Genomic DNA, 57,671 nt, shown 5'->3' with positions numbered 1-57,671 from the left:
AAGTAATCATATCCAATAAATCTTTTTAAAATATCAAAATATAATACGCTTAATATACTATATTGCTTATTTAAGGTAAATATATATCAGAAAATTCTATCTCTAACATTTGTATCTTATCACTATTTCCTCTCTCAGTAATAATATTATTTTCTTTGACTATTGTTATTGGTAGCTTTACTATAAAGGAAGAACCCTCTCCTTCTTCGCTTACTATATCAATTTTTCCATCATGAGTCTTAACTAAATAATTTACCAAGTCTAACCCTATACCACTACCTGAATTTTCATTACTTTTCTTTTTGCTTATTTGATAAAATCTATCAAATATTTTCTTTTGATCTTCTTTAGATATTCCTACACCTTCATCAGTAACAATTATTTCTACTTCCTTTTCACTTATATAAAGGTCTATATAAACATTCTTATCTTCTGAAGAAAACTTTATTGCATTAGAAATCAAATTCATAACTATTCTATCTATAACTTCTGGATCTGCTGCAATTATACATTCTTCTTCATTAGTGTCAAAAATTAATTGTATATTCTTTTGTTTAGCATATCTATCTATACAACTTATAGTTCCTTCAATCATAGAAACTATATCTATATTTTTCTTATTTAAAACATAATAGTTATTTTCAAGCCTAGTAGTATCTATTAAATTATTAATTAGTTTTAACATCTTAAGACTATTTCTTTTGACAATTTTCATATACTCTATAGCTTTTTTATCCTCTATATCCACATTTCCACATTCAATACACTGCATTATACTTAAAATTACATTTAAATGAGCTCGCATATCATGAGATATATTTAATAAAAGTTCTTCTTGTTTTGTATTTTTTTCTTGTAGTTCAGCTAATAATTCTATTATTTTATTATAACTAGTATTCGAAATACTATCTTTCAAAATATCCTCATATTTTAAAAATAATCCCTTCTCACCCATTCCCCTGAACCTCTCTTATAAATATAACTTCTATCAATTATTAATATTTCTTTATATACTTCTTAGTTTATCATATCCATTTTTTTGTAACAACCACTTTTATAGTATTTTATTACATTTTTTATATATTTTTAACATTATGTTATTTTTTTTTATTTTTTTCTGATTTATTTTGAATATAAATTTATAAAATATCTTAACAATGATTTTAGATTAATTTATATAAAAATAAAAAGCACCATTAGGTGCTTTTATGCTATATTACTATTTTTATTATTCAATGATTTAATTACCATAATAACATATATAGTTGCAATTACTACTGTAAATGCTCCTATTGGTATAATTAAACTTAATATAATAGGTAAAGTCATTGCATATAATGATATTTTTAATATATCGACATACTTTAAATTTGTTTTTTTCATTTTATTAATTAATATTCCTGCCACTGATACTATTAATCCTTGAACTAAAATAGCTGCATATTTTACTAATACCATAACTACAATTATAATATATTTTAATATTGATAGCTTATTAACCGCATCTATTAATGTATCATTATTCATATACTCTGGCATAAAAGGAATATCCTTAAATTTTGCTATGTACTGATCTCCATTGCTTCTAGCAACTACTCCATCTTTAAAAAATATTACAGACATATCTTTATGTACAACTATACTTCTATATGATTCTACATCGTCAACTGATTTTGTAGTATCAAATATACTAATAACACTTCCCTCTTCTTTCTCATATGGAGATTTTTCAAAATTAAGTTCTCCATTTTTCATTTCGAATTTATAATCTTCTTCATTTAATAAATTAATAGCAATATTTTCAAAAGTTCCCAAAAATATTGCTTGAGATATACCCAACGTTAAACCTATTATCAAGCTAAGAACTAATATATACATTAATACTTTATTGAAGCATTCCTTAACTAAAACATCATATCCTCTTATATTAGCTACACTTATTCTCATTCTCTTAATAAAACTTAACTTCACCTTTACGTACCTCCGTAGAATTGGCATTATTTCAGTTAATAACTATTTTATCATATATAAATTTATTTATAAACATATGTAATTTTCGTAAATTTAAATTTTAGGGATTAAAGTTATTACTTTTTGTTAATTATTATATATATAGCTCTATATATTAAGGAGGTAAAAAAATGAAAATTAAATCTAATACAAGAAATAAGAAAAAGAAGAATTTTAGTTTATTTAAATTAATCTCTCTATTCTTATTTTTTATAGTATTAGGGGCTTTTACAAATATTTATCTATCAAATAATTATTATAATAAATTAAATGAATTCTATTATTCATTTAATAAATGTGATTTTAATACTGCACAAAGCAAGTTAGCTTCTCAAAGTCTTTTTATAAAATTCCATAAAAATAAATATAATCAAGATCTAAACAACTATTTTACTGGTGTAATAAAAAAAGTTTGTAATTCTGTTAAATCTGGAGAAATAACGGATAATCAAGCTCTTGCAATACTAACTGAAATAAAAAAATATGATGTACTAAATTCATCATTAGATAAATTAATCGCTTCCTTTGACAGTAATTATGCATCTAATTCAAATAAAGAAGATATATCTAATATCACTAATGAATCTTTAAAATCTGGAATAGAAGCATTAAATAATAAAGACTTTTTAAAAGCTATGTCTTATTTTAATAGCATCTCCAAAGATAATAAAAAAGATTTTAATTCTGCAAAAGAATACATACATAAAACTAAGGAAATTTATAAAAATGAATTAATAACTAAATCTGATGAACTAATAGCTAATAAATATTATACTAAAGCAATTGAGCTACTATCTTCCTATGATACTAATATTTTAGGAGAAAATAATAAAGATATAAATGATAAAATACACTTTGTAAAAATGGTAAAAGATGAATATTTAGCTAATATAGCAAATGAAGATAGTGAATATACCTCAAACGCTATACTTCAATCAATTACTATTGATAATGTAAATGCCTTAAATATAGAAAGTAAAACTCCTTATTTTATCTATGTTAATCTATTACAACAAAAAACTTATATTTATGAAGGAGCAATTAATAATTGGAAACTAATTAAAACATTTGAATCCTCTACAGGGTTGCCAGGAAAAGAGACCCCTAAAGGAGTCTTTGCTATAACTGGTAGAGGTGAATGGTTCTTCTCTGAAGAATTTATGCAAGGCGGAAAATATTGGGTTCAATTTATGGGAGATTATTTATTTCACTCTATTCCATTTAATCAAGATCAAAGCAAAATTGTAGATAGTACTTTAGGAACTCCTGCTTCTCACGGATGTATAAGACTAGAAGTTGATGCTTCTAAATGGCTATATGATAATGCTCCAAATGATACTAAAATAATTATTAACTAATACTCTGAATTCTTACATTACATAAAATATAGACATATTTAAATTTAACTGTTAAATTTATTATATAGAATACCTACACTAATTGATTAGTTCATTATTGTAGGTATTCTTTTGTTTTAAATTCAAAAATATATACTTAAAATTTATGCTACTATAGATATATATAAATACATAATTAAAGGAGTCAAAATCAATGAATATATCTATTCCTAATGATGTTCAACTTATAATAGATACTTTTTATAATAATGGATATAAAGCTTTTATGGTAGGTGGATGCGTCCGTGATAGTATCCTCTCTTGTAACCCTAAAGACTATGATATAACAACTTCTGCATTACCAGAAGAAACCATAAATCTTTTTAATAAAACTGTACCAACTGGAATAAAACACGGTACTATAACAGTACTTATAAATGATGAATCATATGAAGTTACTACATTTAGATCAGATGGAGAATATAATGATAATAGAAGACCTGATTCTGTTACATTTGTAAGAAATATTAAAGATGATTTATCAAGAAGAGATTTTACAATAAATGCATTAGCTTACAATAAAAAAGAAGGATTAATGGATTATTTTAATGGTTTAAATGATTTACAAAATAAAATAATTAAATGCGTTGGAGATCCTAATAAAAGATTTAATGAAGATGCTCTTAGAATGCTTAGAGCTATAAGATTTAGTTGCCAATTAGATTTTCAAATAGATTATCCAACTTATAATTCAATAAGAAAAAATTATAAATTAATAAATAATATTAGTTCAGAGCGTATAAGAGATGAGCTTTGTAAAATTCTTATTTCAAATAATCCCTCAAAAGGCCTTGAGTTATTAAAAGATACTGGAATATTACAAATTATATTACCAGAAATATATGAACTAATAGAATATACTCCCAATTGCAATAATCATAATAGGGATGTTTTTAAACATACTCTTAAAGTTATTGATAATACAGAAAATAATTTACTTTTAAGATTAGCTGCATTATTCCACGATGTTGGAAAACTTAACACAATGACCTTATTAGAAAACGGTCACTGTTATTTCCCTGGTCATAGCTGTGAAAGTGCTACTATGACAAAAAAAATACTATCTAGATTATCCTTTGATAATCTTACTATTAAAAGGGTTTGCTCTATTATAAATGAACACCTTGTTTTAAATGTTAAATATTTACCTACTGATGGTGAAATAAAGAGACTTATTAATAAAGTAGGTTCAAACAATATGAGTTTACTTTTTAGCCTTCAAAGAGCAGATACAAAAGCATTATGGAACCCTCAACCCTTTTTAGATAAAATTGATTTTATGGAATATAGAGTTAATTTAATATTAGAAAATAATGAGCCATTAACTGTAAAAGACTTAGCTATAAATGGTAAAACTATCGCTGAAAAACTAAATTTAAATCCTGGAAAAATAATTGGAGAAATATTAAACCATTTATTAGATGAAGTATTAGATGATAGTTCTTTAAATAACGAAGACATCCTTTTAAATAAGTCAAAATCATATTTAGAATCTAAACATCCATCCCCTTAATATTAAATAGAGCATCTTATCAAAAGACTAAATTAAGCTATAAAATTCATGTAAACAAATATAACTTTACTAATGAATTTTGTAGCTTAATTATTATTCTAAAATAAACTTAATCTTATTTTTGCTAATTCTTTTTTAAACTGTTCAAATCCTTAGTTTATATTGTAAAACCTATCAGTCAGTATATGATATAATTAGCTATTAATATTAATTTGTATATGGAGGAAAAATCTTTATGTTTACATATCAGCAAATAGAAAGTTTAAACGATTTAGAATTACAGGTATATGACTATATAATTAAAAACCAACATACAGTTTTAAAATTAACAATACGAGAATTAGCTCAAAAAGTTCATGTTTCTACTACTACTATATTAAGGTTTTGTAAAAAAATGGGCTGCGATGGTTTTTTTGAATTTAAATATAAACTAAAAGAACATTTAACAGAAACAAGCAAACCTTTCAAATTACATATAAATGATTATGCAGCTATTGATTATTTTAAGCGTTCTAATCATCCTTCAGAATTACAAAAAATAATAGATGCTAGCAAGATTATTAATAAGAGTAAACAAATTATTTTTTTAGGAATAGGAACATCAGGTATCTTAGCTAAGTATGCTTCTAGATGTTTTATTAATATAGGAAAATTCGCTGTATATATTGATTATCCATATTTCCTTGTTCCTGATGGGTTTTATGATGAAACAGTGATTATTGTATTTTCTGTAAGCGGAGAAACAGAAGATATAATAAATCAGATAAGGCAATTTAGAAAGTTTAATTGTGTGGTTATCTCTATAACTAATAGTGAAATAAGCACAATAGCTAAATTATCTGATTTAGTTATTAGTTATTACTTCCCTTTACAAATAAAAGGGGAGAATAAAATAAATTTAACATCTCAAATTCCAGTAATGAATATTATTGAAAAACTTACTTTCTATTTATCTCAATCAGAATGCATTGAAAATAAATAATAATATTAAGTAACATATTTTTTTAAAGTAACACGTTTTATTAGATGTAACATATTACTATTTTTTTATTTTAATGATTTTGAAAACGATATAATTTATAATATAAATGTAATTACATTATATATTTAAAAGAAAATGATGATATTAATATCTCGCCATTGTTGAAATTAATAAAGCTAGTTTATGTAAATATACTTTAAAAAGATATATTTAGTATAAATATTATATACTAGCTTAATTAGAAAATATTCTTGCTTTATGATCTTCGTTAAAGGTTTAAAGCATACTTTAACAGATTTATCACATTCAATTAATAGATAACTAGTAAATTAAAAATGACTTATCTATTAAAAAGGAGGTTTTTTTATGAAAAACTATAGAAAAAAGATATCTTTATTACTATTCATTGGAATAACTAGTGTATATGGATTATCCAATCTTAATATGATAAATGTTAAAGCTGCTACAAATCATCAGTATGATTTAGTGGAATTAAATAAAGTTAATCTAATTAAAAATAGTAGCTTTGAGTTAGGAGATTTAAATTGGAATTTAAATAATGGAAAAATATCTAAAAATAAAGGACTAAAAGGTAGTAATGCAGGAGTTTTAGATACTACTGCTTTAACAGGATCAAATGTAAATGGCTATGTTGGACAAGTAGTATCAGTAGAAAAAAATACAGATTATGAAATTACTTTCTGGGCACGTGTTGATGTGGAGGGAGCTAAGGCAAACTTTAGTATTCGCTCAAATAATGATTCTGGAAAATTTCTCTCTGATATAAATGGAAGTATAATAGATTTAGCTATTACTACTACTGAATGGAAAAAGTACAAAGTAAATTTAAATTCAGGTGAAAATACAGCTATTTTTATTCAATTAGTAAAATGGGCTACTCCTGATGATAATCATTATGATAAAACTAAGCTATGTTCAGCATATATAGATGATGTTTCTGTTATTAATATTAACTCCTTGAATAATAGCTCTAATTACGAGATTATATGGGCAGATGATTTTAATACTGGCAAGTTAGATACTAACATTTGGGGGTATGAACTAGGATCAATTCGTGGACATGAACAACAACATTATGTTAATAGTAAAGATAATATATTTACAAGAGTAAATAAAGAAGGAGGGGAATTAGTTTTAAAAGCAACTAATAGACCTTCCAAAGACCAATATTATAACCCTAGAAATGAAAATAGAAAGGTTATTTACAATTCTGGAAGCATCAGAACTCATGGAAAAAAGGAATTTTTATATGGCCGTATTGAAATGAGAGCAAAATTACCTAAAGGAAAAGGTGTTTTCCCAGCTTTTTGGACTTTAGGATCAGATTTCACTTTAGATGGTAAAATATATAATAAACAAGGAAGAGGATGGCCTGAATGTGGTGAAATAGATATTATGGAATTAACTGGTCAAGAAGAAAATACTAGCTATGGAAATAGAACTGTTTACCAAACATTACATTATGGTATAGATAAAAATGATAATGGTAAATATGCAGGTAATGGAACAAACTACTCACTATCTAATGAAATATTTAATGATGACTATCACATATTCGGAATTAATTGGTCTAAAGGAAAAATTGAATGGTATGTTGATAATAAAATTGTAAGAACTGTGGACTATAGCAATGATCCAATTGCATTAAGTCAAATCGACACACCGCAATATATACAGCTTAATCTAGCTATGGGTGGAGCTTGGCCAGGTGAAGTTGCAACTAACCTTGCTGGAAGTGAATTTGCTATTGATTATGTATATTATGCTCAAAATGAACAACAAAAATCAGATATGGAAAAATATTATTCAAAACAAGCAACTATTACCGGAGTTAAAGATATTTCTATGGTTGCTGGTAGTGAACCAAATTTATTAGATGGAATATCCTCTAATAAAAATACTAGCGTTGATTTCTCTATTGAAAATGAGCCTATGTTTATTAACGATGGTAGCAATAAACCTTGTACTAGTGTTGATCTCCTTTGTAGAGGAAAAGAGGATACTGATAAATTAAAAGCATTACCAAAAGGTAGATATAATATTCACTATACAGCTATTCCTACTGGAGAAAGCGAATCTGGATATGTTCGTAAGTCAGCTATATTAACTATAAAATAAATAAAATATATTGCTTTTTTCTAATATATTAATTCTTTCATTATCCACTACCTATTCTTACCTATATTATTTGAGTTATTAAATTTAATATAGTAAAAACTCCTTCTTCAGATAATATATTATATCATAACCAAGAAGGAGTTCTTTTTATTTAATTTACGCAAAATATTTATACCATTCTAAAGGATAAATTATTTTGTTATTCTTTCTTATAATTTTATGGTAATACTAAATATGTTATTGTTATTAAAACTGTTTCCCAATGATATATTCCTTTATTCTTATCTTTTTTATAGTTTAATACAGTAAATCCTAGTACTACTTGTATTACTAAATATATTATCCAAGCTAACTTTCCTGAAGCTACCATCATTGATTTATCTACTGAAAACATAAGTACTAGCATTCCTATCGCCACAAAAATTTCTCCTATCAGCACAGATAAAATTATCTTATCTTTAATTGCACTGGTTTTACTTACATCTTCTTTAGCTTTATTCCTATTTTTCTTTTCTTTGTTCCTATTTTTTTTATTACTCATTTTAATGCCCCTTAAAATTGATAAACTAATCCAACCTTACTTCTTTGTCTAAATAAAATAAATATAAATAACTTTCTTTAACCTTTTTACCAGTAACTTTTTCGACTGCATCCTTATAATATTGTATTTGAACCTTATATTTTTCTTTTATAGCCTCTTCATTATCTTTTTCAACAAAATCAGTTTTATAATCTAAAAGAACTATTTCTCCATCTTCTTCAAAAAAACAATCTATAATCCCTTGAAGTCTTATCATTTCATTTTCATAAATTTCTTTCGGTAAACTCTTATCTATATTTAAGCTACTCACTTCAGTAAAAAAAGGAAACTCTCTTTTAATCATAGCCCCTGTATTATATGCTTTTAATAATCTTTCCCCTAAATTACTTTCAAAGAATAGTTGTATCTTCTTATATTTTACTACATCAGCTTCTTCTTTTGTTATTAATTTTTTATTTTTCATCTCTTCTATTTGATCTTTAATTTCACCTATACTACTGACACTGTTTAAATCAATTTTTTGCATAATAAAATGTACTATAGTTCCTCTTTCAGATGCTGATAACCCCTTCTTCTCTTGTAAAAACCTAGGCTTTATAATTTCTTTTTCTCCAAATATTTTTACTGTCCTTACTTCATCATCTACATCTTCATATGCGGCTCTTTTTAAATCTGAAACAGAAATATTACTTGGTAAAGTTCCTGCATACATATATTTATATTCATAACCTAATCGTTTTTCAATTTCCTTATCCACAGTGCTCTTTTTAGAAGTTATAAACAGTTCTCTTTCTTCTAAATTATCCACAGCCTGATTTTTTTTATCAACAACTAAATCATTTTTACTCCAAAATTGTACACTCCATGTGGAAAAGTCATTAGATAAACCATCTCCGCATGCTCCTATATAATCTCTTAAAACTTCCCCATTTCTATGCTTGAACATTGCCATTCCAATCCAATCTAAATAACTTTTCCCTTTCAAAACTTCTGAAGGTAATATTAAGTTTAAATCTAAAGTTGATGCTGAATACCAATTTGATACCGTTTTTTCTAAATTTCTAGTTGCTCCTGTAATTATCAACTTTTCTTTAGCTCTAGTAAAAGCGACATATAGTATTCTCATTTCCTCTGATAATGTTTCTAACCTTATTCTTTTTTTGATTGCTTCTTTCGCTAAAGTACTATATGAATTTCTTTTATTTAAATCAACATACTCTGGTCCAAAACCTAATTCATCATGATATAAAATAGGATTATTCAAATCCATAAGATTAAATTGCTTACCTACACCAGATGTAAATACTACAGGAAATTCAAGTCCCTTACTTTTGTGAATACTCATGATCCTAACTACATCTTCATTTTCACCTAATATTTTAGCACTTCCCATATCACCAGAAGACTTTCTCAACTTATTAATAAAATTTATAAAGTTAAATAGCCCTTTAAAGCTAGTTTGCTCATATTGTTTTGCTCTTTGGAAAAGTATTTTTAAATTCGCTTGTCTAAGCTTCCCATTTGGCATTGCTCCTACATACCCATAATAAGCTGTATCCATATATAAAAACCATATAAATTCATCTATTGGTGTATAAACAGCTTTTCTTCTCCACTTATTTAATCCATTTATTAGGGCTTCGCACTTTATTTTAAGCTCTTCATCACATTCATATTTATTTTCTACTATATCTCGTATAATCTCATAAAAATATTTGTCTTTATCTAATAACCTTATATCTCCTAATTCCTCTGCTGTAAATCCCATAATAGGCGATCTTAATACAGATATCATAGGAACATCCTGCATAGGATTATCTATGATTTTTAAAAGTGCCATTATTGTTCTTATTTCTATTGATTCAAAATATCCTGTTCCTGTATCTGCATAAACAGGTATTCCTTCATATCCCAACTCATCTAAGAAAATTTCTGCCCAATTTTTAGTTGCTCTTAATAAAATAACTATATCCTTATATTTTATGGGTCTATACTCTCCAGTTTCCTTATCTAAAACTTTATATACTTTTCCATCTTTTGAATTAAAAAGTTCATTTATTCTTTTAGCAACTATTCTAGCTTCTAAAGTTATTGAATCTAACTCTTCTTCTTCGTTCTCTACTTCATCATCCTCATTGTTATACAATTCTCCAGACTTATCTAATATATGAAGTTCTATAGGTCCTGCTATCATAACATCATCTTCATTTATTTCTTTATAATTAGCTCCTAGATTTAATGCTTCCTCCTCTGTATATTCTAGTTCCCCAACAATTTTAGACATAACCATTTTAAATATATAATTAACACCATTTATTACTTCTTCTCTACTTCTAAAGTTCTTATATAATTGAATCTTTCTATTTTTTTCTCCTTCAAGTAATGGATATTTATTATACTTATCTAAAAACAATTCAGGTTTTGCTTGCCTAAATCTATATATACTTTGTTTAACATCTCCAACCATAAATACATTTGGATTATCTAAACTCTTTCTAGATACTAAATCTATTATAGTTTCTTGTACATTATTAGAATCCTGGTATTCATCTACTAATACTTCATCAAAAAACTCTCTAAATCCTTCTGCTACTTTAGATGGTTTTATATCTCCCTTTTCATCTTTATCTACTAATATCTTTAAACAGAAATGCTCTAAATCATTAAAATCTAATATATTTTTTTCTTTCTTCTTCTCTGAAAATCTTTTAGAAAATTCTAATGTTATTTCCGCTAATGTTCTCATATAAGGATATGAATTCTTTATACCTTTTAAAGATTCCTCTGGAGTCATAGAAAAACTATCTTCTATAAGTTTAGCTATTTTTTTCTTTATTCCATCCCTTATATTTTTAACAGTCTTTTGTGCCTCTTCATCTGATACATTATTTTTTCTAACTACTTTAAGCTTTATAAACTCAACTGCTGATAAACTACTATATAAATCTTCCATTCCATTATCTAAGGATTCATAAACTCTTCTTAGTGCCTCTATATCACTTAAAAATGCAGGTAAATATGGTTCTAAACCTTCTGTTTCATTTATTATTTCTACAGCCTTATTTAACATACTTAAATATCCCTGTGTTTCAACAGCTATATTTTCCTTTAAAATCTTTACCCATTCTGTACTATTTAATTCTTCCAATGTATCTATATTAAATTCATCTGCTTTTTCTAATAACCATTTTTCAGGCCAAGGTCCACTCATAGAAAATCTATACAAATCTAAAACTATATTTTTTAATTTTTCATCATCTCTATAGCCACTATAAGCTTCTAATAGACTTTTAAAACTTTCATTTTCTTCTTCATAATAATCTTCGAAAAGCTCATTTATTATTTCTAATTTTAACAAAGTATTTTCTGTTTCATCTGAAATTCTAAAACTTGGATCTAAATCTATTGTATGAAAATAATTTTTTATAACATCTAAACAAAATGAATGCATAGTAGTTATATTAGACCTGCTTAATAATGTTAGCTGTCTTTGTAATGTTTTTGAGTTTGGATTTTTCTCTAAAGCTTTAGAAATAGCACCTGCTATTCTTTCTCTCATTTCCGCCGCTGCTGCTGATGTAAAAGTAACTACTAGTAATCTATCAATATCTACAGGATTACTTTCATTTGTTATTATTCTTATGATCCTTTCTACTAATACCGCTGTTTTTCCTGATCCAGCTGCTGCCGCTACTAGAAGATTACACCCCCTTGTAGTTATTGATTGTAATTGTTCATCTGTCCATTTAGTATCTCCCATAGTTACTTTTCACCTTCCTTCTCAATACCTTCAACTGTATCTTTCATAGATTGCCAAATTTCATCGTTATCTTTTTTCAATATAATTTTATATTTATTATCTTGTATTCCAGTATCAAATTGACATATAGATGAGTAATCACAATAAGTACAATAAGTAGTCTGATTATATTTACATGGCTCTATTTTTATAGTTCCACTTAACATCTCCTCACAAATATCTACCATTTTCTTATTGACATATTCTCTTAAAAGCTTAAATTGTTCTTCAGTAACTACTGAACTTTTACTTGTGAAATCTCCATCTTTTTTAAAAGTTGCTGGTATAACTAATGAGTATGTCTCCATATTTTTATCCATTGCCCTAACTAATTTAGCATCTTTTAAAAGTAATCCGTTCATTTTTAATTTTTCTAATACTTGCTTTTGAATTTCATCTTCCGATAATTCTTTCTTTGATTTTATTATTGGATCATCTATTCTAAAATATAATATAGCTCCTGGAATTACTTGCTTATCTAAAAGATACTGTGAATTTTTAATTAATGCATCTAAATATACTAATAGTTGTATTTGAAGTCCATAATACAGTTCATTTAAATCGAACTTCTTTGCCCCTGATTTATAATCAACTATTCTTATATACGTATTGCCATCCATATTTAAAGTATCTATTCTATCTATTCTTCCCACCAAATATACAGTTTCATTTGAATGTAAATCTATCTTTATTGGCTCTCCATCTTTAAAGCTTCCAAAAGAAAATTCATTTTTAAATACTTCAAATTCTCCTCTTTTCATTTGCTCTGCAATAACCATAACAGATTTTGTTATAGTTCTTCTAAATCTATCTGCAAAATACATATATCTCTTATTACTATTTAATATTGAATTAGAATCTTCAGCTAATTTTATACTAATAAGTTCTCCTACAATATCCCCACATTTACCCTTATCTAAATCTGACCAAGCAATCTTTTCATCCTTAACCTTATTAGTAAAAGCATCTAATATATCATGCATAAAAGAACCTAAATCTGGTGCTGTAAACTCATATACTTTTCTATTCTTAGCCTTTAATCCGTATTGAACATAATATCCAAAAGGACACTGTGCATATTTTTCTATTCTAGACACACTAAATTTAAGCTTTCCAGTATCTGTAGCATATAATTTTCTTATTTTCTCCTTTGACATATTTTCAACTAAATTAGAATAATTTAATCCTTTAAACATTCTATTAATCTTATCTTTAAACTCTTCATTCCCTTCAAACCACTTAAATGTTTGTGCCCAATAATCCTCAACCTCTTCACTATCAAATTCCATTCTTAATGCAGATATTAACTCATTAAAAGTTGGTATAGGTGCAGTTATTTTATTTAATCTATCTTCTTTTAAACTCTTATTATATATATCACTTTCTTCTTCTAAGTTTGGAAAAAGCCTTTTAAGTCTTGGAATTATTATTGATGGCCTTAATGATTTCCCTTCAAAATCTGCCATAGGATAGATAACCATTAAATATTTTGATGGAATTGTTAACGCCGTATAAACCATAAATTGTTCTTCAAAGGCTCTAGTTTTAGTATCAGATGCTAATTCTACTCCTATCTCTCTAAGTAGTATTCTTTCTCTATCTAATATAATCCCTTCCTCTTTATTTGCAGAAGGTAAAATGCCATCATTTACACCAACTACATATAAAGCTTTAACATCTCTTCCTTTTATTCTAGCAATATCACCTATATTAACCTGATCTAAAGAAATAGGAATAACCCCTATTTCTTGCTCTTCAAATCCTGATATTAATATTTTAGCGAAACCCTTAATATCAGTAACCTCATCACCAAGAACTTCTACAGCCTGATCTAATATATCCATAACTATAGCTGGAACTTGATTATATTCTTTTATTCTATCTTGCAAACCATTATTATCAAATTCTTCTAACCATAGTTCCATAACTTTAAACACATCTAGTTCAACTAAGAATTCATACAATGCAGTACAAATTTCTATTACCTTTTTCTCACCCTTTATTTTATTATATAAATTTATTAAAGGTCTTCTCACTTCTTCCATTACTTCTGTTATTAATATATCTTCTTCAGTTAATTCATCATTTTCTTTAGTAATTAACTCTCCAGTCCACTTATATCCTTTAATTCCATTAGCCAATACATAGTTTTCTAATATATCTATATAATTAGAATCAATAGTTATAAGTCCACTTTTTAAATACTTAAAAACACTCTCATAAGACCAGTTGCTAGATAATATTTCTAATGATGATATTATAAGAACTATTAAAGGATTATTTAAAACATCCCTCTTTTTATCTAAAAAATATGGAATATTATACTCATTAAATATTACAGAAGTAATTTTTTCATAATTATCTATTTCTCTACATACTACTGCTATGTCCTTAAATCTATATCCATTATCTCTTACTAGACGTAATATATCTTTTGCTACTGTTTCTACTTCATCATAACTATTATTAGCTTTATATATTCTTACATCATTTACTTTATTTTTATATTCTTTAAACGGATAAGTGAAAAAATGTTTTTCTATATGTTGAAGTTCTTTACTATTAATAAATCTATGTGAATATCCCTTATTTAAATTTATAGGCTCTACATATCCTATATTATTTTCTTCCATCATCTTTAATATTTTATTTTCAGTGCTTTTTATTGCATCAAATATATCAGTTTCATCAGTTTTACTTCCATTATTTAAGCTATCACAACATAATGTTATATTTATAGTTTTAGCTTTCTTAGCTAATCTCTTTATAACTTCTAATTGCTGTGGCGTAAATGTAGTAAATTCATCTAGCCATATTTCAGCATCATTATATATATCACAACTATTTAATTTTTCTGCAAGAAAGGTAAGTTCATCTTCTGAATCTATATATTTCTCATGTAATATTTTATTAAAATCATTAAATAATAATCTTAAATCTTTTATCTTCTTTTTTAACTCTTCATCTTCAATATCAGCTTCTTTTAATTCCAACATTTCCGGGGAAATATTATATTTTTTAAATTCAGTTATTGTCTTAGAAACTATTCCTGTAAATCCCTGTTGTTTAGACATTCTATTGAAATATTCAAGATCTTCTCCATTGTCTTTAAGAATCTTATGTATTAACATATTTTTCCCTGAATCTTTCATTCTTATATTAGTTCTTCCACCGCATTCATCAAATACTATATAAGCCATTCTTTTAAAACTTAGAACCTCTGCTGTTAGCAGTCCCGATTCACCTACCATATCTAAAAGGTTTTTTTCACTTTGAAAAGTATATTGCTCTGGAACTAATAAAATTAACTTTCTATTACTCCCATTTTCTATTTTCTTTTTTATTTGTTCTAAACAAAATCTACTTTTTCCAGTTCCTGCTCTCCCAAAAATAAATCTTATTCCCATATCCACTCTCCTATTTTTACTATAATTTAATTATTACCTTATTTAAAATTTAAATTCTGATTTAAGCATTCCCATTAATACTGTATCTATATATTCCCCATTTAAATAATACTTACTTCTTCTAATTCCTTCTTCTTTAAAACCACAATTTTTATAACATTTAATAGCTCTCTCATTATCTTTAACTACTTCCAATTCTATTCTGTGAGCTTTCTTCTTTAAAAATAGATATTTACACAATTGATTAACAACATCTCTACCATATCCTAATCCCCAATAACTTTTTCCTATAGTTATTCCAATTGAATAAGTATCTATTGTATAACTATTTTCTTTATAGTAAACATATCCTATAACATCGCTATCTTTATTTACTACAGATAATTCTTTCCTGTTTGGTCTATTTAAATGATGGAATCTTTCTATTATTCTATCCTTAGAAGGAATTCCTACCGATCCACAATTATATTTTAAAACCTCTACATCTACACATATATCATATAAAATATCTATATCCTCTTTAACTACATCTCTTAAATATATTTGTTCTCCAAAAAGCATACCCTCACCGCCATATATAATTAAATTCTCTATACTTGAATAATACTCCTCTTTCTTTTCCTTTACCAATTTATTACTTATAATTGTAGCCTATTATCTTCATAAAGTTTTTAAATTTGTTAGTTTACTTAATATTTTACATATTAATAAAAAAAATCGTCAAGGCGACTTTAAATCTACAGATTATTTTTACGCATCTATCCTCTACAAAGCTAGCCTCAAGAGAAACTGCTACACACATACTTTATTTTTTATTCTTTAGACCAATTTACTTAGTTTTAAATTAATGGGTAAGTTATTCACAATTTAAATATTTATATAATTTCCTAAAGAATAAAAAAAGTTCAGGCTTTTTTAGCCTGAACTTTTTAAATATTATTTACTTTCTAGAATAGCTAATGCTGCTGCTCCTAATACCCCAGCTTTGCTATCTAACATAGCTTTTTTCACTTCACAATGATTTGCTATAGTTCTTAAACATCTTCTATCCATTTCTTCTTTAATTTTATCAAAAACTATTCTACCACCATTACTTACTCCACCACCAAGAACTATAATGTCTGGATCAAATATATTAGCTGCATTTGCTATAGTAATTCCTAAATATGTTAATGCATTGTTTAATATATCTTGAGCCTCTCTATCTCCCTTTTCAGCTTCTATAAATACTTCTCTAGCTGTAATCTTTTCATAATTCTTTAGACTTGTATATGCGTTACTTTCAACGGCTTCATTAGCTCTTTTCATTATAGCTGTTCCTGAAGCTAAACTTTCAGCACATCCAGTATTACCGCATCCACATCTTGGTCCACCATTCATAACTGTCATATGTCCAATTTCTAAAGCATTTGATGTGCTTCCTCTAAATAAGCTACCATTTAATATAGCTCCTCCACCTATTCCAGTACTTGCAGTTATAAATACCATATTTTTGCTTCCTTTACCAGCACCAAACATAAATTCACCTAAAGTTGCTACATTTGCATCATTATCTAGATAAGTATCAACATTATATTTTTCTCTTATAGGTTTTACTATATTAAAATTCTTAAATGGTAAATTTGGAGTATAAACTATTAATCCTTTTTCTACATCTAAAGGACCTGGTGACCCTATTCCGATAGCTCTTACTTCATTAATATCAGAGCCTACTAATACATGATCTATTGTATATAATATTTTTTCTAAAACAGCCACTTCACCTTTATCCGCTTCTGTTTTAATTGTTATTTCCTTTTTAATCTTTCCGTCTAAATCAACTAATGCAGTATAAATTTTAGTACCACCTAAATCAACACCAATTACATACTTCTTCTCCATTTCTTCCTCCACAAAACTATACTTATTTATACTATAAGTATATCACCTATAAAATTGTTTACAAAACTAAAATATATCTTTAATTTTAAATTATCTCTACATATCTTTATAATAGTACTTATTATGCAATCGCTTGCATTAAACTCTTTTATATTTTATTATTTAAATATAAAAAAACATCTAACTTAAAGTTAGATGTTTTCTGGCGGAGAAACCGGGATTTGAACCCGGGCGCCAGTTGCCCGACCTACGCCCTTAGCAGGGGCGCCTCTTCAGCCACTTGAGTATTTCTCCATGTGCCTTACATTTTATTAAATATAAAACTGGCGGAAAGACAGGGATTCGAACCCTGGGTACCCGTAAAGGTACGCCGGTTTTCAAGACCGGTGCCTTAAACCAACTCGACCATCTTTCCATATTCTTTGCCTTGCGACAGTTATTATTATAACAACGACTCTTTTAACTGTCAACATAATTTTTATATTTTTTTATATTTTTTAAAGAATTTTATAATTATAAATTATCTTCCCTTTTTGCTTATTTTGAGCAAAAAAAATGGCGGAAAGACAGGGATTCGAACCCTGGGTACCCGCAAAGGTACGCCGGTTTTCAAGACCGGTGCCTTAAACCAACTCGACCATCTTTCCACGTCTCACGACAAGAATTATTATATCAACGTAAATCTATTATGTCAACACTTTTTATAAAAAATTTTATAGTTTCTTTATAAAAACTATAATTTAGTAATTATTTTTAAGATACTACAAATGAAGAGTATCTAGTAAAATTAAATGTTCTTACTAGATACTCTTCATCATTGTATTATTTAATTTTTATTAAATTTAAGATATATTTTATAACTTACTATTTAAAAACATACACTTATATAATATTTAATCTGATAATTTTCCATGTTTCTCATATCTTGTAATTCTACTTATTCTATTTTCATTATTTACAAATATAACTCTTGGTTTATGATCCTTTACTTCATTTGAATCTAACTGACAATAACTCATTATTATTATCTTATCATTAACTTGTACACATCTTGCAGCAGCTCCATTTAAGCATATCATTCCTGTTCCCCTTTCTCCTGCAATTGTATATGTTTCAAATCTATTTCCATTATTTATATCAACTATTTGTACCATTTCATACTCTAGAATTCCTGCTGCATCTAATAAATCCTCGTCTATAGTAATACTTCCTACATAATCTAACTCTGCTTGAATTACTGTTGCTCTATGGATTTTCCCCTTTAACATATTTAACTTCATATTTATACCTCCAACTAAACCTCAAACGTAAAATTATCTATTAATCTAGCTTTTCCTATATTAACCGCTATAGCTACTAATATACTTCTATCTATTTTTTCTATTCTCTCCATAGATTTACTATCAACAACTTCCACGTAATCTACTTTAGCTAAAGGTTCTTTTTTTATATTTTCAATGATTATATCTCTTATTGCTTTAGCACTCTTTTCTCCGCTACACAATTTAATTTTAGCTAATTCTAAAGATTTATTTAATATATTTGCTGCTTTTCTTTCTTCTTGTGATAAATAAAAGTTTCTTGAACTCTTAGCTAATCCATCAGATTCTCTAACTGTAGGACATCCTATAATTTCTATATCTATATTTAAATCTCTTACCATTCTTTTTATTATAGCTAGTTGCTGAGCATCCTTCTCTCCAAAATATGCTCTATTTGCTGGTGCTATATTAAATAGTTTTAATACAACAGTGCATACCCCTCTAAAATGAACGGGTCTACTTTTCCCACATAATCCTTGAGTTAGACCATTCATATCAACAAAAGTTGAAAAATCATTAAAATACATTTCTTTTGCATCTGGATTAAATATTAAATCAGCTCCTGCTCCTTCACAGATACAACTGTCACCATCTAAATCTCTTGGATAATTATCTAAATCCTCTGCTGGACCAAATTGCATTGGATTTACAAATATGCTAACAACCACCTTATCATTTTCCTTGGCAGCTCTCTTTATTAAACTTTCATGCCCTTCATGTAAATACCCCATAGTTGGAACTAACCCAACTGTAAGTCCATCTCTTTTCCATAACTTAATTTGTTCTCTAACTTCTTTTATGCTCTTTAAAATTCTCATCTAAATCCCTCTTTTATTAATAAAGTTTTTCTATTACTTCATCACTAATTTTAAAGCTATGAACTTCTTCTGGGAAAACGCCATCTCTAACTTCATTTATATACTTTTTAAAGGCACCATTCATTATTTCTCCTACATTGGCATACTTCTTAACAAATTTAGGTGTAAAATCATTAAACATCCCTAACATATCTTGATAAACCAGTATTTGTCCATCACACTTATCTCCGGCACCAATTCCTATTGTAGGAATACTTAATTCCTTTGTTATAATTTCAGCTAATTTAGCAGGTACACATTCTAAAACAACTGCAAAGGCTCCAGCCCTTTCTACCGTTTTAGCTGCTTCTATTAATTCTCTTGCTGCGTCTTCATTTTTTCCTTGAACCTTAAATCCTCCTAAAGCATTAATAGATTGTGGTGTTAAACCTATATGTGCCATAACAGGTATAGACGCTTTAACTATACCTTCTATCTTGTCACAAACTTCTATTCCACCTTCTAATTTAACTACATGAGCTCTTCCTTCTTTTATAAGTCTACCTGCATTTACTACAGCATCATAAACTGATGTCTGATATGACATAAAAGGCATATCTGCAACAACTAATGTGTTTTTTACCCCTCTAGACACAGCCTTTGTATGATGAATTATATCCTCCATAGTTACAGATAGAGTGTCTTCATATCCTAAACATACCATTCCTAAAGAATCTCCAACTAATATCCCATTAATTCCCGCTTCATCTATTATCTTTGCTGTTGAATAGTCATATGCTGTAAGCATTGTTAACTTTTCATTATTTTGTTTAGCTGCTTTGAATGTAATAGCTGTATTTTTCATTTCTTTCCTCCTAGATATTCCTCTAACTCTTTATAATCTCTATTTTTATTTTTTACCTTTGCAATCTCCAAAATATTCTTAGATAATATCTTATACATAATCTCATCTTCACTACTTAATGATTTACAATGTGACTTAATAGTACTTAAATCTCCTCTTTCAATAGGACCAGTTAAACTATTTTTAATGCCTTTTTCCCTTATATTCTTTACATTAAATATAATTAAAGGATAAAGAGCATTGATAGCCTCTTCCTCTTTAAATCCACATTGTTCTAAATAACTTACACTATTATTAATAAGCCCTAAAACCAAGTTACTTACAATAACAGAAGCTGCATGATACAAAGCCTTATTTTCATTACTTATTATTGTTGCTTTATTTCCTAAAGATTCTATAAGCCTTTTAAATTTATTTCTGTATTTTTCATGTCCTTCAATTGTAATAAAAGCTTCCTTGAGATTTTTATAAGAATTATATTTATCTGAGATTGCTAACATTGGATGAATAGAATATCCATAAGCACCATACTGGTTTATATTTGAAAAGATACTTGAAGATAATGAGCCACTACAATGGCAGATTAATTTATTTTGAATAGACAGTTTTTTTATTTCATTCCAAACCTTTTGAATTTCTCTATCAGGTGTAGTAATAAAAATAGCATCACTTTCATTTATTATTTCTTTTAAATTATTATATTGTTTTGTTTTTGTAAAAATTGAAGCTTCATATGCGGAGTCTTCATTTCTACTGTAATATCCAGTTACAGTAATATTATTTTCAGTTAGATATTTTCCTAAAGAAAAACCAACCTTTCCTGCACCTATAAATCCTATTTTTATAATTATCACCTCCAAAATAGAGTGTGATACTATTAAGTCTCATTCTTTATGATATGAGCTGTCTAATTAAAATAATTCAAATATAAATTTAATGGTGTGGTTTATTCCAATACCACCCACATACACATTATCATATTATGTTATTTTATTCAATAATTTACAAATTAATTTTTTATGAAAAACTATTTTTGCCTACCAGTATAATCGCTATAGTAACCTCTCTAAAAGGAAAATGAAGCTGTATAAAATCTATATAATTTAGTGATTATTTTTCATTCACTACAAATAAATAGCACCTAGTAAGAATATTTAATCTTACTAGGTGCTATTGGTATATCTAAATTTATTATTTAATTTTTATGAGATATAAATCATATTTTCATAACTATCTTTTTAAAGACATCCGTTAAATCTTATTTTATTTCATCACAGTTCATAAATCTTCTTAATGCTTCTGGAATTTCTACTGTTCCATCCTCTCTTTGATAGTTCTCTAATATAGCTGCAACAGTTCTTCCTATAGCAACACCTGAACCATTTAGTGTATGAACAAATTGTGGTTTATCCTTTGGCGTTTCTTTATATTTAATATTTGCTCTTCTAGCTTGGAAATCTTCAAAATTTGAACAACTTGATATTTCAACATATCTATTATAACTTGGCATCCATACTTCTATATCATATTTTAATGCTGCTGTGAATCCTAAATCACCTTTACATATTCTTACTATTCTATACGGTAATCCTAAACCTTGTAATACTGATTCTGCATCTTTTACTAGCTTATCTAATTCATCATAACTTTGTTCTGGCTTACAGAATTTAACTAGTTCAACTTTATTAAATTGATGTTGTCTTATAAGTCCTCTAGTATCTCTTCCTGCTGATCCAGCTTCAGCTCTAAAGCAAGCTGAGTAAGCAACATGTTTAACAGGAAGATCAGTGCCCTTTAATGTTTCATTTCTATACATATTAGTTACTGGAACTTCAGCTGTTGGAATTAGGAAATATCCATTGTTTTCAACTTTAAATGCATCTTCTTCAAACTTTGGTAATTGACCTGTTCCTGTCATACTATCTCTATTTACCATATACGGTGGTAATACTTCTTCATATCCATTTTCAAAAGTATGCTTATCTAAGAAATAGTTAATTATAGCTCTTTCTAATCTAGCCCCTAATCCTTTATATATAGTAAATCTTGAACCTGTTACCTTACCAGCTCTTTCAAAATCAAATATATTTAAATCTGTTCCTAAATCCCAGTGAGCCTTTGGTTCATAGTTAAACTTTGTTGGCTCTCCCCATTTCTTTATTTCCACATTATCTTCATCAGTATCTCCCTCTGGAACTTGTGGATTTGGTATATTTGGCATTCTTAACATTATATATTCTAACTTTTCATCTATTTCTGATATTTTAGCATCATCTTCTTTTATTTTGTCTCCAAGTTCCCTCATTTCAGTCATTATTGCTGTAACATCTTCTCCAGCTTTTTTTAATTTAGGAATTTCAGCTGAAACTTGATTTCTTTTGCTCTTTAATGCTTCAACATCAACTAATATATTTCTTCTTTGCTCATCTAAAGCTATTATTTCATCAATAGTTGATTCTTGAAAATCCTCACCTCTATTTGCTAAAGCCTTTTTAATTTCTTCTGGATTATTTCTAATTCTTTTTAAATCTAACATTTTATATCTCCTCTCTATAATAAAAAATCAATTTTAGAAAATAAAAAAGAGCCTTCTCCCCTAATAAAAGGGACGAAAGACTCCGCGTTGCCACCCTAATTGATAGTATTATAAATTATACTATCCTCTTAAAAAATATAACGGTTAAATCCGTACTGCTCATCACAGTCCCTCCAAGGTGGATTCATAATACTTTACTATCGATTTGCAGCAACCATCGACTCTCTTAAAGTAAATAATATTATTACTAGCCTCTTCATAGGTTTAATATTACATTTTAGTTAACTTTAATATATTATACTATTTCTAACTTGTCAATAATTTACTCACATTTAATTTATTCTTATCTATATAATAACCATATTATATTTATTTATTCTTGTTCTAGTGTCCTTGTGCATATTATGTTAATTCCAGTATTTAGTATATTTTTACATATAATATCACCTGAATTAATAGGTATATTAACATAAATTCTACCTAAAACCTTAGATAATTCAACCCACAATTTTTTATCTACCTCTTCACTACTCTTTACTGAAACTACTTTATATTTATCACTACCTTTTACTCGAACAATAGAGGTAAAAACATCCTTATCCATAGTAGTAACCTCACTTTCCTACATTTCATCAAACTCTTTTATCCTACCTGATATAATTTTAGATTCCTTTGAATCATCTACAATATCCGTAACCTTTTTATCTAATTCTCTTGCTAGAATATTAATTATTTTATCATAACAATATGATCCATGGCAGCTGCCAAATCCTGCCCCGGTTCTTCTTTTAACTCCTTCTACAGTTCTAGCTCCTAAAGGTCTCCTAATACAATCTACTATTTCACCTTCTGATATATTATTACAAACACAAATTATTTTGCCATATCTTTTATCTAGTGATATAACTTCATTAAGTTCATCTTTATCCATTTCTCTAAATTTATAGAAATATCTTCTTTTATCTAAGAAATTTTTCTTTAATGTACATTTTAAATTATTTGTTAAAGTATCACAAAGCATTTTAGCTATAGCTGGTGCCATTGTTATCTTGCCATAATGAGTTCCAGTAACTCTTATATATCCCCTATCAATTTCACTATCATCTATTAATATAGAATCCTTATCATAACTCTCTCTAAATAAATTATTTATATGTTTCTTCTCAAGTCCAATAAGTAAATTATTTACATAATCTAAATTATCATCTAAACTAGTTTTATTAATACTTTTAATTCCTATTAACGATCCAGTAGTTGTTGTAGGAGTACTTACCACAAAAGTATTTTTATCTAATGTTTCTATAACTATTTTTTTTAATTTATTTTTATAATTATTAGCTACTAATAAATAACTCATATTTTTAAATTCATTTTCGCTAATCTCAGAATCCTTCTCTTCAACGATCCCATTTTCTTGTATATACATTTCATTTGGTATTGTATTTATAACGACTTTACATGAAAATTTATTTTTATTAGTTGTTACTTTAAATCCTTTAGCTAAGTTTTTAATATTTAAAACTTCTTCTTCTAATCTAAAATTAACACCATTATCAGATGCAACTTCTGCATATGCTATAGCGAGATCATATGGTGCAACTATAGCCACATTTTCAGAGTATAAACCTTTTTTAATATTAGTGTTTATATTAGGTTCTATCTTATATACTTGTTCAGCATCTATTAAAGTTACCCCTTCGATTCCTCTATATTTTGCCCTACTATGCATTTCTTCAAGCTTTCTAACACCATTTTCATCATTTACTACTCTCAATGCTCCTATTCTTTTAAAAGGAACATTAAACTTTTTACATGTCTCTTCTAATATAGAATTTCCTATATACTCTAGTCCAGCCATTACATTATCAGATGTTTCTGAACCATCATAAACTATAGATGTATTAACAAAAGATATGTCATCTGCAATATCATAATCTTTCTCTATAACAGCTATATTAAAATTATATTTTGACAACTCATAAGCTACAGAACAGCCTATTATTCCACCGCCTAATATAAGAATATCATAATCCATGACCTATACTCCCTCCTGATCTTACTATAGCAAAAACCCTTTCTGTTTTAACTCCAGTTTTATTGATTCTATATCCTCTTCTCTATCTGCTGATATAGTGTGAAGATGAATTCCATTAGTTAAATTAGATAGTGGTTTAACATTCTTATTATTAAACTCATCTTGAAATTTATTTAAATCATACAAATTCTTAATCATTAAATTCCCTCTAATTTCACCATATAAAGAATGTTCTATTATTACATCTTCAATAGTTCCTCCATATTTAACAACTGTTTCAAGTTCACTTATTGTTTCGTTAATATTATGATTTACTGCAATAATACTCTTAATCTTATTATTAATTGCATTATAAATGTAACCATCAGGAGTTGCTATAATAGAATTACCTGATGCCCTTAATATAGCTATATCTTTAACTATTATTTGCCTAGTAACACCAAATTTCTTAGCTAAATCTGTTCCTTTTATAGGCAAATTACTAGTCATTAATAACCTTATTATATCTTCTCTTCTTTTTGTAGATGCCATAAAATTTCTCCCTTCCTAATTTTTATCATCACATATACTTATTATGTCTAATATCCTATTATTAGTATTTTTATTATTATGGTGATATTTAATAACTTGAAGAAATTCTTCATCGTAATTATATTTTCTTAAAATTTTTTCTCCAATTTTAGGATGATTATAATATATATCTATTTGCTTTATATTATTATATCTATTAATTTTTCCATTTGTAGCTTTATCTAAAAGTACTACAATAGACTTTTCGAATACATTTAATTTAAACTTACTTTTTCCTATATCATGAAGTAATGCAGCTTTTCCGAGTTTCATAACATCAACATCTATATTATTTTCCTCTTTCATTGATATAGAATCTTTACATACTCTTATACAATGATGCTTCTCATTATGCTTTAATGTATTAAATAACTTTATTTCTTCTTCATTTAAATATTTTCTTAAATAATCATAATCTACCTTTTTAAATGTTGATCCTATAGCCCATAAGAACTGCTTAACTCTATAAAATGACATATGTTCACCTAGCCTTTTTATAAACTTATATATAAAAATAATAACACTATACCCTTTTATTATCAAATATTGTTAAGTATATATTATATATAACAAAAAAAGCTACGAATTAATTCGTAGCTTTATATGGTGGAGATAAAGAGATTCGAACTCTTGACCCCTTGCGTGCAAGGCAAGTGCTCTCCCAACTGAGCTATACCCCCATATGACCTGGCAACGTTCTACTCTCCCACACAGTCTCCCGTGCAGTACCATCGACGCTGTAGAGCTTAACTTTCCTGTTCGGAATGGGAAGGAGTGTTTCCTCTACGCCATCATCACCAGATGGTGTGAGATCCTAAATCTTTGATTTAGATATCGAACCCACTCAGCTATGCTGAGTTTCCTTTTCAACAATTAAATCTCAGTTTAGTTCTTACTTTACCTTTTCAGAGAATGTTCTCTGAAAATTGCACATGAATGAAGCCAAAATCTTTGATTTCGTTTCTCGAATTCACTCAGCTCTGCTGAGTTTCATCTTATTGTTTTGGTCAAGCCCTCGACCTATTAGTATCAGTCAGCTAAATATGTTACCACACTTACACCTCTGACCTATCAACCTTGTGTTCTTCAAGGGGTCTTACTAGCTTATGCTATGGGAAATCTCATCTTGAGGGGGGCTTCACGCTTAGATGCTTTCAGCGTTTATCCCTTCCCGACTTAGCTACCCAGCCATGCTCCTGGCGGAACAACTGGTGCACCAGAGGTCAGTCCATCCCGGTCCTCTCGTACTAAGGACAGCTCCTCTCAAATTTCCTACGCCCGCGACGGATAGGGACCGAACTGTCTCACGACGTTCTGAACCCAGCTCGCGTGCCGCTTTAATGGGCGAACAGCCCAACCCTTGGGACCTACTACAGCCCCAGGATGCGACGAGCCGACATCGAGGTGCCAAACCTCCCCGTCGATGTGGACTCTTGGGGGAGATCAGCCTGTTATCCCCGAGGTAGCTTTTATCCGTTGAGCGATGGCCCTCCCACGAGGTACCACCGGATCACTAAGCCCGACTTTCGTCCCTGCTCCACTTGTGGGTGTCGCAGTCAGGCTCCCTTCTGCCTTTGCACTCTTCGAACGATTTCCGACCGTTCTGAGGGAACCTTTGGGCGCCTCCGTTACTTTTTAGGAGGCGACCGCCCCAGTCAAACTGCCCACCTAACAATGTCCCGTCACCAGATTCATGGCGTCCGGTTAGAACCCCAATACTGTCAGGGTGGTATCCCAAGGTTGACTCCACCAAGGCTGACGCCCTAGTTTCCAAGTCTCCCACCTATCCTGTACAGACAATATCGGAATTCAATGCTAAGCTACAGTAAAGCTCTACGGGGTCTTTCCGTCCAATCGCGGGTAGCGAGCATCTTCACTCGCACTACAACTTCGCCGGATTTGCAGTTGAGACAGTGCCCAAGTCATTACGCCATTCGTGCGGGTCAGAACTTACCTGACAAGGAATTTCGCTACCTTAGGACCGTTATAGTTACGGCCGCCGTTTACTGGGGCTTAAGTTCACACCTTCGCTTGCGCTAAGTGTTCCCCTTAACCTTCCAGCACCGGGCAGGCGTCAGCCCCTATACATCAGCTTGCGCTTTAGCAGAGACCTGTGTTTTTGCTAAACAGTTGCTTGGGCCTATTCTCTGCGGCCTACTCTCGTAGGCACCCCTTCTCGCTAACTTACGGGGTCAATTTGCCTAGTTCCTTAACTGCAATTCTTCCGCTGGTCTTAGGATTCTCTCCTCATCTACCTGTGTCGGTTTGCGGTACGGGCACTACTTCTCTCTCTAGATGCTTTTCTTGGAAGCATGGAATCAGATACTTCAGCCTAATGGCCTTCCCCATCACGCCTCAGGATTGTTGAAACGGATTTGCCTATTTCAACTCCCTAAACGCTTAGACTAGCATTTCCAATCGCTAGCACATCCTATCCTTCTCCGTCACACCATCGATAATAACGATTGTAGTGGTATCGGAATATCAACCGATTGTCCATCGCCTACGCCTATCGGCCTCGGCTTAGGTCCCGACTAACCCTGGGCGGACGAGCCTTCCCCAGGAAACCTTAGATTTTCGACCTGTGAGATTCTCACTCACATCTCGCTACTAATGCCAACATTCTCACTCGTAATCAGTCCACCGCTCCTTACGGTACGACTTCAGCCCGATTACGACGCTCCTCTACCGCTCATCTTACGATGAGCCCGTAGCTTCGGTGGTAAGTTTGAGCCCCGGACATTTTCGGCGCAGGATCTCTCGACTAGTGAGCTATTACGCACTCTTTCAATGAGTGGCTGCTTCTAAGCCAACATCCTAGTTGTCTTAGAAATCCCACATCCTTTTCCACTTAACTTACACTTTGGGACCTTAGCTGACGATCTGGGCTTTTTCCCTTTTGACCACGGATCTTATCATTCGTAGTCTGACTGCCGGACTAATAGTATATGGCATTCGGAGTTTGATAAGGTTCGGTAAGCGATACGCCCCCTAGCCCATTCAGTGCTCTACCTCCATTACTCATATCCGACGCTAGCCCTAAAGCTATTTCGAGGAGAACCAGCTATCTCCGAGTTCGATTGGAATTTCTCCGCTATCCACAGCTCATCCCATGCTTTTTCAACAGCAACGTGGTTCGGTCCTCCACGGGGTTTTACCCCCGCTTCAACCTGGCCATGGATAGGTCACCCGGTTTCGGGTCTACGGCATGCAACTACTCGCCCTATTAAGACTCGGTTTCCCTTCGGCTCCGTACCTTAAGTACTTAACCTTGCTACATACCGTAACTCGTTGGCTCGTTCTACAAAAAGCACGTCATCACACTCATATGGTGCTCTGACCGGTTGTAGGCACACGGTTTCAGGTTCTATTTCACTCCCCTCCCGGGGTTCTTTTCACCTTTCCCTCACGGTACTGCTTCACTATCGGTCATCAGGTAGTATTTAGCCTTGGGAGGTGGTCCTCCCTGCTTCCCACAAGGTTTCACGTGTCTCGTGGTACTCTGGATCAGAACTCTAAACCTTTTTGTTTTACCTACGTGGCTATTACACTCTATGGCCTAACTTTCCAGTTATTTTCGGTTACAAATTAGTTTATTTTATGTTCTGTCCGCAACCCCAGAGATAAATCTCTGGTTTGGGCTCTTTCCCTTTCGCTCGCCGCTACTTAGAAAATCGATTTTTCTTTCTCTTCCTCCAGGTACTTAGATGTTTCAGTTCCCTGGGTTTACCTTCCTGCAACTATTTATTCATTACAGGATACATGGGGTTTCCCATGTGAGTTTCCTCATTCGGAGATCTCCGGATCACTGGCTATGTGCGCCTACCCGAAGCTTTTCGCAGCTTATCACGTCCTTCATCGGCTCCTGATGCCAAGGCATTCACCATGCGCCCTTTGTAGCTTGACCTATACGGTTCTCTTTTACAAAGAGTTAATTTACTTTCACAAAGAATATTATTCTTGGCTTGTTGTCACTTCTCAATTAACTTTCGTTAATCTGAAACTCCTGTTCACATACGCTTTCAGGAGTAAGTTCGAATAACTAAATTATAATTTTAGATTCTCACTTAAGTTGTTTTTAATTCATGTGCAATTTTCAAAGAACAAAAATTTTGAAGGCTTTTGGTCCTTCAAAATTGAACAGAAGTTAAGATACCATATCTTTTGAGTTATTACTAGTTAATCATATTGTTAACTAGATTTCTCCATAGAAAGGAGGTGATCCAGCCGCAGGTTCTCCTACGGCTACCTTGTTACGACTTCACCCCAATCGCTGACCCTACCTTAGGTCGCTGCCTCCTTGCGGTTAGCTCACGAACTTTGGGTATTGCCAACTCTCATGGTGTGACGGGCGGTGTGTACAAGGCCCGGGAACGTATTCACCGCGACATGCTGATTCGCGATTACTAGCAACTCCAGCTTCATGTAGGCGAGTTTCAGCCTACAATCCGAACTGAGACAAGTTTTATAGTTTAGCTCCACCTCGCGGTATTGCATCTCGTTGTACTTGCCATTGTAGCACGTGTGTAGCCCTAGACATAAGGGGCATGATGATTTGACGTCATCCCCACCTTCCTCCCGGTTAACCCGGGCAGTCTCGCTAGAGTGCTCAACTAAATGGTAGCAACTAACAATAAGGGTTGCGCTCGTTGCGGGACTTAACCCAACATCTCACGACACGAGCTGACGACAACCATGCACCACCTGTCATCCTGTCCCCAAAGGGACTTCCTCGATTAAGAGTAATGCAGGAGATGTCAAGTCTAGGTAAGGTTCTTCGCGTTGCTTCGAATTAAACCACATGCTCCGCTGCTTGTGCGGGCCCCCGTCAATTCCTTTGAGTTTTAATCTTGCGACCGTACTCCCCAGGCGGGATACTTAATGTGTTAACGGCGGCACGGAAGGAGTTGATACCTCCCACACCTAGTATCCATCGTTTACGGCGTGGACTACCAGGGTATCTAATCCTGTTTGCTCCCCACGCTTTCGAGCCTCAGCGTCAGTTACAGTCCAGAGAGTCGCCTTCGCCACTGGTGTTCTTCCTAATCTCTACGCATTTCACCGCTACACTAGGAATTCCACTCTCCTCTCCTGCACTCTAGACTTCCAGTTTGAAATGCAGCCCCCAGGTTGAGCCCGGGTATTTCACATCTCACTTAAAAGTCCGCCTACGCTCCCTTTACGCCCAGTAAATCCGGACAACGCTCGCCACCTACGTATTACCGCGGCTGCTGGCACGTAGTTAGCCGTGGCTTCCTCCTCAGGTACCGTCATTATCGTCCCTGAAGACAGAGCTTTACGATCCGAAAACCTTCATCACTCACGCGGCGTTGCTGCATCAGGGTTTCCCCCATTGTGCAATATTCCCCACTGCTGCCTCCCGTAGGAGTCTGGGCCGTGTCTCAGTCCCAATGTGGCCGATCACCCTCTCAGGTCGGCTACGCATCGTCGCCTTGGTGAGCCGTTACCTCACCAACTAGCTAATGCGCCGCGGGCCCATCTTGTAGCGGATTACTCCTTTAATTGCTGCTCCATGCGAAGCTGCAATGTTATGCGGTATTAATCTCCCTTTCGGGAGGCTATTCCCCTCTACAAGGCAGGTTGCCCACGTGTTACTCACCCGTCCGCCGCTAGGTTTGTTTCCGAAGAAACTCCCCTCGCTCGACTTGCATGTGTTAGGCACGCCGCCAGCGTTCGTCCTGAGCCAGGATCAAACTCTCACTAAAAAGTTTAATCTGTTGCTCAAATTACTTTGAGTCTTTTAAGACTCTCAAAAGAATTGCTGGTTATTACTTAACTTTTATTCTGTTCAATTTTCAAAGACCATTTTCTTCCTCGCCCTCAAGCGACTCATTTATCTTATCACCTATTTAAATCAATGTCAACACTTTTTTTTATAATTTAAAACTGTTAATTCGATTTATTTAGTGTTTTTTTTATGTTCCTCTTGGGAACGAAATTTATAATACCACTTAATTTATAGCTATGTATAATTATAAAAGCTAATATTAACAATTTATATTAAATTTCCTCCAATTTACTACCTTTATCTCTACTACTCTACTATTGATACACTAGGAGAAGTGTCCTTAATTTCATAGGCTATTAATTAATTTATATTTCTAGAAGATACTTAATACAGTATCTTCAACTATTGTTCTTCATCAAAAAAATAATAGTTGTACTATATAATTTCACATAAACAATTTATATTATAACTACATACTAAACTAAAAAATTTCTATTCATAATATTTACTTGAAAGAAATTAATTCTACTATTAAATTATTTTATATTATAATTAATTTTAAATAAAAAAATAAGAGTCTTAATAGACTCTTATTTACTAACCTGGCAACGTTCTACTCTCCCACACAGTCTCCCGTGCAGTACCATCGACGCTGTAGAGCTTAACTTTCCTGTTCGGAATGGGAAGGAGTGTTTCCTCTACGCCATCATTACCAGATGCTGTGAGACCCTAAATCTTTGATTTAGATGTCGAACCCACTCAGTTGTGCTGAGTTTCCTTTTCAACAATTAAATCTCAGTTTAGTTCTTGCTTTACTTTTTCAGAGAATGTTCTCTGAAAATTGCACATGAATGAGAGCCAAAATCTTTGATTTCGTTTCTCGAATTCACTCAGCCTTGCTGAGTTTCATCTTATTGTTTTGGTCAAGCCCTCGACCTATTAGTATCAGTCAGCTAAATATGTTACCACACTTACACCTCTGACCTATCAACCTTGTGTTCTTCAAGGGGTCTTACTAGCTTATGCTATGGGAAATCTCATCTTGAGGGGGCTTCACGCTTAGATGCTTTCAGCGTTTATCCCTTCCCGACTTAGCTACCCAGCCATGCTCCTGGCGGAACAACTGGTGCACCAGAGGTCAGTCCATCCCGGTCCTCTCGTACTAAGGACAGCTCCTCTCAAATTTCCTACGCCCGCGACGGATAGGGACCGAACTGTCTCACGACGTTCTGAACCCAGCTCGCGTGCCGCTTTAATGGGCGAACAGCCCAACCCTTGGGACCTACTACAGCCCCAGGATGCGACGAGCCGACATCGAGGTGCCAAACCTCCCCGTCGATGTGGACTCTTGGGGGAGATCAGCCTGTTATCCCCGAGGTAGCTTTTATCCGTTGAGCGATGGCCCTCCCACGAGGTACCACCGGATCACTAAGCCCGACTTTCGTCCCTGCTCCACTTGTGGGTGTCGCAGTCAGGCTCCCTTCTGCCTTTGCACTCTTCGAACGATTTCCGACCGTTCTGAGGGAACCTTTGGGCGCCTCCGTTACTTTTTAGGAGGCGACCGCCCCAGTCAAACTGCCCACCTAACAATGTCCCGTCACCAGATTCATGGCGTCCGGTTAGAACCCCAATACTGTCAGGGTGGTATCCCAAGGTTGACTCCACCAAGGCTGACGCCCTAGTTTCCAAGTCTCCCACCTATCCTGTACAGACAATATCGGAATTCAATGCTAAGCTACAGTAAAGCTCTACGGGGTCTTTCCGTCCAATCGCGGGTAGCGAGCATCTTCACTCGCACTACAACTTCGCCGGATTTGCAGTTGAGACAGTGCCCAAGTCATTACGCCATTCGTGCGGGTCAGAACTTACCTGACAAGGAATTTCGCTACCTTAGGACCGTTATAGTTACGGCCGCCGTTTACTGGGGCTTAAGTTCACACCTTCGCTTGCGCTAAGTGTTCCCCTTAACCTTCCAGCACCGGGCAGGCGTCAGCCCCTATACATCAGCTTGCGCTTTAGCAGAGACCTGTGTTTTTGCTAAACAGTTGCTTGGGCCTATTCTCTGCGGCCTACTCTCGTAGGCACCCCTTCTCGCTAACTTACGGGGTCAATTTGCCTAGTTCCTTAACTGCAATTCTTCCGCTGGTCTTAGGATTCTCTCCTCATCTACCTGTGTCGGTTTGCGGTACGGGCACTACTTCTCTCTCTAGATGCTTTTCTTGGAAGCATGGAATCAGATACTTCAGCCTAATGGCCTTCCCCATCACGCCTCAGGATTGTTGAAACGGATTTGCCTATTTCAACTCCCTAAACGCTTAGACTAGCATTTCCAATCGCTAGCACATCCTATCCTTCTCCGTCACACCATCGATAATAACGATTATAGTGGTATCGGAATATCAACCGATTGTCCATCGCCTACGCCTATCGGCCTCGGCTTAGGTCCCGACTAACCCTGGGCGGACGAGCCTTCCCCAGGAAACCTTAGATTTTCGACCTGTGAGATTCTCACTCACATCTCGCTACTAATGCCAACATTCTCACTCGTAATCAGTCCACCGCTCCTTACGGTACGACTTCAGCCCGATTACGACGCTCCTCTACCGCTCATCTTACGATGAGCCCGTAGCTTCGGTGGTAAGTTTGAGCCCCGGACATTTTCGGCGCAGGATCTCTCGACTAGTGAGCTATTACGCACTCTTTCAATGAGTGGCTGCTTCTAAGCCAACATCCTAGTTGTCTTAGAAATCCCACATCCTTTTCCACTTAACTTACACTTTGGGACCTTAGCTGACGATCTGGGCTTTTTCCCTTTTGACCACGGATCTTATCATTCGTAGTCTGACTGCCGGACTAATAGTATATGGCATTCGGAGTTTGATAAGGTTCGGTAAGCGATACGCCCCCTAGCCCATTCAGTGCTCTACCTCCATTACTCATATCCGACGCTAGCCCTAAAGCTATTTCGAGGAGAACCAGCTATCTCCGAGTTCGATTGGAATTTCTCCGCTATCCACAGCTCATCCCATGCTTTTTCAACAGCAACGTGGTTCGGTCCTCCACGGGGTTTTACCCCCGCTTCAACCTGGCCATGGATAGGTCACCCGGTTTCGGGTCTACGGCATGCAACTACTCGCCCTATTAAGACTCGGTTTCCCTTCGGCTCCGTACCTTAAGTACTTAACCTTGCTACATACCGTAACTCGTTGGCTCGTTCTACAAAAAGCACGTCATCACACTCATATGGTGCTCTGACCGGTTGTAGGCACACGGTTTCAGGTTCTATTTCACTCCCCTCCCGGGGTTCTTTTCACCTTTCCCTCACGGTACTGCTTCACTATCGGTCATCAGGTAGTATTTAGCCTTGGGAGGTGGTCCTCCCTGCTTCCCACAAGGTTTCACGTGTCTCGTGGTACTCTGGATCAGAACTCTAAACCTTTTTGTTTTACCTACGTGGCTATTACACTCTATGGCCTAACTTTCCAGTTATTTTCGGTTACAAATTAGTTTATTTTATGTTCTGTCCGCAACCCCAGAGATAAATCTCTGGTTTGGGCTCTTTCCCTTTCGCTCGCCGCTACTTAGAAAATCGATTTTTCTTTCTCTTCCTCCAGGTACTTAGATGTTTCAGTTCCCTGGGTTTACCTTCCTGCAACTATTTATTCATTACAGGATACATGGGGTTTCCCATGTGAGTTTCCTCATTCGGAGATCTCCGGATCACTGGCTATGTGCGCCTACCCGAAGCTTTTCGCAGCTTATCACGTCCTTCATCGGCTCCTGATGCCAAGGCATTCACCATGCGCCCTTTGTAGCTTGACCTATACGGTTCTCTTTTACAAAGAGTTAATTTACTTTCACAAAGAATATTATTCTTGGCTTGTTGTCACTTCTCAATTAACTTTCGTTAATCTGAAACTCCTGTTCACATATGCTTTCAGGAGTAAGTTCGAATAACTAAATCATAAATTTAGATTCTCACTTAAGTTGTTTTTAATTCATGTGCAATTTTCAAAGAACAAAAATTTTGAAGGCTTTTGGTCCTTCAAAATTGAACAGAAGTTAAGATACCATATCTTTTGAGTTATTACTAGTTAATCATCTTGTTAACTAGATTTCTCCATAGAAAGGAGGTGATCCAGCCGCAGGTTCTCCTACGGCTACCTTGTTACGACTTCACCCCAATCGCTGACCCTACCTTAGGTCGCTGCCTCCTTGCGGTTAGCTCACGAACTTTGGGTATTGCCAACTCTCATGGTGTGACGGGCGGTGTGTACAAGGCCCGGGAACGTATTCACCGCGACATGCTGATTCGCGATTACTAGCAACTCCAGCTTCATGTAGGCGAGTTTCAGCCTACAATCCGAACTGAGACAAGTTTTATAGTTTAGCTCCACCTCGCGGTATTGCATCTCGTTGTACTTGCCATTGTAGCACGTGTGTAGCCCTAGACATAAGGGGCATGATGATTTGACGTCATCCCCACCTTCCTCCCGGTTAACCCGGGCAGTCTCGCTAGAGTGCTCAACTAAATGGTAGCAACTAACAATAAGGGTTGCGCTCGTTGCGGGACTTAACCCAACATCTCACGACACGAGCTGACGACAACCATGCACCACCTGTCATCCTGTCCCCGAAGGGACTTCCTCGATTAAGAGTAATGCAGGAGATGTCAAGTCTAGGTAAGGTTCTTCGCGTTGCTTCGAATTAAACCACATGCTCCGCTGCTTGTGCGGGCCCCCGTCAATTCCTTTGAGTTTTAATCTTGCGACCGTACTCCCCAGGCGGGATACTTAATGTGTTAACGGCGGCACGGAAGGAGTTGATACCTCCCACACCTAGTATCCATCGTTTACGGCGTGGACTACCAGGGTATCTAATCCTGTTTGCTCCCCACGCTTTCGAGCCTCAGCGTCAGTTACAGTCCAGAGAGTCGCCTTCGCCACTGGTGTTCTTCCTAATCTCTACGCATTTCACCGCTACACTAGGAATTCCACTCTCCTCTCCTGCACTCTAGACTTCCAGTTTGAAATGCAGCCCCCAGGTTGAGCCCGGGTATTTCACATCTCACTTAAAAGTCCGCCTACGCTCCCTTTACGCCCAGTAAATCCGGACAACGCTCGCCACCTACGTATTACCGCGGCTGCTGGCACGTAGTTAGCCGTGGCTTCCTCCTCAGGTACCGTCATTATCGTCCCTGAAGACAGAGCTTTACGATCCGAAAACCTTCATCACTCACGCGGCGTTGCTGCATCAGGGTTTCCCCCATTGTGCAATATTCCCCACTGCTGCCTCCCGTAGGAGTCTGGGCCGTGTCTCAGTCCCAATGTGGCCGATCACCCTCTCAGGTCGGCTACGCATCGTCGCCTTGGTGAGCCGTTACCTCACCAACTAGCTAATGCGCCGCGGGCCCATCTTGTAGCGGATTACTCCTTTAATTGCTGCTCCATGCGAAGCTGCAATGTTATGCGGTATTAATCTCCCTTTCGGGAGGCTATTCCCCTCTACAAGGCAGGTTGCCCACGTGTTACTCACCCGTCCGCCGCTAGGTTTGTTTCCGAAGAAACTTCCCTCGCTCGACTTGCATGTGTTAGGCACGCCGCCAGCGTTCGTCCTGAGCCAGGATCAAACTCTCACTAAAAAGTTTAATCTGTTGCTCAAATTACTTTGAGTCTTTTAAGACTCTCAAAAGAATTGCTGGTTATTACTTAACTTTTATTCTGTTCAATTTTCAAAGACCATTTTCTTCATCGCCCTCAAGCGACTCATTTATCTTATCATCTATTCAAATCTCTGTCAACATTTTTTTAAAAAACTTTTAAAATAAGTTTTTATAATTAACTTAATTTGTTTAGCTGATTTAATCTGTTCCTCTTGGGAACGAAACTTATGATACTACTTATAAAACATTATGTTTTTTCTATTTATACTCATAATTTAAATTTAATATACACATTATTGTATTTTTCTCTTCTTTTCTATTTATACCTATTATTGATACACCTGGCATGGTTTTTGCTTTTTATTGATATACTTATCTTATTTTTATATAAAATTATCATATTCTTCAATAATTTTTATCGGTTGTCCATCTAAAATAAATATTTTTTCTCCTAATAAATCTATTTCTTCTTTATCATGACTTACAAAAATTACAGTTAATTTTTCTTTTCTTATTTTTTCTTTAATAATATTTATAATTTTTATTTTACTTTTTATATCTATTGATTTAAATGGTTCATCCATAATTAAAAATTTTGACTTACTTATTAAGGCTCTTGCTATATTAATTTTTTGTTTCATACCTCCGCTTAATTCATTTGGATATAACTTTTTTGATTCTTCTAATCCTATTTTTATTAATACCTCTAAAACTTTCCCCTAGCTTTATCTTTAGAATAATATGACTTACTTATTAAATATAAATTTTCATAAACTGTTTTCCAGGGTATTAGTCTATCTTCCTGAAAGACAAAACTTACTTCTACTCCATTTTTAATTAACTCTTTAGAAATATTTTTTAATAAAGTAGTTTTTCCACATCCAGATTGACCTATTATACAATTTATTTTATCAGATTCAATATTTATACTAAAGTCCTTATATATAATTTTATTACCATAATTTACATTTATATTTTTAATATACATATCATATCCCCTTGTTCCATTTAATACATCTGCTACTTAGTTTTTTTATTACTTTATCAAATAATATTGTTATTATAGATATTATTATTATCCAAGCAATCACAGCTACAGTATTTAATTGCATTTTTTCCATCTGTATTATTGCACCTATACCATATTTAGGTTGTGAGTAAATTTCTCCTGAAATAACAACTTTAAATATTAAAGATAAAGATGAACTAAATACATTTATTAACCCAAAAATTATTGTTGGTAAATATATGCTTATAATAATATCTTTATTTTTTACTCTATAGACTTCACACATCTCTATAATATTTTCATCTATTCCTAATAATGAGTTTAAAACAACTTCATAATATATTGGTATAGAAATCAATCCTCCTATCATTATTGGCGCATAATCCTTGGATATCCAAATTAAAGCTAATACTATAAACGCCATTGTGGGTATTGATTTAATAACAGAAAAAATTGGATATAAAAAATTATATATAAATTTATTTATATAGCTAAGTGTACCTAAAATTATTGCTAATATAATAGATATTATAAAACTTATTAGACATCTTAAAAGACTAGCAAATATTAAATTTATAAAATCCTTATTAAGTATAATTCTATGTAATTCATCTGTAATTCTATCTAATGATGGAAAAAGTAGCTGATTATTTACAGCTACTGCTCCCATTTGCCATAATATTAAAAGGATAATAATTGAAATAAACATATATTTATTATCCTTCAATAAAGATTTTCTCATAATCTACTTTTCCTTCCTGTGTTTCTGTAATCTTATCTATGGACTCAAAATAAATTTTATACTCATTTTTACTTTCATCTATAGAATAATATTTTAAATTTCCTCTTTCTAGAGCTTTATCTAAAGTTACTTTATTTACAGTTATAGAATTCTTCTCGCATATTCCAGATACATCGTTAGAATTACTATTAACCCACTCTATAGAATTTTTTATTTTATCTAAAATTTCATTACATAACTTTTTATTATCTTTATAAAATGATTCTTTTATAAGTATTGTAGACTGAGGATAACCTTTATCTACATTCTTTAAATTCTTCCATTCTAGATTTAAATCTAACAATATTTTAGTATCAGGTTTTTTAGCTAATATAGTTGATAATGCAGGTTCTGGAACAACAGCTATTTTAGCCTTATTATTTATTATCATAGGTGCTAATTCACTTGCTGCATTAACATATGAGTAATTTATTTTTTTATCATCTATTCCCTTACTATTTAATATCTCCCTACAAATTATATCCGGAGTTAAGCCTTTGCCTGTATTATATATTTCTTTCCCATTTAAATCTGATACATCATTAATTTCTTCTGTTGAAATTAAATACATAGATCCCCAACCTACAGTTCCTACTACTTTATAATCTAATCCCTTTTTGTATGCCTGTAATGCTAAATTTGATGGAACTACAGCAATTTCTGCTTCTCCTTTTAGAATTTCTGCTACTAATGCATCTGGAGTTTTTTGCAATGCTATATTAAATTTATTTTCACTTTTTGATTCATTATCGTCTATGAATTTACTTGTAGCAATTGCAGGCAATCCATCAGGCAATATAATGTATACTTTTTTTAAATCCATCTTGCTAGCTTTACATGATATTAATCCAATTAATAAAAAAATTGATATAACTATACTAAATTTTTTTCTCATTTATTATCCTCCCTTTTCAAACAACTAATAAAATTATCTTATATGTACATTTTATCCTTTTTTCTTTTTATATACATAAAGCACTATAACTATTATATCAGTTATAGTGCTTTTAAAATTACCTGTTTATATATAATTTTACAAAAAAATAAGAGTCTTAATAGACTCTTATTTACTAACCTGGCAACGTTCTACTCTCCCACACAGTCTCCCGTGCAGTACCATCGACGCTGTAGAGCTTAACTTTCCTGTTCGGAATGGGAAGGAGTGTTTCCTCTACGCCATCATCACCAGATGGTGTGAAATCCTAAATCTTTGATTTAGATATCGAACCTACTCAGCTGTGCTGAGTTTCCTTCTCAATAATTAAATCTTAGTTTAGTTCTTACTTTACTTTTTCAGAGAATGTTCTCTGAAAATTGCACATGAATGAGAGCCAAAATCTTTGATTTCGTTTCTCGAATTCACTCAGCTCTGCTGAGTTTCATCTTATTGTTTTGGTCAAGCCCTCGACCTATTAGTATCAGTCAGCTAAATATGTTACCACACTTACACCTCTGACCTATCAACCTTGTGTTCTTCAAGGGGTCTTACTAGCTTATGCTATGGGAAATCTCATCTTGAGGGGGGCTTCACGCTTAGATGCTTTCAGCGTTTATCCCTTCCCGACTTAGCTACCCAGCCATGCTCCTGGCGGAACAACTGGTGCACCAGAGGTCAGTCCATCCCGGTCCTCTCGTACTAAGGACAGCTCCTCTCAAATTTCCTACGCCCGCGACGGATAGGGACCGAACTGTCTCACGACGTTCTGAACCCAGCTCGCGTGCCGCTTTAATGGGCGAACAGCCCAACCCTTGGGACCTACTACAGCCCCAGGATGCGACGAGCCGACATCGAGGTGCCAAACCTCCCCGTCGATGTGGACTCTTGGGGGAGATCAGCCTGTTATCCCCGAGGTAGCTTTTATCCGTTGAGCGATGGCCCTCCCACGAGGTACCACCGGATCACTAAGCCCGACTTTCGTCCCTGCTCCACTTGTGGGTGTCGCAGTCAGGCTCCCTTCTGCCTTTGCACTCTTCGAACGATTTCCGACCGTTCTGAGGGAACCTTTGGGCGCCTCCGTTACTTTTTAGGAGGCGACCGCCCCAGTCAAACTGCCCACCTAACAATGTCCCGTCACCAGATTCATGGCGTCCGGTTAGAACCCCAATACTGTCAGGGTGGTATCCCAAGGTTGACTCCACCAAGGCTGACGCCCTAGTTTCCAAGTCTCCCACCTATCCTGTACAGACAATATCGGAATTCAATGCTAAGCTACAGTAAAGCTCTACGGGGTCTTTCCGTCCAATCGCGGGTAGCGAGCATCTTCACTCGCACTACAACTTCGCCGGATTTGCAGTTGAGACAGTGCCCAAGTCATTACGCCATTCGTGCGGGTCAGAACTTACCTGACAAGGAATTTCGCTACCTTAGGACCGTTATAGTTACGGCCGCCGTTTACTGGGGCTTAAGTTCACACCTTCGCTTGCGCTAAGTGTTCCCCTTAACCTTCCAGCACCGGGCAGGCGTCAGCCCCTATACATCAGCTTGCGCTTTAGCAGAGACCTGTGTTTTTGCTAAACAGTTGCTTGGGCCTATTCTCTGCGGCCTACTCTCGTAGGCACCCCTTCTCGCTAACTTACGGGGTCAATTTGCCTAGTTCCTTAACTGCAATTCTTCCGCTGGTCTTAGGATTCTCTCCTCATCTACCTGTGTCGGTTTGCGGTACGGGCACTACTTCTCTCTCTAGATGCTTTTCTTGGAAGCATGGAATCAGATACTTCAGCCTAATGGCCTTCCCCATCACGCCTCAGGATTGTTGAAACGGATTTGCCTATTTCAACTCCCTAAACGCTTAGACTAGCATTTCCAATCGCTAGCACATCCTATCCTTCTCCGTCACACCATCGATAATAACGATTGTAGTGGTATCGGAATATCAACCGATTGTCCATCGCCTACGCCTATCGGCCTCGGCTTAGGTCCCGACTAACCCTGGGCGGACGAGCCTTCCCCAGGAAACCTTAGATTTTCGACCTGTGAGATTCTCACTCACATCTCGCTACTAATGCCAACATTCTCACTCGTAATCAGTCCACCGCTCCTTACGGTACGACTTCAGCCCGATTACGACGCTCCTCTACCGCTCATCTTACGATGAGCCCGTAGCTTCGGTGGTAAGTTTGAGCCCCGGACATTTTCGGCGCAGGATCTCTCGACTAGTGAGCTATTACGCACTCTTTCAATGAGTGGCTGCTTCTAAGCCAACATCCTAGTTGTCTTAGAAATCCCACATCCTTTTCCACTTAACTTACACTTTGGGACCTTAGCTGACGATCTGGGCTTTTTCCCTTTTGACCACGGATCTTATCATTCGTAGTCTGACTGCCGGACTAATAGTATATGGCATTCGGAGTTTGATAAGGTTCGGTAAGCGATACGCCCCCTAGCCCATTCAGTGCTCTACCTCCATTACTCATATCCGACGCTAGCCCTAAAGCTATTTCGAGGAGAACCAGCTATCTCCGAGTTCGATTGGAATTTCTCCGCTATCCACAGCTCATCCCATGCTTTTTCAACAGCAACGTGGTTCGGTCCTCCACGGGGTTTTACCCCCGCTTCAACCTGGCCATGGATAGGTCACCCGGTTTCGGGTCTACGGCATGCAACTACTCGCCCTATTAAGACTCGGTTTCCCTTCGGCTCCGTACCTTAAGTACTTAACCTTGCTACATACCGTAACTCGTTGGCTCGTTCTACAAAAAGCACGTCATCACACTCATATGGTGCTCTGACCGGTTGTAGGCACACGGTTTCAGGTTCTATTTCACTCCCCTCCCGGGGTTCTTTTCACCTTTCCCTCACGGTACTGCTTCACTATCGGTCATCAGGTAGTATTTAGCCTTGGGAGGTGGTCCTCCCTGCTTCCCACAAGGTTTCACGTGTCTCGTGGTACTCTGGATCAGAACTCTAAACCTTTTTGTTTTACCTACGTGGCTATTACACTCTATGGCCTAACTTTCCAGTTATTTTCGGTTACAAATTAGTTTATTTTATGTTCTGTCCGCAACCCCAGAGATAAATCTCTGGTTTGGGCTCTTTCCCTTTCGCTCGCCGCTACTTAGAAAATCGATTTTTCTTTCTCTTCCTCCAGGTACTTAGATGTTTCAGTTCCCTGGGTTTACCTTCCTGCAACTATTTATTCATTACAGGATACATGGGGTTTCCCATGTGAGTTTCCTCATTCGGAGATCTCCGGATCACTGGCTATGTGCGCCTACCCGAAGCTTTTCGCAGCTTATCACGTCCTTCATCGGCTCCTGATGCCAAGGCATTCACCATGCGCCCTTTGTAGCTTGACCTATACGGTTCTCTTTTACAAAGAGTTAATTTACTTTCACAAAGAATATTATTCTTGGCTTGTTGTCACTTCTCAATTAACTTTCGTTAATCTGAAACTCCTGTTCACATACGCTTTCAGGAGTAAGTTCGAATAACTAAATCATAAATTTAGATTCTCACTTAAGTTGTTTTTAATTCATGTGCAATTTTCAAAGAACAAAAATTTTGAAGGCTTTTGGTCCTTCAAAATTGAACAGAAGTTAAGATACCATATCTTTTGAGTTATTACTAGTTAATCATCTTGTTAACTAGATTTCTCCATAGAAAGGAGGTGATCCAGCCGCAGGTTCTCCTACGGCTACCTTGTTACGACTTCACCCCAATCGCTGACCCTACCTTAGGTCGCTGCCTCCTTGCGGTTAGCTCACGAACTTTGGGTATTGCCAACTCTCATGGTGTGACGGGCGGTGTGTACAAGGCCCGGGAACGTATTCACCGCGACATGCTGATTCGCGATTACTAGCAACTCCAGCTTCATGTAGGCGAGTTTCAGCCTACAATCCGAACTGAGACAAGTTTTATAGTTTAGCTCCACCTCACGGTATTGCATCTCGTTGTACTTGCCATTGTAGCACGTGTGTAGCCCTAGACATAAGGGGCATGATGATTTGACGTCATCCCCACCTTCCTCCCGGTTAACCCGGGCAGTCTCGCTAGAGTGCTCAACTAAATGGTAGCAACTAACAATAAGGGTTGCGCTCGTTGCGGGACTTAACCCAACATCTCACGACACGAGCTGACGACAACCATGCACCACCTGTCATCCTGTCCCCGAAGGGACTTCCTCGATTAAGAGTAATGCAGGAGATGTCAAGTCTAGGTAAGGTTCTTCGCGTTGCTTCGAATTAAACCACATGCTCCGCTGCTTGTGCGGGCCCCCGTCAATTCCTTTGAGTTTTAATCTTGCGACCGTACTCCCCAGGCGGGATACTTAATGTGTTAACGGCGGCACGGAAGGAGTTGATACCTCCCACACCTAGTATCCATCGTTTACGGCGTGGACTACCAGGGTATCTAATCCTGTTTGCTCCCCACGCTTTCGAGCCTCAGCGTCAGTTACAGTCCAGAGAGTCGCCTTCGCCACTGGTGTTCTTCCTAATCTCTACGCATTTCACCGCTACACTAGGAATTCCACTCTCCTCTCCTGCACTCTAGACTTCCAGTTTGAAATGCAGCCCCCAGGTTGAGCCCGGGTATTTCACATCTCACTTAAAAGTCCGCCTACGCTCCCTTTACGCCCAGTAAATCCGGACAACGCTCGCCACCTACGTATTACCGCGGCTGCTGGCACGTAGTTAGCCGTGGCTTCCTCCTCAGGTACCGTCATTATCGTCCCTGAAGACAGAGCTTTACGATCCGAAAACCTTCATCACTCACGCGGCGTTGCTGCATCAGGGTTTCCCCCATTGTGCAATATTCCCCACTGCTGCCTCCCGTAGGAGTCTGGGCCGTGTCTCAGTCCCAATGTGGCCGATCACCCTCTCAGGTCGGCTACGCATCGTCGCCTTGGTGAGCCGTTACCTCACCAACTAGCTAATGCGCCGCGGGCCCATCTTGTAGCGGATTACTCCTTTAATTGCTGCTCCATGCGAAGCTGCAATGTTATGCGGTATTAATCTCCCTTTCGGGAGGCTATTCCCCTCTACAAGGCAGGTTGCCCACGTGTTACTCACCCGTCCGCCGCTAGGTTTGTTTCCGAAGAAACTCCCCTCGCTCGACTTGCATGTGTTAGGCACGCCGCCAGCGTTCGTCCTGAGCCAGGATCAAACTCTCACTAAAAAGTTTAATCTGTTGCTCAAATTACTTTGAGTCTTTTAAGACTCTCAAAAGAATTGCTGGTTATTACTTAACTTTTATTCTGTTCAATTTTCAAAGACCATTTTCTTCATCGCCCTCAAGCGACTCATTTATCTTATCATCTTAAGTGCTTTTTGTCAACACTTTTTTTAAAAACTTATTTGTTTCTAACTTTAAATAAATTTTTACTTGTTTACAGCTTTCTGCTGAGAACATGACTTATGATATCATCTTAATATAGTTAATTATATTATATTTATTCTTCCTTGTTGAAATTATCCTCTTATATCTTAATAATTCTGTGTATTTCAACATTATTCTTATATTGATACGCCAGGTTAAGTATCCCTTTTTTGATTTAATAATCTAAATATTTAACTATTCATTGATTATTAATATATTTTATTATAAATTTCTTTAGCATGATATTAACTTAAAATAATCAAATTTAAACTTACTATTAATATTAATTATAATATTTTGTAATTTATGATATCTTTTAATTTTGTAATAATTTTCTATTACATTATATACTCTATGACAAAATCTATAATCAATTATGTGATTTCTATTCTTTAAAAACTCTATACTTATTTATTTGATATCTATATTTTGAATTAGCCATTAATGAAATTTTTTATTAATAGCTATGATAATATGCAAAACAAAAAAAGCTACGAATTAATTCGTAGCTTTATATGGTGGAGATAAAGAGATTCGAACTCTTGACCCCTTGCGTGCAAGGCAAGTGCTCTCCCAACTGAGCTATACCCCCAAATATGGTGGACCTTCAGGGACTCGAACCCCGGACCTACCGGTTATGAGCCGGTTGCTCTAACCAACTGAGCTAAAGATCCTCATCTAACCTGGCAACGTTCTACTCTCCCACACAGTCTCCCGTGCAGTACCATCGACGCTGTAGAGCTTAACTTTCCTGTTCGGAATGGGAAGGAGTGTTTCCTCTACGCCATCATCACCAGATGGTATGAAATCCTAAATCTTTGATTTAGATATCGAACCCACTCAACTGTGCTGAGTTTCCTTGTCAATAATTAAATCTTAGTTTAGTTCTTACTTTACTTTTTCAGAGAATGTTCTCTGAAAATTGCACATGAATGAGAGCCAAAATCTTTGATTTCGTTTCTCGAATTCACTCAACTCTGCTGAGTTTCATCTTATTGTTTTGGTCAAGCCCTCGACCTATTAGTATCAGTCAGCTAAATATGTTACCACACTTACACCTCTGACCTATCAACCTTGTGTTCTTCAAGGGGTCTTACTAGCTTATGCTATGGGAAATCTCATCTTGAGGGGGCTTCACGCTTAGATGCTTTCAGCGTTTATCCCTTCCCGACTTAGCTACCCAGCCATGCTCCTGGCGGAACAACTGGTGCACCAGAGGTCAGTCCATCCCGGTCCTCTCGTACTAAGGACAGCTCCTCTCAAATTTCCTACGCCCGCGACGGATAGGGACCGAACTGTCTCACGACGTTCTGAACCCAGCTCGCGTGCCGCTTTAATGGGCGAACAGCCCAACCCTTGGGACCTACTACAGCCCCAGGATGCGACGAGCCGACATCGAGGTGCCAAACCTCCCCGTCGATGTGGACTCTTGGGGGAGATCAGCCTGTTATCCCCGAGGTAGCTTTTATCCGTTGAGCGATGGCCCTCCCACGAGGTACCACCGGATCACTAAGCCCGACTTTCGTCCCTGCTCCACTTGTGGGTGTCGCAGTCAGGCTCCCTTCTGCCTTTGCACTCTTCGAACGATTTCCGACCGTTCTGAGGGAACCTTTGGGCGCCTCCGTTACTTTTTAGGAGGCGACCGCCCCAGTCAAACTGCCCACCTAACAATGTCCCGTCACCAGATTCATGGCGTCCGGTTAGAACCCCAATACTGTCAGGGTGGTATCCCAAGGTTGACTCCACCAAGGCTGACGCCCTAGTTTCCAAGTCTCCCACCTATCCTGTACAGACAATATCGGAATTCAATGCTAAGCTACAGTAAAGCTCTACGGGGTCTTTCCGTCCAATCGCGGGTAGCGAGCATCTTCACTCGCACTACAACTTCGCCGGATTTGCAGTTGAGACAGTGCCCAAGTCATTACGCCATTCGTGCGGGTCAGAACTTACCTGACAAGGAATTTCGCTACCTTAGGACCGTTATAGTTACGGCCGCCGTTTACTGGGGCTTAAGTTCACACCTTCGCTTGCGCTAAGTGTTCCCCTTAACCTTCCAGCACCGGGCAGGCGTCAGCCCCTATACATCAGCTTGCGCTTTAGCAGAGACCTGTGTTTTTGCTAAACAGTTGCTTGGGCCTATTCTCTGCGGCCTACTCTCGTAGGCACCCCTTCTCGCTAACTTACGGGGTCAATTTGCCTAGTTCCTTAACTGCAATTCTTCCGCTGGTCTTAGGATTCTCTCCTCATCTACCTGTGTCGGTTTGCGGTACGGGCACTACTTCTCTCTCTAGATGCTTTTCTTGGAAGCATGGAATCAGATACTTCAGCCTAATGGCCTTCCCCATCACGCCTCAGGATTGTTGAAACGGATTTGCCTATTTCAACTCCCTAAACGCTTAGACTAGCATTTCCAATCGCTAGCACATCCTATCCTTCTCCGTCACACCATCGATAATAACGATTGTAGTGGTATCGGAATATCAACCGATTGTCCATCGCCTACGCCTATCGGCCTCGGCTTAGGTCCCGACTAACCCTGGGCGGACGAGCCTTCCCCAGGAAACCTTAGATTTTCGACCTGTGAGATTCTCACTCACATCTCGCTACTAATGCCAACATTCTCACTCGTAATCAGTCCACCGCTCCTTACGGTACGACTTCAGCCCGATTACGACGCTCCTCTACCGCTCATCTTACGATGAGCCCGTAGCTTCGGTGGTAAGTTTGAGCCCCGGACATTTTCGGCGCAGGATCTCTCGACTAGTGAGCTATTACGCACTCTTTCAATGAGTGGCTGCTTCTAAGCCAACATCCTAGTTGTCTTAGAAATCCCACATCCTTTTCCACTTAACTTACACTTTGGGACCTTAGCTGACGATCTGGGCTTTTTCCCTTTTGACCACGGATCTTATCATTCGTAGTCTGACTGCCGGACTAATAGTATATGGCATTCGGAGTTTGATAAGGTTCGGTAAGCGATACGCCCCCTAGCCCATTCAGTGCTCTACCTCCATTACTCATATCCGACGCTAGCCCTAAAGCTATTTCGAGGAGAACCAGCTATCTCCGAGTTCGATTGGAATTTCTCCGCTATCCACAGCTCATCCCATGCTTTTTCAACAGCAACGTGGTTCGGTCCTCCACGGGGTTTTACCCCTGCTTCAACCTGGCCATGGATAGGTCACCCGGTTTCGGGTCTACGGCATGCAACTACTCGCCCTATTAAGACTCGGTTTCCCTTCGGCTCCGTACCTTAAGTACTTAACCTTGCTACATACCGTAACTCGTTGGCTCGTTCTACAAAAAGCACGTCATCACACTCATATGGTGCTCTGACCGGTTGTAGGCACACGGTTTCAGGTTCTATTTCACTCCCCTCCCGGGGTTCTTTTCACCTTTCCCTCACGGTACTGCTTCACTATCGGTCATCAGGTAGTATTTAGCCTTGGGAGGTGGTCCTCCCTGCTTCCCACAAGGTTTCACGTGTCTCGTGGTACTCTGGATCAGAACTTAGTTATTATAATTTTTATTTACGTGGCTATTACACTCTGTGGCTTAACTTTCCAGTTAAATTCAATTAATTATAATTTCCTGTTAATGTTCTGTCCGCAACCCCAGAGATAAATCTCTGGTTTGGGCTCTTTCCCTTTCGCTCGCCGCTACTTAGAAAATCGATTTTTCTTTCTCTTCCTCCAGGTACTTAGATGTTTCAGTTCCCTGGGTTTACCTTCCTGCAACTATTTATTTATTACAGGATACATGGGGTTTCCCATGTGAGTTTCCTCATTCGGAGATCTCCGGATCACTGGCTATGTGCGCCTACCCGAAGCTTTTCGCAGCTTATCACGTCCTTCATCGGCTCCTGATGCCAAGGCATTCACCATGCGCCCTTTGTAGCTTGACCTATACGGTTCTCTTTTACAAAGAGTTAATTTACTTTCACAAAGAATATTATTCTTGGCTTGTTGTCACTTCTCAATTAACTTTCGTTAATCTGAAACTCCTGTTCACATACGCTTTCAGGAGTAAGTTCGAATAACTAAATTATAAATTTAGATTCTCACTTAAGTTGTTTTTAATTCATGTGCAATTTTCAAAGAACAAAAATTTTGAAGGCTTTTGGTCCTTCAAAATTGAACAGAAGTTAAGATACCATATCTTTTGAGTTATTACTAGTTAATCATCTTGTTAACTAGATTTCTCCATAGAAAGGAGGTGATCCAGCCGCAGGTTCTCCTACGGCTACCTTGTTACGACTTCACCCCAATCGCTGACCCTACCTTAGGTCGCTGCCTCCTTGCGGTTAGCTCACGAACTTTGGGTATTGCCAACTCTCATGGTGTGACGGGCGGTGTGTACAAGGCCCGGGAACGTATTCACCGCGACATGCTGATTCGCGATTACTAGCAACTCCAGCTTCATGTAGGCGAGTTTCAGCCTACAATCCGAACTGAGACAAGTTTTATAGTTTAGCTCCACCTCACGGTATTGCATCTCGTTGTACTTGCCATTGTAGCACGTGTGTAGCCCTAGACATAAGGGGCATGATGATTTGACGTCATCCCCACCTTCCTCCCGGTTAACCCGGGCAGTCTCGCTAGAGTGCTCAACTAAATGGTAGCAACTAACAATAAGGGTTGCGCTCGTTGCGGGACTTAACCCAACATCTCACGACACGAGCTGACGACAACCATGCACCACCTGTCATCCTGTCCCCGAAGGGACTTCCTCGATTAAGAGTAATGCAGGAGATGTCAAGTCTAGGTAAGGTTCTTCGCGTTGCTTCGAATTAAACCACATGCTCCGCTGCTTGTGCGGGCCCCCGTCAATTCCTTTGAGTTTTAATCTTGCGACCGTACTCCCCAGGCGGGATACTTAATGTGTTAACGGCGGCACGGAAGGAGTTGATACCTCCCACACCTAGTATCCATCGTTTACGGCGTGGACTACCAGGGTATCTAATCCTGTTTGCTCCCCACGCTTTCGAGCCTCAGCGTCAGTTACAGTCCAGAGAGTCGCCTTCGCCACTGGTGTTCTTCCTAATCTCTACGCATTTCACCGCTACACTAGGAATTCCACTCTCCTCTCCTGCACTCTAGACTTCCAGTTTGAAATGCAGCCCCCAGGTTGAGCCCGGGTATTTCACATCTCACTTAAAAGTCCGCCTACGCTCCCTTTACGCCCAGTAAATCCGGACAACGCTCGCCACCTACGTATTACCGCGGCTGCTGGCACGTAGTTAGCCGTGGCTTCCTCCTCAGGTACCGTCATTATCGTCCCTGAAGACAGAGCTTTACGATCCGAAAACCTTCATCACTCACGCGGCGTTGCTGCATCAGGGTTTCCCCCATTGTGCAATATTCCCCACTGCTGCCTCCCGTAGGAGTCTGGGCCGTGTCTCAGTCCCAATGTGGCCGATCACCCTCTCAGGTCGGCTACGCATCGTCGCCTTGGTGAGCCGTTACCTCACCAACTAGCTAATGCGCCGCGGGCCCATCTTGTAGCGGATTACTCCTTTAATTGCTGCTCCATGCGAAGCTGCAATGTTATGCGGTATTAATCTCCCTTTCGGGAGGCTATTCCCCTCTACAAGGCAGGTTGCCCACGTGTTACTCACCCGTCCGCCGCTAGGTTTGTTTCCGAAGAAACTCCCCTCGCTCGACTTGCATGTGTTAGGCACGCCGCCAGCGTTCGTCCTGAGCCAGGATCAAACTCTCACTAAAAAGTTTAATCTGTTGCTCAAATTACTTTGAGTCTTTTAAGACTCTCAAAAGAATTGCTGGTTATTACTTAACTTTTATTCTGTTCAATTTTCAAAGACCATTTTCTTCATCGCCCTCAAGCGACTCATTTATCTTATCATTTTTTTTAGTTATTGTCAACAACTTTTTTATCTTCAAGTTGTTTTCAAATTCTTGCCACATCTCTCAGCGACGAGATTTATCTTACCATCTAAATCATTACTTTTTTCAATAAAATCTATCTATTATTCAAATTTATTCTAATTTTACTCAATAAATCTTATTTTTTCTTTATTTTTCTATTAATGATACACCTGGATAAGATTACTTTGTATTTATATAGTATTTTCTTATTTATCTAATTTTACTACTAACTTTTATTATATTTATATTATTATTTTTAATAAGCATATTACTATTTTATATATATTTTTCTATTTTCAATATAAATACTAGTTCAAGATATTCTATAGCTGTTTTCCCATTTGTATATATTCCGTTTTCAAGTGTTATATAGTTAGAACCTTTGATAAACTACACAGAAAACTTAGTTTTAATATAATAATCAAATTACACTTAATCTAGTTATTATAATTAATAAAATAAAAAAGGTGCAACCCTATTGTTTATTATATAGGTTGCACCAATTTTTATTATAAACTTACTTTAATATTAAATAATTTTTTATATTACTATTCTTCATTTTCAGTTCTTTCTATAAGTTTATCTATACTATTATCATTTTCTTGACTTACATCTAGTGTATTCTCTGAACCTTCTACTGCTACTTCGTTATTATTCACTTCGATTGCTAATTGAACATCTTTTTCATCATCATTGCCTGATATCTTTGCAATAGCAACAACTTTTTCTTCTTCTCCAGTTCTCATAAGAGTTACTCCCATTGCAGCCCTGCTTGTTACTGATATATCTGAAATATTAATTCTTATAGCTACACCACTTGTATTTATAAGCATTAATTCATCATCAACTTTACATACAGTAGCACCAATTAACTTACCTGTCTTTTCACTTATTTTATAAGTTATAAGACCTGTTCCACCTCTTTTTTGTCTCTTATATTCAGTAACAGGTGTTCTCTTACCAAATCCATTTTCACTTATAACTAATAAATCTTCACCTTCAACAGCTATATCCATACATACAGCTATATCATTTTTTCTTAAGTTTATAGATTTAACTCCTGATGCTGTTCTTCCCATTGGTCTTACATCTTGTTCATTAAACTTTATTGCATTACCATCTTGAGTTGCTATTATAATATCAGCATCTCCTCTTGTAACTTTAACTTTAAGAAGTTCATCTCCATCTCTTAGATTTATAGCTATTAAACCATTCTTTCTAAGATTTTTAAATTCAGATAATGGTGTCTTCTTAACTATACCTTGTTTTGTACCCATAAATAAGAATCCATCATTAACATCATCCCTAACAGTTAAAACTGTCTCTATTCTTTCATCTTGCTCTATTGCTATTAAGTTTATAATATTAGTTCCCTTCGCAGTTCTTCCTGCATCTGGAATTTCATAAGCCCTTAATTTATATACTCTACCTCTATTTGTAAAGAATAATACATCTGAATGCGTTGAAGTTATATTAACATGTTCTACAAAGTCATCTTCCTTTGTAGACATTGCTTGAATACCTCTTCCCCTCTTCTTTGGGCAGAATATGTATCAGCAGATATTCTTTTAATATATCCAGTGTGAGTTAAAGTAACAACAACTTCTTCCTCTTGAATAAGATCTTCAATATCTATTTCATTTACAACTTTTTCAATTGATGTTCTTCTTTCATCACCATACTTAGTTTTTATTTGTAATAACTCATCTTTAATTACACCTAAAAGTTTTTCTTCACTTGCAAGTATGGAATTTAGATAATCTATTAATTTCATAAGCTCAGCATATTCTTCTTCAATCTTATCTCTTTCTAGTCCCGTTAGTCTTCTTAATCTCATCTCTAAAATTGCAGTAGATTGCTTTTCACTTAAATTAAATCTTTCCATTAATGTATTTCTAGCAATCTCAGAAGTTTTTGATCCTCTAATTATGCTAATTACTTCATCGATATTATCTAAAGCTATTCTCAATCCTTCTAAGATATGAGCTCTTGCTTCAGCCTTATTTAATTCAAAAGTAGTTCTTCTTGTAATTACTTCCTTTTGAAATGATATATAATAATTTAAAACTTGCTTTATATTTAAAACTTGTGGTTCATTGTTAACTAGAGCTAACATTATTACACCGAAAGTATCTTGCATTTTAGTATGCTTATATAAAAGATTTAATACAACATTTGGATTAGCATCTTTTTTAAGCTCTATTACTATTCTCATACCTTCTCTATCAGACTCATCTCTTAAATCTGATATACCAACTATTTTCTTATCCTTTACTAAATCAGCTATATTTTCTATAAGTTTAGCCTTATTAACTTGATATGGTATTTCAGTAACTATTATTCTATGTCTATTATTTTCTTCTTCTATTTCAGCCTTTGCTCTAACTATTACTCTACCTTTTCCAGTTTCATAAGCAGCTCTTATTCCTGATTTACCCATTATAGTTGCTCCTGTTGGAAAGTCAGGTCCTTTAATTACTGTCATCAGCTCTAATATTGTAGATTCTGGATTATCTATAAGCATTATAGTACCATCTATAACTTCACCTAAGTTATGAGGTGGTATATTTGTTGCCATACCTACTGCTATACCTGATGAACCATTAACTAAAAGGTTAGGATACCTTGATGGTAATACTTCTGGTTCTTTTTCTTCACCATCAAAATTAGGAATAAAGTTTACTGTATCTTTATTTATATCTCTTAACATTTCAGCTGCAATTTTATTCATCTTTGCTTCTGTATATCTCATTGCCGCTGCATTATCACCATCTACAGATCCAAAATTTCCATGACCGTCAACTAGCATATATCTCATTGAAAAATCTTGAGCCATTCTTACAAGCGCATCATATACTGATGAGTCACCATGTGGATGATACTTACCCAAAACTTCCCCAACTATTCTTGCACATTTTCTATATCCCTTTTCTGGAGATAATCCTAATTCATGCATAGAATAAAGTATTCTTCTATGAACTGGCTTTAACCCATCTCTAACATCTGGTAGTGCACGACCAACTATAACACTCATAGCATAATCTATATAACACTTTTTCATTTCCTTGTTTATATCAACAGGTATAACTTTTCCCTCGTTTAAACTCATGTACTTCACCTCGTTCTAGTACTAAATATCTAAATTGCTAACTTTCTTAGCATTTTTTGTAATAAATTCTCTTCTTGGTTCAACTTTATCCCCCATTAAAATAGTGAATATTTCATCTGCAGCTATAGCATCTTCAATTGTTGCTTTTAATAAAACTCTTCTTTCAGGATCCATTGTAGTTTCCCATAATTGAGTTGCATTCATTTCTCCAAGACCTTTGTATCTTTGAATGTTAGTTGAATTATCTTTTCCACCAATTTCATTTAAAGTTCTTTCAAGCTCTAAATCTGAATAGGCATAGTATTCTTTTTTATTCTTCTTAACTTGATAAAGAGGAGGTTGTGCTATATACACATGACCTTGTTCTAACAGTTCTCTCATATATCTATAGAAGAATGTTAATAGTAATGTTCTTATATGAGCACCATCAACATCTGCATCTGTCATTATTATTATTCTATTATATCTTATCTTCTCTAAATCGAAGTCTTTTCCTATTCCTGCTCCAAAGGCTGTAACCATAGATCTTATTGAATCAGAGTTAAGTATTTTATCTAATCTTTGCTTTTCAACATTAATTATCTTACCTCTTAAAGGTAAAATAGCTTGGAACTTTCTATCTCTTCCTTGCTTAGCTGATCCTCCAGCTGAATCCCCTTCGACTATATAGATTTCACATTCCATAGGGTCTTTAGATGAACAATCTGCTAGTTTACCAGGTAATGATGAACGTTCTAAAACTGATTTTCTAGTTAATTCTCTAGCCTTTCTTGCTGCATCTCTAGCTCTTGCTGCCATCAAAGCTTTTTCTATTATAATTTTAGCTACATTAGGATTCTCTTCCAAGAATATTGTTGCACCTTCTGTTAATATAGAATCAACAATTCCTCTTACCTCTGAATTTCCTAACTTAGTTTTTGTTTGACCTTCAAATTGAGGTTCGGATATTTTTACAGATATAACCGCTGTTAAACCTTCTCTAATATCATCTCCTGAAAGGTTCTTATCATTTTCTTTTATATGTCCAAATTTCTTAGCATAATCATTTATTACTCTTGTTAGTGCTGATTTAAATCCAGCTAAATGAGTTCCACCTTCAATTGTATCTATATTATTAGCAAAAGAATATAAATTTTCACTATATCCATCATTATACTGAAGTGATATTTCAGCTAAAATTCCATCTTTTTCACCTTCAACATAAATTGGTTCAGGATGAAGAACTTCTTTATTTCTATTTAGGTATAAAACAAATTCTTTTATACCACCTTCATAAATATATTCTTCAACTCTCTCATTCTCTTCTCTTTTATCTATAAGAGTTATACTTATTCCCTTATTTAAAAAGGCTAATTCCCTTAATCTATTTGATAGGATATCAAAATCATATTCTGTTTCTTCAAATATTTCAGTATCTGGTTTAAAAGATACTTGAGTTCCATGATCATCTGATGTTCCAATTTGAGTTAAATCGCTAAGAACATTACCTCTAGAATATTTTTGTTGCCATACTGTTCCTTCTCTTTTTACAGTAACTTCACACCATTCTGATAAAGCATTTACAACAGATGCACCAACACCATGTAAGCCTCCGGATACCTTATATCCGCCTCCACCAAACTTTCCACCAGCATGTAGTACCGTCATAATAACTTCTACAGTAGACTTCCCCATTTTAGGATGAATTCCTGTTGGCATACCTCTACCATCATCTATTACAGTTATTGAGTTATCTTTGTTTATTGTAACGTTTATATTTTTACAAAATCCTGCCAAAGCTTCATCAATACTATTGTCTACTATTTCATAAACAAGGTGATGTAATCCCCTAGAACTTGTACTTCCTATATACATTCCAGGTCTTTTTCTAACAGCTTCTAATCCCTCAAGAACCTGAATCTGACTTTCGTCGTAATTTTCTCTGTTTTGTTCCAACTTAAGTTCCTCCTCAAATACATAATTTTATTATAATCACAATGAAGGTTTAAATATTGGACTTATGGATTATAATCTATATTAGTTCTTTTTGTTAAAGTTGAAGATGATATAGGTGATAAATATACCTTACTCATTTTATTTACTTCTGCTATAACAAAAGATTTTGGCTTCTCTTTAGATATTTTTTCTACAAACCCGTCTTCTTCGGCCATTCGTAAAAATGCACTTGTATCAGAGCTGTACATAGTTGTTTGTAAGTCAAAAATTCCTATTACATCTTTAATAGGAACTACTACATTTTCTCCTAAATGTAAAAACATATGAGTCCCTCCCTACTAATTTAGGATTTCTCCATTCTTAACCTTAAAAACTTTAGAGTTTTGATCTAAATAGTCTGTTAAATCCTCTATTCCTGTACAAGTTATTACAGTTTGAATTTCTCCAATAGTTTTAAGAATATATCTTTTTCTACTAAAATCCAATTCAGATAATACATCATCTAATAAAAGAACGGGATATTCTGAAGTTAGCTCCTTTATTATTTTTAAAGATGAAAACTTTATAGTTAATACTGCTGACCTCTGCTGCCCTTGAGACCCATAACTTTTAGTATCTACTCCATTTATAAGAGTAGAAAAATCATCTCTATGAGGACCTACACTTGTTATCCCTCTCTCCATATCTTTTTTTCTATTTTTCTTTAAAAGTTCATAGAAATTATTTTCTATATTATCTAAGTCTTTAATTAGGCTTATATATCTAAATTCAACTTCTTCCTTACCAGAAGATATATCTTTATGTATATTTTTCCCATAAAAATTTAACTTATCTATATACTTAAGTCTATCTATTATTATATTATGACCATAATTTGACAATTGTATATCATAAATGTCTAATATTTCTTCATCTAGTCTTCTATTTTTCAAAACCATATTACGTTCATTTAAAACTTTATTATATTGGACTAAATTATAATAGTATCTTGAATCCAATTGACATAATTCCATGTCAATAAATTTACGTCTTACCCCAGGCGAATCCTTTATTATTTTTAGATCCTCTGGTGAAAACATAACAACATTAAAAGTTCCAAATAGTTCTCCTATTTTATTTACTTTAACTTTATTTATTCTTATGGCTTTTTTTCCGTCCTTTAGGATTGTTATATCTATTTTTTTGTCTAACCTATCTTTACCTATTGTTAAACTTACATATGCATTTTCACTTTCCCAATTTAAAAGTTCTCTATCTCTAGAAGTTCTATGAGATTTAGCAAATGCACAATAATACATAGCTTCTAGTATATTAGTTTTTCCTTGAGCATTATCGCCCATAAACACGTTTACGTATTTTCCTAAGTCAATGTCTAAAACCTTATAATTCCTATAATTCAATAATTGTAGTTTTTTAATATACATTTTTAAC

At 34.9% G+C, this 57,671-nt stretch carries 27 protein-coding genes, 6 tRNA genes, 12 rRNA genes, 1 pseudogene and 1 other annotated feature; of the genes and pseudogenes, 4 read left to right on the top strand and 42 right to left on the bottom strand.

Features of this window, described 5'->3' with window-relative positions; translation table 11 throughout:
- Nucleotides 1-70: 70 nt before the first annotated feature.
- Together CP523_RS07930 and CP523_RS07925 are read right to left on the bottom strand one after the other, a co-directional pair.
- The gene (locus CP523_RS07930) at nucleotides 71-955 is read right to left on the bottom strand and encodes a sensor histidine kinase (protein WP_066675872.1); all 885 of its coding nucleotides are present in this window, start codon (nucleotides 953-955) and stop codon (nucleotides 71-73) included.
- A 251-nt stretch (nucleotides 956-1,206) separates the two neighbouring features.
- Nucleotides 1,207-1,971 (bottom strand): DUF1189 family protein, encoded by a 765-nt coding sequence (locus CP523_RS07925; protein ID WP_162925971.1) that lies wholly within the window; start codon nucleotides 1,969-1,971, stop codon nucleotides 1,207-1,209.
- Nucleotides 1,972-2,141: 170 nt separating this feature from the next.
- Between CP523_RS07925 and CP523_RS07920 the strand changes: the two genes are divergently transcribed.
- The 4 genes from CP523_RS07920 (at nucleotide 2,142) to CP523_RS07905 (ending at nucleotide 8,041) form a co-directional block, all read left to right on the top strand.
- Nucleotides 2,142-3,368: a L,D-transpeptidase gene (locus CP523_RS07920; protein WP_120140757.1), complete on the top strand. Its 1,227-nt coding sequence runs from the start codon at nucleotides 2,142-2,144 to the stop codon at nucleotides 3,366-3,368.
- Nucleotides 3,369-3,561: 193 nt separating this feature from the next.
- Entirely contained in the window at nucleotides 3,562-4,920 is a 1,359-nt protein-coding gene (locus CP523_RS07915; protein ID WP_066675865.1) for a CCA tRNA nucleotidyltransferase, read from the top strand.
- 235 nt (nucleotides 4,921-5,155) lie between these two features.
- A complete protein-coding gene (locus tag CP523_RS07910) occupies nucleotides 5,156-5,902 on the top strand; it encodes a MurR/RpiR family transcriptional regulator (protein ID WP_066675864.1) in 747 nt (248 codons plus the stop codon).
- 366 nt (nucleotides 5,903-6,268) lie between these two features.
- Nucleotides 6,269-8,041: a family 16 glycosylhydrolase gene (locus CP523_RS07905; RefSeq protein ID WP_205687139.1), complete on the top strand. Its 1,773-nt coding sequence runs from the start codon at nucleotides 6,269-6,271 to the stop codon at nucleotides 8,039-8,041.
- Nucleotides 8,042-8,258: 217 nt separating this feature from the next.
- Here the strand turns inward: CP523_RS07905 and CP523_RS07900 are convergent, their stop codons facing one another.
- From CP523_RS07900 to recF, 40 genes and pseudogenes are all read right to left on the bottom strand, one after another.
- Nucleotides 8,259-8,582: a hypothetical protein gene (locus tag CP523_RS07900; RefSeq protein ID WP_066675862.1), complete on the bottom strand. Its 324-nt coding sequence runs from the start codon at nucleotides 8,580-8,582 to the stop codon at nucleotides 8,259-8,261.
- Nucleotides 8,583-8,607: 25 nt separating this feature from the next.
- Entirely contained in the window at nucleotides 8,608-12,342 is a 3,735-nt protein-coding gene (addA, locus tag CP523_RS07895; RefSeq protein ID WP_120140756.1) for a helicase-exonuclease AddAB subunit AddA, read from the bottom strand.
- A 2-nt stretch (nucleotides 12,343-12,344) separates the two neighbouring features.
- Nucleotides 12,345-15,788, bottom strand: coding sequence for a helicase-exonuclease AddAB subunit AddB (addB, locus tag CP523_RS07890; RefSeq protein ID WP_066675855.1), 3,444 nt, complete (start codon nucleotides 15,786-15,788; stop codon nucleotides 12,345-12,347).
- Between the two features lie 42 nt (nucleotides 15,789-15,830).
- Nucleotides 15,831-16,418, bottom strand: coding sequence for a GNAT family N-acetyltransferase (locus tag CP523_RS07885; protein WP_227909546.1), 588 nt, complete (start codon nucleotides 16,416-16,418; stop codon nucleotides 15,831-15,833).
- 306 nt (nucleotides 16,419-16,724) lie between these two features.
- A complete protein-coding gene (locus tag CP523_RS07880; RefSeq protein WP_066675853.1) occupies nucleotides 16,725-17,669 on the bottom strand; it encodes an ROK family protein in 945 nt (314 codons plus the stop codon).
- 203 nt (nucleotides 17,670-17,872) lie between these two features.
- Nucleotides 17,873-17,963, bottom strand: a tRNA-Ser gene (locus CP523_RS07875).
- A gap of 30 nt (nucleotides 17,964-17,993) precedes the next feature.
- A tRNA-Ser gene (locus CP523_RS07870) sits at nucleotides 17,994-18,084 on the bottom strand.
- Nucleotides 18,085-18,225: 141 nt separating this feature from the next.
- A tRNA-Ser gene (locus CP523_RS07865) sits at nucleotides 18,226-18,316 on the bottom strand.
- Between the two features lie 246 nt (nucleotides 18,317-18,562).
- On the bottom strand, nucleotides 18,563-18,949 hold the full coding sequence (panD, locus tag CP523_RS07860) for an aspartate 1-decarboxylase (RefSeq protein ID WP_066679148.1): 387 nt from the start codon (nucleotides 18,947-18,949) through the stop codon (nucleotides 18,563-18,565).
- A 14-nt stretch (nucleotides 18,950-18,963) separates the two neighbouring features.
- The gene (gene panC / locus CP523_RS07855) at nucleotides 18,964-19,809 is read right to left on the bottom strand and encodes a pantoate--beta-alanine ligase (protein ID WP_120140755.1); all 846 of its coding nucleotides are present in this window, start codon (nucleotides 19,807-19,809) and stop codon (nucleotides 18,964-18,966) included.
- Between the two features lie 16 nt (nucleotides 19,810-19,825).
- Nucleotides 19,826-20,653, bottom strand: coding sequence for a 3-methyl-2-oxobutanoate hydroxymethyltransferase (panB, locus tag CP523_RS07850; RefSeq protein WP_120140754.1), 828 nt, complete (start codon nucleotides 20,651-20,653; stop codon nucleotides 19,826-19,828).
- Entirely contained in the window at nucleotides 20,650-21,507 is an 858-nt protein-coding gene (locus CP523_RS07845; protein ID WP_243122402.1) for a Rossmann-like and DUF2520 domain-containing protein, read from the bottom strand. The genes panB and CP523_RS07845 overlap by 4 nt, the downstream gene beginning before the upstream one ends.
- 404 nt (nucleotides 21,508-21,911) lie before the next feature.
- Nucleotides 21,912-23,189: a serine--tRNA ligase gene (gene serS / locus CP523_RS07840; RefSeq protein ID WP_066679159.1), complete on the bottom strand. Its 1,278-nt coding sequence runs from the start codon at nucleotides 23,187-23,189 to the stop codon at nucleotides 21,912-21,914.
- A 65-nt stretch (nucleotides 23,190-23,254) separates the two neighbouring features.
- Nucleotides 23,255-23,458, bottom strand: a binding site (T-box leader).
- Nucleotides 23,459-23,562: 104 nt separating this feature from the next.
- The gene (locus CP523_RS07835) at nucleotides 23,563-23,793 is read right to left on the bottom strand and encodes a DUF1667 domain-containing protein (RefSeq protein WP_066679160.1); all 231 of its coding nucleotides are present in this window, start codon (nucleotides 23,791-23,793) and stop codon (nucleotides 23,563-23,565) included.
- Nucleotides 23,794-23,811: 18 nt separating this feature from the next.
- Entirely contained in the window at nucleotides 23,812-25,224 is a 1,413-nt protein-coding gene (locus CP523_RS07830) for an NAD(P)/FAD-dependent oxidoreductase (protein ID WP_066679161.1), read from the bottom strand.
- A 24-nt stretch (nucleotides 25,225-25,248) separates the two neighbouring features.
- Nucleotides 25,249-25,755, bottom strand: coding sequence for a transcription repressor NadR (locus CP523_RS07825; protein WP_066679162.1), 507 nt, complete (start codon nucleotides 25,753-25,755; stop codon nucleotides 25,249-25,251).
- A 15-nt stretch (nucleotides 25,756-25,770) separates the two neighbouring features.
- The gene (locus CP523_RS07820; RefSeq protein ID WP_066679164.1) at nucleotides 25,771-26,271 is read right to left on the bottom strand and encodes an HDIG domain-containing metalloprotein; all 501 of its coding nucleotides are present in this window, start codon (nucleotides 26,269-26,271) and stop codon (nucleotides 25,771-25,773) included.
- Nucleotides 26,272-26,398: 127 nt separating this feature from the next.
- Nucleotides 26,399-26,474, bottom strand: a tRNA-Ala gene (locus CP523_RS07815).
- A gap of 5 nt (nucleotides 26,475-26,479) precedes the next feature.
- Nucleotides 26,480-26,596, bottom strand: a 5S ribosomal RNA gene (rrf, locus tag CP523_RS07810).
- A gap of 201 nt (nucleotides 26,597-26,797) precedes the next feature.
- Nucleotides 26,798-29,701 (bottom strand): 23S ribosomal RNA (locus CP523_RS07805).
- Nucleotides 29,702-30,005: 304 nt separating this feature from the next.
- Nucleotides 30,006-31,520, bottom strand: a 16S ribosomal RNA gene (locus tag CP523_RS07800).
- Nucleotides 31,521-32,143: 623 nt separating this feature from the next.
- A 5S ribosomal RNA gene (gene rrf / locus CP523_RS07795) occupies nucleotides 32,144-32,260 on the bottom strand.
- 202 nt (nucleotides 32,261-32,462) lie between these two features.
- Nucleotides 32,463-35,365: ribosomal RNA gene (locus tag CP523_RS07790) — 23S ribosomal RNA — on the bottom strand.
- Nucleotides 35,366-35,669: 304 nt separating this feature from the next.
- Nucleotides 35,670-37,184 (bottom strand): 16S ribosomal RNA (locus tag CP523_RS07785).
- The 16S, 23S and 5S rRNA genes sit together here with 1 tRNA gene alongside, the layout of an rRNA operon.
- Before the next feature lie 404 nt (nucleotides 37,185-37,588).
- Nucleotides 37,589-37,903 carry an ATP-binding cassette domain-containing protein gene (locus CP523_RS16485; protein WP_120140753.1) on the bottom strand — a complete coding sequence of 105 codons (315 nt, stop codon included), beginning with the start codon at nucleotides 37,901-37,903 and terminating at the stop codon, nucleotides 37,589-37,591.
- Nucleotides 37,904-37,911: 8 nt separating this feature from the next.
- Nucleotides 37,912-38,193: an ATP-binding cassette domain-containing protein gene (locus CP523_RS16480; protein ID WP_120140752.1), complete on the bottom strand. Its 282-nt coding sequence runs from the start codon at nucleotides 38,191-38,193 to the stop codon at nucleotides 37,912-37,914.
- 1 nt (nucleotide 38,194) lies between these two features.
- Nucleotides 38,195-38,956, bottom strand: coding sequence for an ABC transporter permease (locus tag CP523_RS07770; RefSeq protein ID WP_120140751.1), 762 nt, complete (start codon nucleotides 38,954-38,956; stop codon nucleotides 38,195-38,197).
- Entirely contained in the window at nucleotides 38,931-39,890 is a 960-nt protein-coding gene (locus CP523_RS07765) for an ABC transporter substrate-binding protein (RefSeq protein WP_120140750.1), read from the bottom strand. Before CP523_RS07765 ends, CP523_RS07770 begins: the two co-directional genes overlap by 26 nt.
- Nucleotides 39,891-40,068: 178 nt before the next feature.
- Nucleotides 40,069-40,185, bottom strand: a 5S ribosomal RNA gene (gene rrf, locus CP523_RS07760).
- A 202-nt stretch (nucleotides 40,186-40,387) separates the two neighbouring features.
- A 23S ribosomal RNA gene (locus tag CP523_RS07755) occupies nucleotides 40,388-43,291 on the bottom strand.
- 304 nt (nucleotides 43,292-43,595) lie between these two features.
- Nucleotides 43,596-45,110 (bottom strand): 16S ribosomal RNA (locus CP523_RS07750).
- A gap of 717 nt (nucleotides 45,111-45,827) precedes the next feature.
- Nucleotides 45,828-45,903: transfer RNA gene (locus tag CP523_RS07745), tRNA-Ala, on the bottom strand.
- 5 nt (nucleotides 45,904-45,908) lie between these two features.
- A tRNA-Ile gene (locus CP523_RS07740) sits at nucleotides 45,909-45,985 on the bottom strand.
- A gap of 7 nt (nucleotides 45,986-45,992) precedes the next feature.
- Nucleotides 45,993-46,109 (bottom strand): 5S ribosomal RNA (gene rrf / locus CP523_RS07735).
- Nucleotides 46,110-46,311: 202 nt separating this feature from the next.
- Nucleotides 46,312-49,215: ribosomal RNA gene (locus tag CP523_RS07730) — 23S ribosomal RNA — on the bottom strand.
- A 304-nt stretch (nucleotides 49,216-49,519) separates the two neighbouring features.
- Nucleotides 49,520-51,034 (bottom strand): 16S ribosomal RNA (locus CP523_RS07725).
- A 710-nt stretch (nucleotides 51,035-51,744) separates the two neighbouring features.
- Nucleotides 51,745-54,305: pseudogene (gyrA, locus tag CP523_RS07720) on the bottom strand (DNA gyrase subunit A).
- Between the two features lie 21 nt (nucleotides 54,306-54,326).
- Complete coding sequence (gyrB, locus tag CP523_RS07715; RefSeq protein ID WP_066673870.1) at nucleotides 54,327-56,240, bottom strand: DNA topoisomerase (ATP-hydrolyzing) subunit B; 1,914 nt, start codon at nucleotides 56,238-56,240, stop codon at nucleotides 54,327-54,329.
- 62 nt (nucleotides 56,241-56,302) lie between these two features.
- On the bottom strand, nucleotides 56,303-56,563 hold the full coding sequence (gene remB / locus CP523_RS07710) for an extracellular matrix regulator RemB (protein WP_066673869.1): 261 nt from the start codon (nucleotides 56,561-56,563) through the stop codon (nucleotides 56,303-56,305).
- A gap of 15 nt (nucleotides 56,564-56,578) precedes the next feature.
- Nucleotides 56,579-57,664 carry a DNA replication/repair protein RecF gene (recF, locus tag CP523_RS07705; protein ID WP_066673868.1) on the bottom strand — a complete coding sequence of 362 codons (1,086 nt, stop codon included), beginning with the start codon at nucleotides 57,662-57,664 and terminating at the stop codon, nucleotides 56,579-56,581.
- Nucleotides 57,665-57,671: the final 7 nt, after the last annotated feature.

This window comes from Clostridium septicum (genome assembly GCF_003606265.1).
Classification (GTDB): domain Bacteria; phylum Bacillota; class Clostridia; order Clostridiales; family Clostridiaceae; genus Clostridium; species Clostridium septicum.
This window is presented reverse-complemented; position numbering and strand designations above follow the sequence as displayed.

Bases quoted from the DNA above. Each gene is read 5' to 3' on its own strand.
- CP523_RS07930 (WP_066675872.1), bottom strand. From the start codon at position 955: ATGGGTGAGAAGGGATTATTTTTAAAATATGAGGATATTTTGAAAGAT.
- CP523_RS07920 (WP_120140757.1), top strand. From the start codon at position 2,142: ATGAAAATTAAATCTAATACAAGAAATAAGAAAAAGAAGAATTTTAGT.
- CP523_RS07915 (WP_066675865.1), top strand. From the start codon at position 3,562: ATGAATATATCTATTCCTAATGATGTTCAACTTATAATAGATACTTTT.
- CP523_RS07910 (WP_066675864.1), top strand. From the start codon at position 5,156: ATGTTTACATATCAGCAAATAGAAAGTTTAAACGATTTAGAATTACAG.
- CP523_RS07905 (WP_205687139.1), top strand. From the start codon at position 6,269: ATGAAAAACTATAGAAAAAAGATATCTTTATTACTATTCATTGGAATA.
- CP523_RS07900 (WP_066675862.1), bottom strand. From the start codon at position 8,582: ATGAGTAATAAAAAAAATAGGAACAAAGAAAAGAAAAATAGGAATAAA.
- addA (WP_120140756.1), bottom strand. From the start codon at position 12,342: ATGGGAGATACTAAATGGACAGATGAACAATTACAATCAATAACTACA.
- addB (WP_066675855.1), bottom strand. From the start codon at position 15,788: ATGGGAATAAGATTTATTTTTGGGAGAGCAGGAACTGGAAAAAGTAGA.
- CP523_RS07880 (WP_066675853.1), bottom strand. From the start codon at position 17,669: ATGGAGAAGAAGTATGTAATTGGTGTTGATTTAGGTGGTACTAAAATT.
- panD (WP_066679148.1), bottom strand. From the start codon at position 18,949: ATGAAGTTAAATATGTTAAAGGGGAAAATCCATAGAGCAACAGTAATT.
- panC (WP_120140755.1), bottom strand. From the start codon at position 19,809: ATGAGAATTTTAAAGAGCATAAAAGAAGTTAGAGAACAAATTAAGTTA.
- panB (WP_120140754.1), bottom strand. From the start codon at position 20,653: ATGAAAAATACAGCTATTACATTCAAAGCAGCTAAACAAAATAATGAA.
- serS (WP_066679159.1), bottom strand. From the start codon at position 23,189: ATGTTAGATTTAAAAAGAATTAGAAATAATCCAGAAGAAATTAAAAAG.
- CP523_RS07835 (WP_066679160.1), bottom strand. From the start codon at position 23,793: ATGGATAAGGATGTTTTTACCTCTATTGTTCGAGTAAAAGGTAGTGAT.
- CP523_RS07830 (WP_066679161.1), bottom strand. From the start codon at position 25,224: ATGGATTATGATATTCTTATATTAGGCGGTGGAATAATAGGCTGTTCT.
- CP523_RS07825 (WP_066679162.1), bottom strand. From the start codon at position 25,755: ATGGCATCTACAAAAAGAAGAGAAGATATAATAAGGTTATTAATGACT.
- CP523_RS07820 (WP_066679164.1), bottom strand. From the start codon at position 26,271: ATGTCATTTTATAGAGTTAAGCAGTTCTTATGGGCTATAGGATCAACA.
- CP523_RS16480 (WP_120140752.1), bottom strand. From the start codon at position 38,193: ATGTATATTAAAAATATAAATGTAAATTATGGTAATAAAATTATATAT.
- CP523_RS07770 (WP_120140751.1), bottom strand. From the start codon at position 38,956: ATGAGAAAATCTTTATTGAAGGATAATAAATATATGTTTATTTCAATT.
- CP523_RS07765 (WP_120140750.1), bottom strand. From the start codon at position 39,890: ATGAGAAAAAAATTTAGTATAGTTATATCAATTTTTTTATTAATTGGA.
- remB (WP_066673869.1), bottom strand. From the start codon at position 56,563: ATGTTTTTACATTTAGGAGAAAATGTAGTAGTTCCTATTAAAGATGTA.
- recF (WP_066673868.1), bottom strand. From the start codon at position 57,664: ATGTATATTAAAAAACTACAATTATTGAATTATAGGAATTATAAGGTT.